General features: G+C 38.9%; 40 protein-coding genes (1 of these 40 only partly in view). 17 read left to right on the top strand and 23 right to left on the bottom strand.

Going from position 1 to position 42,838, the window contains the following annotated elements; all coding sequences use genetic code 11:
- Nucleotides 1–394 precede the first annotated feature (394 nt).
- A complete protein-coding gene (locus C9J35_RS09515) occupies nt 395–1,822 on the bottom strand; it encodes a serine hydrolase domain-containing protein (protein WP_107924320.1) in 1,428 nt (475 codons plus the stop codon).
- 515 nt (nt 1,823–2,337) lie between these two features.
- On the opposite strand from C9J35_RS09515, the gene helD reads away from it, so the two are divergent.
- Complete coding sequence (gene helD, locus C9J35_RS09510) at nt 2,338–4,674, top strand: RNA polymerase recycling motor HelD (protein WP_107924319.1); 2,337 nt, start codon at nt 2,338–2,340, stop codon at nt 4,672–4,674.
- Nucleotides 4,675–5,174: 500 nt separating this feature from the next.
- On the opposite strand, the gene C9J35_RS09500 is transcribed toward helD, so the two are convergent.
- From C9J35_RS09500 to C9J35_RS09485, 4 genes are all read right to left on the bottom strand, one after another.
- Entirely contained in the window at nt 5,175–6,272 is a 1,098-nt protein-coding gene (locus C9J35_RS09500; protein ID WP_107924318.1) for a DUF418 domain-containing protein, read from the bottom strand.
- Nucleotides 6,269–6,856 carry a TetR/AcrR family transcriptional regulator gene (locus tag C9J35_RS09495; protein ID WP_107924317.1) on the bottom strand — a complete coding sequence of 196 codons (588 nt, stop codon included), beginning with the start codon at nt 6,854–6,856 and terminating at the stop codon, nt 6,269–6,271. Before C9J35_RS09495 ends, C9J35_RS09500 begins: the two co-directional genes overlap by 4 nt.
- A 195-nt stretch (nt 6,857–7,051) precedes the next feature.
- Complete coding sequence (locus tag C9J35_RS09490; RefSeq protein WP_107924316.1) at nt 7,052–7,726, bottom strand: phosphopantothenoylcysteine decarboxylase domain-containing protein; 675 nt, start codon at nt 7,724–7,726, stop codon at nt 7,052–7,054.
- Nucleotides 7,727–8,011: 285 nt separating this feature from the next.
- Entirely contained in the window at nt 8,012–8,887 is an 876-nt protein-coding gene (locus tag C9J35_RS09485) for a LysR family transcriptional regulator (protein WP_107924315.1), read from the bottom strand.
- A gap of 134 nt (nt 8,888–9,021) precedes the next feature.
- Between C9J35_RS09485 and C9J35_RS09480 the strand changes: the two genes are divergently transcribed.
- The 4 genes from C9J35_RS09480 to C9J35_RS09465 all read left to right on the top strand — a co-directional run bounded on the left by C9J35_RS09480 (nt 9,022) and on the right by C9J35_RS09465 (nt 14,157).
- Complete coding sequence (locus tag C9J35_RS09480) at nt 9,022–9,918, top strand: DMT family transporter (protein WP_107924314.1); 897 nt, start codon at nt 9,022–9,024, stop codon at nt 9,916–9,918.
- 600 nt (nt 9,919–10,518) lie between these two features.
- Entirely contained in the window at nt 10,519–11,598 is a 1,080-nt protein-coding gene (locus C9J35_RS09475; RefSeq protein ID WP_054767584.1) for a GerAB/ArcD/ProY family transporter, read from the top strand.
- Nucleotides 11,582–13,021: a spore germination protein gene (locus C9J35_RS09470; protein ID WP_107924313.1), complete on the top strand. Its 1,440-nt coding sequence runs from the start codon at nt 11,582–11,584 to the stop codon at nt 13,019–13,021. The genes C9J35_RS09475 and C9J35_RS09470 overlap by 17 nt, the downstream gene beginning before the upstream one ends.
- Nucleotides 13,022–13,026: 5 nt before the next feature.
- The gene (locus tag C9J35_RS09465; RefSeq protein ID WP_107924312.1) at nt 13,027–14,157 is read left to right on the top strand and encodes a Ger(x)C family spore germination protein; all 1,131 of its coding nucleotides are present in this window, start codon (nt 13,027–13,029) and stop codon (nt 14,155–14,157) included.
- Nucleotides 14,158–14,276: 119 nt separating this feature from the next.
- Here C9J35_RS09465 and C9J35_RS09460 read toward each other — a convergent pair whose 3' ends face one another.
- Entirely contained in the window at nt 14,277–14,798 is a 522-nt protein-coding gene (locus C9J35_RS09460) for a general stress protein (RefSeq protein WP_107924311.1), read from the bottom strand.
- 133 nt (nt 14,799–14,931) lie between these two features.
- Nucleotides 14,932–15,372 (bottom strand): Dps family protein, encoded by a 441-nt coding sequence (locus C9J35_RS09455; RefSeq protein WP_054767574.1) that lies wholly within the window; start codon nt 15,370–15,372, stop codon nt 14,932–14,934.
- A 368-nt stretch (nt 15,373–15,740) separates the two neighbouring features.
- On the opposite strand from C9J35_RS09455, the gene pepF reads away from it, so the two are divergent.
- Both pepF and C9J35_RS09445 read left to right on the top strand, forming a co-directional pair.
- The gene (gene pepF, locus C9J35_RS09450) at nt 15,741–17,546 is read left to right on the top strand and encodes an oligoendopeptidase F (RefSeq protein ID WP_107924310.1); all 1,806 of its coding nucleotides are present in this window, start codon (nt 15,741–15,743) and stop codon (nt 17,544–17,546) included.
- 325 nt (nt 17,547–17,871) lie between these two features.
- Complete coding sequence (locus C9J35_RS09445; protein WP_107924309.1) at nt 17,872–18,855, top strand: SEC-C domain-containing protein; 984 nt, start codon at nt 17,872–17,874, stop codon at nt 18,853–18,855.
- A gap of 285 nt (nt 18,856–19,140) precedes the next feature.
- Here the strand turns inward: C9J35_RS09445 and C9J35_RS09440 are convergent, their stop codons facing one another.
- Nucleotides 19,141–19,332, bottom strand: a complete 192-nt coding sequence (locus C9J35_RS09440; RefSeq protein ID WP_054767583.1) for a zinc-finger domain-containing protein — start codon at nt 19,330–19,332, stop codon at nt 19,141–19,143.
- A 183-nt stretch (nt 19,333–19,515) separates the two neighbouring features.
- Between C9J35_RS09440 and C9J35_RS09435 the strand changes: the two genes are divergently transcribed.
- The 5 genes from C9J35_RS09435 (at nt 19,516) to C9J35_RS09415 (ending at nt 23,714) form a co-directional block, all read left to right on the top strand.
- On the top strand, nt 19,516–19,908 hold the full coding sequence (locus C9J35_RS09435; protein ID WP_107924308.1) for a ribonuclease HI family protein: 393 nt from the start codon (nt 19,516–19,518) through the stop codon (nt 19,906–19,908).
- A gap of 274 nt (nt 19,909–20,182) precedes the next feature.
- Nucleotides 20,183–20,989 carry an amino acid ABC transporter substrate-binding protein gene (locus C9J35_RS09430; RefSeq protein WP_107924307.1) on the top strand — a complete coding sequence of 269 codons (807 nt, stop codon included), beginning with the start codon at nt 20,183–20,185 and terminating at the stop codon, nt 20,987–20,989.
- A gap of 190 nt (nt 20,990–21,179) precedes the next feature.
- On the top strand, nt 21,180–21,836 hold the full coding sequence (locus C9J35_RS09425; RefSeq protein ID WP_107924306.1) for an amino acid ABC transporter permease: 657 nt from the start codon (nt 21,180–21,182) through the stop codon (nt 21,834–21,836).
- 11 nt (nt 21,837–21,847) lie between these two features.
- Nucleotides 21,848–22,594 (top strand): amino acid ABC transporter ATP-binding protein, encoded by a 747-nt coding sequence (locus C9J35_RS09420; RefSeq protein WP_107924305.1) that lies wholly within the window; start codon nt 21,848–21,850, stop codon nt 22,592–22,594.
- A 502-nt stretch (nt 22,595–23,096) separates the two neighbouring features.
- Nucleotides 23,097–23,714 (top strand): C40 family peptidase, encoded by a 618-nt coding sequence (locus C9J35_RS09415; protein ID WP_107924304.1) that lies wholly within the window; start codon nt 23,097–23,099, stop codon nt 23,712–23,714.
- Between the two features lie 212 nt (nt 23,715–23,926).
- Here C9J35_RS09415 and C9J35_RS09410 read toward each other — a convergent pair whose 3' ends face one another.
- The 3 genes from C9J35_RS09410 to C9J35_RS09400 all read right to left on the bottom strand — a co-directional run bounded on the left by C9J35_RS09410 (nt 23,927) and on the right by C9J35_RS09400 (nt 27,730).
- A complete protein-coding gene (locus tag C9J35_RS09410; RefSeq protein ID WP_107924303.1) occupies nt 23,927–25,582 on the bottom strand; it encodes a methyl-accepting chemotaxis protein in 1,656 nt (551 codons plus the stop codon).
- A gap of 553 nt (nt 25,583–26,135) precedes the next feature.
- Complete coding sequence (locus C9J35_RS09405; protein ID WP_107924302.1) at nt 26,136–27,326, bottom strand: MFS transporter; 1,191 nt, start codon at nt 27,324–27,326, stop codon at nt 26,136–26,138.
- Nucleotides 27,327–27,331: 5 nt separating this feature from the next.
- Entirely contained in the window at nt 27,332–27,730 is a 399-nt protein-coding gene (locus C9J35_RS09400) for a MarR family winged helix-turn-helix transcriptional regulator (protein WP_107924301.1), read from the bottom strand.
- Between the two features lie 329 nt (nt 27,731–28,059).
- Between C9J35_RS09400 and C9J35_RS09395 the strand changes: the two genes are divergently transcribed.
- Complete coding sequence (locus C9J35_RS09395; protein ID WP_107924300.1) at nt 28,060–28,614, top strand: DJ-1/PfpI family protein; 555 nt, start codon at nt 28,060–28,062, stop codon at nt 28,612–28,614.
- 41 nt (nt 28,615–28,655) lie between these two features.
- Here the strand turns inward: C9J35_RS09395 and C9J35_RS09390 are convergent, their stop codons facing one another.
- From C9J35_RS09390 to C9J35_RS09375, 5 genes are all read right to left on the bottom strand, one after another.
- Nucleotides 28,656–28,988, bottom strand: coding sequence for a YqzG/YhdC family protein (locus C9J35_RS09390; RefSeq protein WP_327323228.1), 333 nt, complete (start codon nt 28,986–28,988; stop codon nt 28,656–28,658).
- 181 nt (nt 28,989–29,169) lie between these two features.
- On the bottom strand, nt 29,170–29,313 hold the full coding sequence (locus tag C9J35_RS23550; RefSeq protein WP_167395940.1) for a hypothetical protein: 144 nt from the start codon (nt 29,311–29,313) through the stop codon (nt 29,170–29,172).
- 27 nt (nt 29,314–29,340) lie between these two features.
- Nucleotides 29,341–29,565 (bottom strand): hypothetical protein, encoded by a 225-nt coding sequence (locus C9J35_RS09385; RefSeq protein WP_107924299.1) that lies wholly within the window; start codon nt 29,563–29,565, stop codon nt 29,341–29,343.
- 488 nt (nt 29,566–30,053) lie between these two features.
- The gene (coaW, locus tag C9J35_RS09380) at nt 30,054–30,890 is read right to left on the bottom strand and encodes a type II pantothenate kinase (RefSeq protein ID WP_107924298.1); all 837 of its coding nucleotides are present in this window, start codon (nt 30,888–30,890) and stop codon (nt 30,054–30,056) included.
- Between the two features lie 514 nt (nt 30,891–31,404).
- Nucleotides 31,405–32,139: an SDR family NAD(P)-dependent oxidoreductase gene (locus tag C9J35_RS09375; protein ID WP_107924297.1), complete on the bottom strand. Its 735-nt coding sequence runs from the start codon at nt 32,137–32,139 to the stop codon at nt 31,405–31,407.
- A gap of 262 nt (nt 32,140–32,401) precedes the next feature.
- Here C9J35_RS09375 and C9J35_RS09370 point away from each other — a divergent pair, with 262 nt between their 5' ends.
- Nucleotides 32,402–33,250 (top strand): squalene/phytoene synthase family protein, encoded by an 849-nt coding sequence (locus C9J35_RS09370; RefSeq protein WP_107924296.1) that lies wholly within the window; start codon nt 32,402–32,404, stop codon nt 33,248–33,250.
- Nucleotides 33,251–33,288: 38 nt separating this feature from the next.
- On the opposite strand, the gene C9J35_RS09365 is transcribed toward C9J35_RS09370, so the two are convergent.
- Complete coding sequence (locus C9J35_RS09365) at nt 33,289–33,777, bottom strand: metal-dependent hydrolase (RefSeq protein ID WP_054767567.1); 489 nt, start codon at nt 33,775–33,777, stop codon at nt 33,289–33,291.
- Between the two features lie 235 nt (nt 33,778–34,012).
- On the opposite strand from C9J35_RS09365, the gene C9J35_RS09360 reads away from it, so the two are divergent.
- Nucleotides 34,013–34,927, top strand: a complete 915-nt coding sequence (locus tag C9J35_RS09360) for a DnaD domain-containing protein (RefSeq protein WP_167395939.1) — start codon at nt 34,013–34,015, stop codon at nt 34,925–34,927.
- A gap of 70 nt (nt 34,928–34,997) precedes the next feature.
- Complete coding sequence (locus C9J35_RS09355) at nt 34,998–36,242, top strand: ferredoxin reductase family protein (RefSeq protein ID WP_107924294.1); 1,245 nt, start codon at nt 34,998–35,000, stop codon at nt 36,240–36,242.
- 560 nt (nt 36,243–36,802) lie between these two features.
- On the opposite strand, the gene C9J35_RS24105 is transcribed toward C9J35_RS09355, so the two are convergent.
- The 6 genes from C9J35_RS24105 to C9J35_RS09330 all read right to left on the bottom strand — a co-directional run bounded on the left by C9J35_RS24105 (nt 36,803) and on the right by C9J35_RS09330 (nt 41,799).
- Nucleotides 36,803–37,900, bottom strand: coding sequence for a methyl-accepting chemotaxis protein (locus C9J35_RS24105; RefSeq protein WP_268807920.1), 1,098 nt, complete (start codon nt 37,898–37,900; stop codon nt 36,803–36,805).
- Nucleotides 37,901–38,002: 102 nt separating this feature from the next.
- Nucleotides 38,003–38,833, bottom strand: a complete 831-nt coding sequence (locus C9J35_RS24100; protein ID WP_235616247.1) for a cache domain-containing protein — start codon at nt 38,831–38,833, stop codon at nt 38,003–38,005.
- 232 nt (nt 38,834–39,065) lie between these two features.
- Nucleotides 39,066–39,884 (bottom strand): SPL family radical SAM protein, encoded by an 819-nt coding sequence (locus tag C9J35_RS09345; RefSeq protein WP_107924293.1) that lies wholly within the window; start codon nt 39,882–39,884, stop codon nt 39,066–39,068.
- A gap of 37 nt (nt 39,885–39,921) precedes the next feature.
- Complete coding sequence (locus C9J35_RS09340; RefSeq protein WP_107924292.1) at nt 39,922–40,440, bottom strand: methylated-DNA--[protein]-cysteine S-methyltransferase; 519 nt, start codon at nt 40,438–40,440, stop codon at nt 39,922–39,924.
- Entirely contained in the window at nt 40,427–41,029 is a 603-nt protein-coding gene (locus tag C9J35_RS09335) for a bifunctional transcriptional activator/DNA repair enzyme AdaA (protein ID WP_054767564.1), read from the bottom strand. The genes C9J35_RS09340 and C9J35_RS09335 overlap by 14 nt, the downstream gene beginning before the upstream one ends.
- A 56-nt stretch (nt 41,030–41,085) precedes the next feature.
- Nucleotides 41,086–41,799, bottom strand: a complete 714-nt coding sequence (locus C9J35_RS09330) for a 2OG-Fe(II) oxygenase (protein WP_107924291.1) — start codon at nt 41,797–41,799, stop codon at nt 41,086–41,088.
- A gap of 163 nt (nt 41,800–41,962) precedes the next feature.
- On the opposite strand from C9J35_RS09330, the gene C9J35_RS09325 reads away from it, so the two are divergent.
- Nucleotides 41,963–42,838, top strand: the 5' portion of a protein-coding gene (locus tag C9J35_RS09325; protein ID WP_107924290.1) for a DNA-3-methyladenine glycosylase family protein. Its footprint extends 36 nt past the window's final position; the window shows 876 of its 912 coding nt (coding positions 1–876); its start codon is at nt 41,963–41,965; its stop codon lies beyond the right edge, outside the window.

The following is a 42,838-nucleotide window of genomic DNA, read 5'->3' as shown; positions in this document are numbered from 1 at the left end:
GTAAGCGCAAATGACGCTAAGAGACATGGGAGGGTACGTCGTCATAAGTATCGCAGAGATCCATTGTGCATCACATAGTGGATAAAAAAGCTAATGATTTCCATTAGTTTTAGCGAAGCGTACACTCGGATTGTAAATTATAACTATAAATTGAAAATACTGTTCATAAATCAAGTGGAAAAATATTTTTTCTTCATCACGAAATGGTGGAAACCGTTGATACATCAATATTTATAGAGGGAGATTAGTGGAAGCAATAGTAATTAGGTTTGACTGGGAAAATTGTCGATGATATTAAAAAAGACACCGAAGTGTCTTATGTTTTTCAAATTAAGCATACCGATAAATTGAAATTTAATTACTTAACATTATGCTTATTTTGGGAGCGAGATTTTTATCGGTGAGTGTATACAAACCATGTAATGCTTGCTGTTAATAATGCTGTCGAAATCAAAGCTGTAAGAATACTATATGTTTGCCAAATAAGTATCGTTGACCAATCGAAAGCACAGCACAGTATACCCAGGGCAATCGTAGCGATCAGGAAAATAACTGTTACGATTATTCTCTTTTTTGTCATTGGCTGCCGCTCATTCGTTTTCCTTCTGCGTAACCCTAAGAGAAATAGCAAAACGGCCAATAGGCAAAGAATAATTGTGATAGACGACAAAATGATATCCAAAAGCTGTGTGCCACTTATTTCATATGACTGAGTTAGATTGCCGTCTAATATATCTTTAACTTTTAGTACCAGGTTTATATTGGTATTTGCACCGTTGCTCAGCAAGCAGACGGCTGTTCGTTCATTTAGCAGTATGGCTACTTCGGTTCTGAAATTTGGGTTGCCCCCTGTGTGTTCTATAATCGTTTGGTCGGCGTTTACCGACCAGCCTGCCGCATAATACATATCGTTGACAGCCGAAACAGACATATCACCCCTATGTGATTTTTCGATAACCGTGTGAAATATTTCGGGTATGTCCTGCACGATACCCATCTGTATGCCCATCCAACGCGCCATATCTTTTGTATTAGAAATGATGTAGCCTGCGGGTTTATTCCCAGCATAATCCGGAGCTTTAAATGGAGTTGTCATAAAAAAGGAAGAACGGTAGCCCTGTGCCAACTGTCCAGTGGCTTGAGCATCTTCTTTATAAACATACGTCTGGTGAAGACCTAACGGCTGAAATACCTGTTCCCTCATAAAGTCTTCATAACTTTGTCGCGACACAATCTCAATAACCAAACCCAATACGTCATAATTAACGGTTCCATAGTTATACTGTTCACCGGGAGGGAACGCCAATTCAGCATCCACGAGCATTTCCACAGTCTTTTGCAACATATCCGGTGTATTGCCCTGTGGAATATTTTGAGTATGCCTAATATTTGTTAGACCACTGGTATGGTGAAGAAAGTTATTTAGTGTAAGGCTTTGCATATCAACAGGTTTCCCTTGATACTTTAACGTAAACCAAGGTAAATGTTTTTGGACAGGGTCAGTCATTGAGAGCAGCCCTTGCTCTTCCAACAGCATAATACCCATACCGGTAAAAGCTTTACTGACCGAGGCTAACTCATAGAGTGTATTTTCACTTGCAGACAACCCCTTTTCACGGTCTGCATACCCTGAAGAAAAGTAGAACACTTCATCATCAGCAAGTATTGAGATTGACATTCCCGGCACACCTGATATACGACAGGCATCATCTAGCAATGCTTGTATTGCCGCAGATTTCGAATCTGACAACGCATAACTTTGTGTTGCGAATCCTGAGAATAATATAAATATCGTTAATACAAAAACAATAATCTTTTTCATAAACTCTCCTTTTTGAAAAATTATAAGAGAATAATATAAATAACCTACTTTAACAACTACTAAACTAAATTTTAATTTATCTTTCTATTCACCTATATAATATCTAGTAATTGTGAAGAGTTACACTTAAACGAACAGATGCGTTAGTTCAATAAGAAGTAAACAACTTTAAAGAGCCTTGCTACGTAGAATGTAGTAAGGCTCTTAGCTTTTTTTAATCAAAATTCAATAACTTTATTATCATTATACACTAGGACTAGAAAATTAAGGTCAAAAAAACACCCTCTTATCTAGCGGGTGTGTGTCTTTGCATTCAATTGGTGGATGTTAGCACAAAAAGCATTTAGAAACCACAAGCATAGAAAATATGTCTCAACCATTGATAAAAATGAGCACCTGTGGTAAATTTATATAGATATATGCCTAATAATAACTACAGGCATTATATACCTATTTTATATTATATAACATAGTTTTTCGTTTGTCAAACCCAATTTTTTTAAGGAGTGGTTGCTATGGAGTCAGAATTTCAGCAAGAGCAAAAACGAGTAGACAGTGTAATAGAGACGATATCAAAGCAAATCTGCAAATTAGAGGAAGAAACTTCTCGTCGTCGGAACGAACTGGTTAATATACGTAAACACTTTTGGGATGAAGTCAAGGTGAATGTTGATACCTTTGACGATTATCTTGAGACCATCATCGGATTGAGACAAGAAGCTCAAGCTCTTTCCGTAAGCCAAAGCACCCATAGACATGCAGCCAAAAGATTGTCCACGTTGAGCCGTATGCAAAAGGCTCCCTACTTCGGACGAATTGATTTCATAGAGGAAGGACATTCAACACAGGAACAATTCTATATTGGCATCTCCTCGCTGATGGATGACAGTGGGGAGGATTTCCTTATCTACGACTGGAGAGCACCCATCTCGAGTGTCTACTATGATTACCAACCGGGCCCCGCTCAATATGCAACCCCTGGAGGCGTATTCCAAGGCATATTGGAGAAAAAGTGGCAATATCTAATCCGCGGCGGTGTTCTTCAGTCTATGTTCGATACGAGTCTTACTATTGGAGACGAGATTTTACAGCAGGTGCTAGGCCAAGGTACTGACAAACATATGCACAGTATCGTAGCTACCATCCAACAGGAGCAAAACCGAATCATCCGACATGATCGTGGGCGACTGCTCATTGTGCACGGTGCAGCTGGTAGTGGCAAAACATCTGCCGCCCTACAGCGCATTGCTTATTTGCTCTACAAATATCGAGATCGTCTAAGTGCTGATCAAATTATTCTATTTTCACCTAACTCCATGTTTAACAGTTATGTGTCTAATGTACTGCCGGAACTGGGCGAAGAGAATATGCAGCAAGTCACATTTCAGGAATACTTGGATCATCGCTTAAGTAAAGCATTTCACGTTGAAAATCCTTATGAGCAATTGGAATATGTTTTAACAGCTACCAATACCCCGTCCTACAAGTCAAGGGTGGCAAGCATTCGATTCAAAGCATCACCCCTTTTTTTCGAAGCGATCGAATCATATCGAAAGTCATTAGAGGTATCTGGCATGTGTTTCAAAGACGTGCTCTTCAGAGGTACGCCGATTGTTACCGCTCAACAAATAGCAGAATGCTTTTATTATAACGACACTTCACTCCGCTTCCATAATAGACTTGAAAAGTTAAAGGATTGGCTAATGAACAAAATAAAAGAAACCCAAAAGGCTGAACTGACTATGCCGTGGGTACAGGAGAAAATCGAGCTACTTAGCAATGAGGAGTACCACAAGGCCCGTACCTACTTAGCGAAAAAACGTGGCCTCAATGGGGAATCGATTGCCGATTATGAAATCGAGCTGGAAGAACTTGCCCGCTTGGTTGTTCAACAGAAATTGAAACCGTTACGTAAACGTGTGCGAGCATATGATTTCATCGACATTAACGGGATATATAAGCAGCTTTTTACTGATCCTCTTCAGATCAACCAGTGGATAGAGGGGAAAACACCCGCGGAGTGGGCGGATATTTGTCAAGCAACGCTAGAAATGCTAGACGACAGCAAACTATTTTACGAAGACGCTACTCCATTTTTACTTTTGCAAGAGTTGATTCAAGGCTTTCAGACGAATCGCTCGATAAAGCACATCCTTGTTGACGAGGCACAAGACTATTCACCATTCCAATTCGAGTTTTTAAAACGTTTATTTCCTTCGGCAAGGATGACTGTGCTAGGCGACTTTAATCAGGCAATATTCGCCCATGCCAGTGAAATGGTGGATTTTGACATCCTGAGCAGCTTATACGGACAAGATGAAACGGAAGTCATCAACATGACGCGCAGCTACCGTTCCACAAAACCGATCATCGAATTTACACGCAGACTAGTACCTAACGGCGAACGGATTATCCCTTTCGAACGTGATGGTGAGTTGCCTGCCCTGACACAATTGCTCGATCACGCAGAGCTGCACCGCTGCATTACATCCAAAGTTACAGCTTTGCAAAGTCTTGGCTATAATAGCATTGCGATAATATGTAAATCCGCTGAGGAGAGTAAGCATGCTTATGAAGCCTTGTCCAACATTGATGATATTAAGCTCTTGAAGAGCGGCTCACTTGAGTATGAACAAGGAGTTGTTGTCATACCGTCTTATTTGTCTAAAGGCATCGAATTCGAAGCTGTCATCATTTATGACGCGTCAGAGCAAGTTTACGGCGATGACAGCCTGCGCAGACTATTCTACACTGCCTGCACCAGAGCTATGCATCATTTGCAACTTTACAGTGTAGGTAAACCGACCCCATTATTGCGAAACGTCTTGCAGGAAAGTTTCGTCTTAGCTTGACCTTCGTTGAAATGTCAACGATACACAAATGGAGACAATGACCTAAATCAGCCGAAAATATGTAAGCTTTATGCACGGCTTACATATTTTTCGGTTTTTTTGCATTTAAAAAGTACAATAAAACGTACAAACAGTTTTCCATCTCCACTTGCTAGCATATTTTCCACTGGTAATGAATTCACAATCGCCCCTCTAATTCATATGCAGTAATTTTGCCATTATTTCTGCACTTCCTGGTGAGAACATAAAAAATGATAATGACATACAGAAAAGCCTACTATTACGAAACTAATTTTGTGAACGACCAATGACGGCTTTTTCATAAATAACCCTTTCATCACTAAAAATAGCCCTAAAAATAATAGTAAGAAATACCAAAAACCCATTATCCCACCCCCTTTTATAACAAGACGTCTACGTTATTGGAAGGTTCTTACTGTCCTTTCTCTTACTAAACTTATTGATCAAACTCGGTTTATTCGTGAATGAATGTTTCTCCTCTACTTTGTGACTTTTCTCATGATGATCTCGATGGGGCCCCTATTATATTTTCGTCTCCATAGTACAGAGAATAGCATACTGCCGATGAAAAACAGACATGCATAAAGAAGGGAAAAAGCTATCGTTTGATGCTCCAATCGATGGAAGACAATTAATATACCAATCCCAAGGAAGACGTGGCTTACATAATGCGTCAATGTCAATTGACCTGTCTGGATAATGGCACGTATCAGTCCATTTTCAGCAAATTTTTCGGCAATATAAAGAGAAACAACAATGACAATCAGTGCCGTTGCAGTATTGGACACGATGTAAAGGACATTCGGCGGGATTGGTCCTGTTTCAAAGAGAAACCACGCGCTATCCGTATCCAATAGGGATTTGGTCGTTACATTTATCAATATTTTAGATAGGATTTCTGTTAAAACCGTTATCGAAAAGCCAGCAATGAGCAGTTTTTTTCTGACTGTAGCATCTGTTAAATCTAATCGTCCCAAAATTAGCCCGATAAAAAAGAAACAAAACCACGGGAGTACAGGATGATAACCGTTGAAAAACAAGTTTCTCAGAAACCCTTCTACTGTCCAAAAATCGAGATATTCTAGTAAGAATTGGTCAGGGTCCCAACCTGCCATATAATTAAAGATTATTTGAAATGTTTGTGCTGTCACTAATAGTGCACTTGTTAATAGCATGATTGTTGTGCTAGATGATACGATAAAAAATGAGGCGATGAGCATATATACGCCATAATAATGTAATATGTCTCCTGACCAGCCCACAGCATACAAAATCATACCTAGTACAAATAGAAAAAGAGCTCTTTTCCATAATGTTTTTCTATTTTGTTGTTTAAGGAAAGGGGATTCTGTAGCCCTTGCCTTAGCTGTCATCAGCGCGATGCCTAGCCCAGCCAATATGACAAATATGGCGGAAGCGCGTCCTTGGAAGAGATTTTGAACCCCTATCAACCATGTAGGGCCATTCCCATCTGCGCCTGTAATAACACCAAAGTTTACGACAAACATACCAAACATCGCTAAAGCCCGAGCAAAATCTAGCCCTTCCATCCGTTTGCTAACTTGCCCCTTCGTCATAGAGCTTGTTCTCTCAATACACTCTCTACAGCTTCTTGCCATATTCCTTTGTAATCTAACTTGCTACCCGTTAGCATGAAATTGCTTATATTATCGATGACCATGGCAAGCATATGGGCTTTCGCTTCTATATTTGTAGCGCTTATCGCTCCAATTTCTACCGCATAGCTAAATAAATCCTGATAGCTCTTTAAATAACCAGCTTGAACATCCAGCAGCCTCGTCATATATTTGTCATCCCGTGAAGCTAACAATATGTATTGATTAAAGATTTTATTAAAATGCTTATCGGATGCTTGCTCATCAATTGATTGGTAACCAATTTCCAATAACTTTTGTTTGAGATTTGTTTTAGAAATATCACTGTAGTCAAACGTGTTGCTTAGCGAAATGTCCCTACAGATTTCATCAAATAAATACTCAATTAATTCATCCTTGGATGTAAAGTAATAGTAGATAGCCGGTTTAGATATGCCGACATCCGCCGCAATCATAGACAAACTCGTTTTATCAAAGCCTTTTTCAGAAAACATGACATAGGCTGTTTCTAAAATTTTTTTAAATGTTTCTTCGCGATTACGCATAGTATACCTCCAGAAATATTTACTTACCTACCGGTAAGTAAATATTAAACTAAAGCAAATGTTAAATCAATTAAATGATAAATGGATTTTTCGTAAACACCTGCTGTCGACAGAAAAAAACTGTGCAGACTCACTTGCTGTCTGCACAGTTTAGCTATTATGACCGATAGCATTACTTTCTGCTATCCTACGGCTTTAAGTTGTTTGTAAACATTCCATTAATGCTTTAGCTGTTTGTTCTTTGCCCATTACTTTTATTGGTTGTCCTGTTGCTGGTACAATCCAGTGTGGTTCGTCGCCACCATATAAGGACTGTGAGCTATTCGCTACCATAAACTGTGCATGTGCTGAGTCCATACGTAGTCGTGCTCGTGCAAGTAAGAAATCTTCATCATTTGTTGCTTCTAGTTTAAAGCCCACAAGTGTGACATTGGGCTGCCAGTTCTTTATTTGCCCGAGTACTTTTGGCGCTTTTTTAAAGTGGATGATAGGGGGTTCGTCCGAAGGCATTTTACCCGCTTCCTCCATTAAGTTGCCTGATTGGTCATAAACCTTGTCAATGACCCAGTCGGAGCCGGCCGCCGCCATAATCACAATGTCTACCTTTTGCTCTTGAACAGCATGGTGTACCTTAGTCCCTAAATCTTCAATTCCTTCAAATTGTAGCGTACGCATTTTATCTTGATTTTTAGGAAGTTGCGCGAAATAGCCATGCATATACAATACATCGGCTCCGGCGGCAAGAGCTGCTTCAGCCAAATAGCATCCCATACTGCCTTTCGACAAATTCGTATGCCCGCGTACACGATCCCATTTTTCAAGTGTTCCCCCACTTGTAATGAGTACGGTTTTCCCTTGTAATGTCCCCATACACTCACCTTTTTCTTATCAATTACCTCTTTTGCGTCATGTACATCTGGATGTTGAATGGTGCTTAAGTCTCCAAAAAGGTCAACTCGATGTCCGTCCTATCACCAAAGCCTCATGTGATGACAGTCAGTCTGGATGCGACGTAGTTCGACAAACAGCCTTAAATGGACGCCATTTCAATTCCAAACAGCTACCAGAGGTGTTATCAGTCAGTAGTTGTTTAGGCAGCTACTAACTGAAAGCTACATATACATGTCCTATTTTAACGTAAAAAGACAAAATAACCTATTTCTTATTTTGTTCGCTTAACCAAGTGCTTAAAATTTCCGCAAATTTCTTGGTCACAGGTGAAGCATGGTGCTTCATAGCTAGTCCTATGGTACGATATCCACCTTGCTTTAATGGAATGGCTTTTAATGTAGAAGGTAAACGATTAATGACTAATCGCGGTAAAATACTAATGCCTAAATGATGCGAAATCATTGAAAAAATGCCCACCTCTTCCGACAATTCAAAGCGAATATTGGGCTTAACATGATAATGCTCTAAAATCACCTTTACATCATTCGTACCACGATAAGACGTCATGATAAATGGCATATCCTCAAGTTCCACAATATCTATTTCTGTTCTGTCATAGAGTGAACTTTTGTCAGAAACAATACATAACAGCGGGTCCTGCTGAAGCTCGATAAACTGATATTGCTCAGATTTTTGGCCATTTAAAAATCCAGCATCCACCTCGCCACTTTGTAGCCATTGTTCAATTTCATAATAATCTCCTTCGCGCAATTCCACTTGAATGCCAGGAAATTGATTGTCCATAATGCGAACGATTTCGGGCATCCAATTGGAAGAAATACTCGAAATAACTCCGATTCGCACTTTCCCCCGTGTTACCCCATGAATATGCGCTGCTTCCTGCTGCAATAATTCTTCAGCATCCAGTACATGGCGCATGGCACGCAACATCGTATGCCCTTCAGTCGTTAAGGTCACACCAGCTCGGCTCCGGTGAATCAGCGCAAAGCCAAATTCCTTTTCTAAACTAGAGACAGCATGACTGACGGCCGATTGGGTTAAACCTAATGCATCGGCTGCCTTGGTAAAGCTTTCAAGCTCTGCCACCTTATTTAAAATTTCATATTTCACCAAACTCATTTGCTTTGTCCTCGTTATACATGAATTTTTTTAATATTAATCATTATAAACATTCGTTTTACTAATCACAACACAAGATATATAGTAAATTTTAGTATAAAACTGTTTTAGTACACAGACTGTAGGTGAGCATAATGAGTATTCAAGGAAAAGCAAATTTATTGATGATAATTGTGACAATGTTTTGGGGGTTGTCCTATACGTTTATGGTAATGGGGCTTGAAACATTGGCTGTTTATAATGTGGTGGCATTACGCTGTATTATCGCATTTTTAGCGGCAGGTATAATCTTTTATAAACGCATGATAAAGGTCGATTTCAAAACATTAAAATACGCAGCTATCCAAGGCTTTCTCTTATTCCTTGTGTTCGCACTAAGTTTATTTGGATTACAAACGACTTCCGTTTCAAACGCTGGATTTATTTTAAGCTTAACAGTTGTGCTAGTGCCTATTATCAGTAGCTTTATCGACAAAAAGTTACCGTCAAGAGCGGTTAGTTTTGCGATTATTTGTACGATGATTGGCATCACAGTTTTAACAGCGCAAGGCTCTTTTACATTCCAAAAAGGTGATATTTTAGTAGCGATTGCAGCGCTAGGTTATGCTATCTATTTATTATTAAACAGCAAGTTTACTCGAAGCGTAGAGTCGATTTCCTACGGGGTTTATCAGCTTGGTTTTGCGGGCCTCTATGCACTTGTTTGTACACTGTTCTTCGAAGCACCTACACTGCCAAATACAGCCGCTTCATGGCTTGCTATTATCGGGCTCGGCATCATTTGTAGTGCCTTCTGTTTCGTCGGTCAAACTGTTGCACAACAGTATGCATCTGCTACACATACAGGTCTCATTTTTTCCTTAGAACCCATCTTTGCTGCCATGTTTGCGATGATGTTCTTAGGCGAAGGATTGACTGTCAAACTACTGATTGGTGGTAGCTTTATTTTAATCGGTAATTTGGTGGCACAATTTGAGCATATGCACTTGTCACGCTTCTTTAAAAAACAAGCGCAAGAAAAAGTTATATGATACCGTATCGGACTAGCGACAAAATCGGCGTTACAGCGATACAGTAAAAACATACACATAGCGAATAGTAAGAGGCTGGGACAAAACTTTAAATTTTAAGAAAGAGCAGCAAAGGTATTATTAAATTGTTGCTATCTAAAATGAAGAAAAATTTAGACTTCTTCCTTTTGGCATCAATAAAAGTTAGAAGAGAGCACTAGTTGATGGTAACGAAGGCGGTGACTCCTGGGGGATTAGCGTGACGCCTGAGACTACAGGCTCAGGCCACGCCTCCGGAACGTCCGCCGTAGTGGACATCAACGTTCACAGCAAAAAAGTGTTAGATTGACATCAGTCAATCTAACACTTTTTCTCTTTTGTCCCAGCCCCTTTTCATTTCTCTCATACTTACATCATTGGTTATTTGTGCAAACCACCTTTGCCCGTTGATTGAAATTTTCACACAAGGCTATACTATAAAGTGAAATTTCAATCAGCAGGATGTTCTTCGTGTTTTATAGTCAGCTGTTCGCCCCCGTGTATTTGTTGTCATCTATCCACTTGACAGGGGCGTGTAATGACTCGCTAATGCGGGGATAAAGAAAGGAGGATTTATCGGTGATGAACAAAAGTATTCAACCTATACATATCTATTGCTTATTATTTTTATCCGTTAGTTTCTTGGCACAATTCATGCTCACCCCCACAATAATTTCTGAAGTTGAACGTGCATCTTGGCTAAGTGCTATCGTAAGCTTACTGCCTTTTCTTGTTTTTGCCATCGTTATTTCAAGAATCGCTTCTACCTTAAAAACGAGTTCTTTACCTCAGTTTATTTCTAGGTATTACAATAAACCGCTTTATGGAATTGTCATTGCTTTATATGTCGTGTATATTCTCTTTTCAACTTTTATGACCTTAAAGTTTACGATGATTTGGATTGATGAAAATTTTGCGTTTGAATACCCCTATTTCATCAATGTCTTACTGTTTATTCTCTTATGTTTTTATGGTTCTCAAAAGGGCATTAAGACGATTGCCATCCAATCATTCATCATCGGGAGCATCTACATTCTATTATTTGCCCTTCTTAATATCGGAAATTCAGTTAATCATGAATATCAGCTGCTGTTACCTATTAACCATACGAGTATTTCTTCAACGCTAATAGGTGTAATGTACATGTGTATTGGCATTTTAGAAGTCGGTTTTCTCTTATTTGTAGTATTAGGTCATGCACAAGAAAAAGTGAAATTTAAAGGGATTATAGCTTTATCAACATTGTTGCTGTTATTAACCTTTATAACGATTACATCTACTATTGCTGAGTTTGGGCTTTTTATAGCCCAAAGGATGACTTTTCCAGTGAATGAACAGTGGAAAGTGTTGTCATTCGGCAAATATTTGACGAGACTGGATTCACTATCCGTATTTCACATATTGTCAATCACATTTATTCGCATCAGTTTATTTATGTATATATTATCTTCATTTTTCAAAAAAAATCGAAATCGTCATCTCTTACTTCTGTATCTAGGCTTAACATTGGGATTATTAATTCCATGGTCTGTTTCTAGTTTTATTTTATTTATCAATAGGGTCTATCTTCCCGCAATATTTATGTTTTTATTCGTTTTTATGATTGTTACCTATATATTATTGCGCTTTAAAAGGGGGCAAAAATTTGAACAAACATCGTAATAGGGAACTTTTATATCAAGCATTAAGGAAGCAAACGGATATAAGAATCAGCCAAAAACATTATTACTTTCATGATGAAAACCAAGAGCTAGTGTTCTTTTACTGCCCAGGGTTAATTGATAATGAGCTTTATTTTAATACATTATTACCAAGTGTTAGACACCTTGCTGAACAAGGACATATGAATGATATCAAAATAATCAATCGCTATTTAGAGGTGGAAGAGTTACATGATTATTTGCAAAAACTGGAGGACATAAACAGCGGCATTTTTTCTGGCTTCATCTATATTTATCACAGTCAATCCGATAAGCTATATGTCATCCAATTAGCGAAACTTCCAGAACGTGCCATTGATGAATCCAATATGGAAGTGTCATTAAGGGGGCCGCGTGATGGTTTTGTAGAAAATATCGATACAAACCTTTCGTTGCTACGGATGCGATTAAAAAGTAATCATTTATGCAGTAAGAGCTATTTAATTGGGACTACTAGTAAGACAAGGGTTTTACTTCTTTATCTAGATAATCTTATAAAACCGGATATTTTAGAAAACGTACAAAACAAGTTAGATGTGATCGATGTAGATGTGATTACCAGTAGCTATCATATAGAGGAATTACTTTATGATAAAACATCCGCACTATTCCCACTAATCGATTATACAGGAAGACCCGATTTTGTCGTCAATTCACTCAATCAAGGCCGTTTCGCCGTACTTGTTGATGGTAGCCCAAGTTGTCTTATTGGGCCGGTTAATTTATTACTTCTTTTAAAGGCGCCTGAAGATGATCAAACCAGTTTCATTTACGGAAGCTTCTCCCGCATTTTAAGAGTGCTTTCTTTATTTACCAGTATCTTTTTACCAGGTTTTTGGATTGCCTTGACTGTTCATCAGCTTAACCAACTACCCTTCCCATTATTAGCATCGATCTCTACATCTAAAATTGGTTTACCTGTGTCCTCTTCTATCGAAATTTTTATCATGCTCATCTTTTTCGACCTTTTTAGGGAGGCAGGGGTACGCTTACCTAAAACGGTTGGTCAAACTGTCGCTGTTTTAGGAGGGCTAATCGTTGGAGATGCAGCCATAAGAGCTGGTTTTACTTCACCGTCAACATTAGTAGTAGGCGCACTTACTGTTATTTCTAGTTATACATTAATAAATCAAAATATATTGGGCAATGTCTTTTTATTGAGAATTGTCACGTTAATAATATCTTCTTTTTTTGGGATGTATGGCTTTTTTGTCTGTGTATTATTTTTACTAACATATATTTCTTCATTGGAAAGCTTTGGACGCCCTTATCTGTCCACACTTTACAAAGTGAATGCTCTAGATATGATGAAAGGTTTCTTGAAAATGCCGTTCAAATTTAAGTCGAAAGACCATATGTATGATGCTCGCCGTAAAAAGGAGTGAATTTCATGGCACCTTATAAAGTGATCCTGCAAGTAATCATTTTTTGTCATTTATCTTGGCTATTAGCTGGCTGTTCAGGAATTAAAGAAATTCAAAGTGAAATTTACGTGACGGCTTTAGGTATGGATTATACGGACAATAAATATCATTTATATCTCCAAGCTGTTGGCTTTAATAATATTACTGGCTCTGAACCAGACATCGCCAAAGAGCCCGCGCCCATTGTAATTGGACATGGAGAAGGCGAAACCATTCAAGAGGCAATGGATGATATTGAAAAACATTCAGTAAATCCCCTCTATTATGGGCATGTACAAGCTATTTTTATTTCCAAAAATATTTTGGAGGGACAACTGGATGGGTTTCTAGATTACTTTAGTAGAAACTATTATTTGCGTTATAATACGTTAATTTATGCGTATGACCATGATATTAAGGAAATCATGAACGTTCGCGGGTTATTTTATAAACCGCCAAACTTAACTTTTACTTATGATCCAAAAGAACAACTATTTTTTAATACATTTTTCCCAACCATCACCGTACAAAACATCATAAAAAGATTTTATGAGCCCATTGGTTCATTAATGATTCCCACAATAGATGTAACCGATAATTATTGGGATGAAGATAGCGACTCCAAAAAAATATTAACGATTAGTGGCGCGTACTTTCTTGTCAATCAACAATTAAAAGGATGGTTACAGGAGGAAGAACTTTCAGGTCTGGATTGGTTTAATAAAGAATTTCATAACATGAAGCTGTCCATTAAAGATAAAGCTGTTTCAATGTCTATCGATGATATAAAGCATACAATTAAAATAGTAGATGGCAAAGCGCCAAAATATGATGTCGAATTAGACGTTAAAGCATCCATTACAGAAAATCCAAAAAATCTTAATAGAAAACAAATTGCGCAACAAACGGAGTCCATCATAGCATCTCAAATCCAACAAACATTTAATAAAGGACTAGAAATTAATGCCGATGTTTTCAATCTTTCAGAAAAAGCTTATCGTTTCAAATCCAAAACTTGGACGAACGAGGAAATAAAAAACCTAACGAATGATTCCATCCATCAAATCACTGTCAACGTTTTTGTAAAAGATGGTGGAGCGGTAAAAATTATCAAGTAGTTTCCTGTAAGCCCTATCGTTTCTAGTGATTGTCTTGTTTTTATTGAAGCTCTCTTTGAGATTTATACTGGGTTAATAACAAAAATCGGTGGGAGATAAATCCCCCACCGAAAAGTCTTTTATAAATATCTTCTAATTTGTTCTGCATCGTTCATGCGTTCTTCCGCTTTTAAGCGTTCCTCACGTTGCTCGGGTGTCTCCACATTTCCAACCGTATCAAATGGTTCTGGCGCTGTTACGCGTGGATCAAGTGGGTTATGGCGATAGCCATTGCCTTCATCATAGGTTGCAGTTGTCAGTGGGTCATTTGTATCATCGCGTTCAGCAAATAATACGATAGCTCCCTGCTCTACAAGTTGCGCATAATACGCGGTTTGTCCTTCTGTTAAGTCAAATCGCTTTAACCCTTCTGTCACAGCAGACTCGCCCGTAAACCATGATTTAAATTGGTCTACCCAATTCCCTGCTTCATGCGTTCTAACATCCACATCCCATTTGATATCCTCAAATTGGCTTTGATCCTTTGCAATAATATGAATATCTTCTGTACGATATCCAGCTAATCGCATACTTTCTAAAATGTGCAGCATTTCGTCTTTTGTATGTGCCACCTCAATTTGTGGGTTTTGTTCATTCATCATGTTCAATTCCTCCTATTTGTATGGCTTACTATGTTTTTACCCTGCTCGTGGGATAAGAAACGCCTTTCTGTTGTTTTTTATGATTCTGTAATATTTGTCATATTCTATTTCACTTTGTCACAATGGTCATCGTTTAGTTGCCGAGAAAGGCTTTTAACATCCATGCATGCTTTTCTAGTGATTGGTACATCGCATTGAGTAAATCCTCTGTGCGGTCGTCCCCTTCCTCCGCTGCTAGCTCCATTGTCGAATTTAACGCTTTCATTAGCTTTTGGAAATCCGAGATGGTTGTCTCTACCATTTCATCCGTTGTTTCCTTCCCTGTTGCTTCCTCAACATAAGAGAGCTCAAGGTGTTCTTTTAATGTCGCTACAGGCTTACCGTCTTTGGACAGAATGCGCTCGGCAATTTCATCTAAATTTAATGTGGATTCATTATATAACTCTTCAAATTTTGCATGGAGTGTGAAGAAGGCATTCCCCGTTACATACCAATGATAGTTATGCAATTTTGTATACAGTACCGAGTATGTTGCGACCAGCTTATTCAATTGCTTATTTAAGTTTTGTGTCATGTTGTCTCCTCCAATTTCTTTGTTCTAGCCTTTAGTATGCGTTGCATTGTGTATTGGCTATACACTCATTTTTTCCCTACTACCACAATTTAAAACATAACTGAAAATTCTGTGAGTATAGCAAGCAATATTAAATATCAACGATTTGCCTATATATTATAGAAGTCAATCTAGTATTTAGCGTAACTTTGATTTAATAAGCGCAGTCAATTTAGCTATAGCAAAGACAAGGAGTTGATGACCAGCACTATGTTCACCAGTTCACAATAAAAATTAAGCACAATATTAAAACTATTCTCTATAATTATTTCACTTTCCGAAATAGTTTCGTTATAATGAAATCACTTACAACAAAGGGGTGTTTATACATGGAAGTTTTACCATTACGCAAGGATGTGCCACTAGAAGAAACTTGGAATTTACAAGATTTGCTGGAGAATGACGCAGATTTTGAACCTATTTTAGCGCAATTGGTGGAGGAAGCTGTGAATTTTGAGCGTACGTATCAGGGCACCATTACAGATGCATCCAAAGTAATTGACGTTCTCACAGCTTTTGAAGCACTGCAAGTGCAATTTGTGCCAATAGGTACGTATGCTAGTTTAAACTTACAGGCTGATCGCACAGACGATGTCGCACAAATGCGTGCGGCAAAATTCGGTACAGCAGTCGGTAAAATTAGTAGTGCGCTCTCTTTTGTGCGTAGCGAACTATTAGCATTAGATGAAAAAGTGTTAGAGGAAGCTGCTACGTTGAGCCCTCTTTATGAGCACTATTTACAGGAATTATTAAAACAGAAGCCGCATCAATTACAGCCTGAAGTCGAAAAAGCGTTGGCGGCACTAAGTTCCACGTTTGAAGCACCCTATGAAATCTATAACACAACCAAGCTGGTCGATATGAATTTCGGTGAGTTTGAGGCAAACGGCAAAAAACACCCGCTCAGCTTTGTATTATTCGAAAATGACTGGGAACTTGAAGTAGATACAAATGTGCGTCGTGCAGCATTTGATGCATTTTCTAGTAAGTTACGTGATTATCAGCACACAACTGCGCAGGTATACAACACGCATATTCAACAAGAAAAAACGATTGCTGATTTACGAGGTTTTGACTCTGTCATTGACTATTTATTATTCGATCAAGACGTAGATCAATCGCTCTATCATCGTCAAATTGACCTTATTACACAAGAACTTGCACCGCATATGCGCCGTTACGCGAAGCTTGTTCAGCAAGCGAATGATTTAGAGACAATGACATTTGCGGATTTAAAAATTGCGCTCGATGCTAGCTACGATCCAAAGTTAACAATGGCTGAGGCGAAGGATTATGTGGAAAAATCCCTAGCGGTCATGGGTGAGGATTATCAAAACATGCTAGAACGCGCATTTAATGACCGTTGGATTGATTTTGCGCCAAACAAAGGGAAATCGACCGGCGCATTTTGCTCAAGTCCATATGGCAGTCATCCATACATCCTCATGTCATGGAACGAACGCATGAATGAGGTATTTACACTCACACATGAGCTTGGCCATGCAGGACATTTTGTGAATGCTCAAGGCCATCAATCGTATTTCAATAGCCGTCCTTCTCTTTACTTTATCGAGGCACCATCGACAATGAATGAAATGCTATTGGCAAATTATTTATTAACACATAATGACGACCTTCGATTCAAACGTTGGGTCATTTCAAATATCGTAGCGAAAACGTATTATCATAACTTCGTGACACATTTACTAGAAGCTGCTTATCAACGCAAAGTATATGAACTAGTGGACGCTGGCGACTCGGTCAATGCGACTGTCTTAAATCAATTAAAACGCACGGTCCTTGAAGATTTCTGGGGCGATACTGTAGAGATTACGGAAGGTGCAGAGTTAACTTGGATGCGTCAGCCACACTACTACATGGGCTTATACCCTTACACATACAGTGCTGGTTTAACGATTTCAACTCAAGTTTCGCAACGCATTTTAAAAGAAGGTAGCTCGGCTGTCGATGAATGGTTAGCAGTTCTCCAAGCGGGTGGCACAAAATCCCCTGTAGAGCTTGCCCAAATGGCAGGTGTGGATGTGACAACAGATCAGCCACTTCGGGATACGATTGCTTATATCGGTCATTTAATCGATGAGCTCGAACGGCTAACTAAGGAAATTGAAGGATAAACGTAGCTATCCCTCGCGACAAGCAGCCTACTGATGTAGGCTGCTTTTTTAGCTTGGTTCGCCACTTTGCGCTGTGAACCACTTGGACAGTGGATTTTCCCTTGTGCCCTGGACGTTTTCCATTCACAGGCGTGATGGTTTTCTTTTTTTAGTTCTAAGCGAGAATATACGTACATATACTAGAATCAGGGCGTCCCTCTACATTTTTTTGATATTTCAAAATAGATAATCATTTTCCTTCGTACAAAAGTACCGTTATTATTAAGTGTACGCAATTTATTTAGCAAAAATCGACTAACAATTTTCAAAGGAAGTGTTTCTAATTATGGTAAAACGTAATGATCCATGCCCATGCGGTAGCGGCAAAAAATATAAAAAGTGCTGTGAAGGTAAGCAGCAAGTAACAGTAGAAACTGTGGCAATTGAAGAATTAGAGCGTGTACTACAAACATTCTATTTAGAGTACCCAGAACGCAAAGATGTCCGTGCCTATATTGAGCACGTGGGCACATGGCAGCCTAAATTAGAGAGCGTGTTACAGCGTGAGCTTATCGAAGCAATCGCATTGGACGACTTCTTCTTCCACCAAGAGCCATCTATTTGGAAAGGTTATTTAAAGAAAACAAAGAAAAAGACGGTTCGACCTTCCACTTTAAAAGTGTTAGAAGGTTGGTCACAACCTACATTATTTATTGGTACCGTGTCTGTTGTAGAGGAAAAATATTTCAAAGCTACACATGTGCTGTCAAACCAAGAAATCTATATTCGTCGTGAAAACGACAAGCCAATTCCTGAAGGGATGCAAGTATTTGCATTTATCCTACCTGATGGCACGAAAAAAGAAGCACAGTACTTAGCTGTTTCAACACTTATTTTCTTCCCACAAGACCATGAAAAAGTATTTACACAATTGAAGAAAAACTTTGAGGCTTCTGGGAAAAAAGTGGAGGCTTTCTTAAAAGAGGATCATTTATCTTTCTGGGAGCTCCTTGTATCTAATGGCTACAAAGGTGAAGAATTTACAAGCTTTGAAAACGGTGTGCTTGCCCAAGTAAAAGAGTTCCTTGAGCAAAATGAACGTGAAACAGAACCGATGTTAGAGCTTTTAGAAGATTATTTAATCGAAGGACAACCTTCTGCACGTAAAGAAGCGGCTATCGCTGCGGGTGCGATTCGCTATGGGCAAGAAAAAGAGCTGTTCGAATCATTATCAATGACAGTAAAAGAAATTGCGGCGACATTTGATATTTCAGCAACTTCACTGACAAAATATTATCAAGACTTAAGTAATTACGTAGCGACGAAATAAAAACATAGATATTAGTGCCGCACGTTCAGGTCCAACCTAGAGCGTGCGGCTTTATTATGTATTTCAAGAAAACGGAGAATAGCGTGATTTAGCGCACGACACAACGATGTACAATAAAAAAAGCTACTACTGCTATCTGCATGCAGATAACAAAGTAACTTTTTCTATGGTAACCAACCAATATTATTATTTCCGAACATATTAATATTTATGCGTGGAATACGACAAATATGATTATTTTTAGCAATAAATCTTATTTTATTGTAGTTACTACAGCGGAAGACACTATTTACTATATACTTTCAGTAGCTCTTCCCCTAAAAATTGCAGCCGCTCCCCTACTGTGCAACCTTCAATACAGAAGCGATGCGCTCCCGTTTTACCACGTTCTTTTCGCAGTTGCTTCATGACTAAGCAATCAGCGCAATACATATCATGTAGTTCATCAAGATCTTTCATAACTGTCACTTTATCCATCAAGAACGTTAACCCCTTTCACGTCCAAATTTCGCTTCTTACTATTATGAAGTGAACATTTTGTACAAGCAACTATTTTGTTCATCCTTATTTAACAGAAATTGTTATGATGGTATTGTAGATTGAGAAACAACATTTTTGCTGTACAATTATCATTGAATCTAATTGAAAAGTAGGGATTTTATGTTGGAAGTTTATATAGATGCCGCAAGCGCAGGTAATCCTGGTCCAAGTGGCATTGGCATTTTCATTAAAGGTGAGGGACACCATCTGCAATTCAGTGAATACATTGGTCACACCAATAATCATATTGCCGAATTCAGTGCTTTAGTGCGTGGTCTAGAAGAAGCACAGAAGCTTGGTACAAGCCTTGTCTCAGTGCGCTCAGATTCTAAAATTGTTGTGGCCTCTATGGAGAAAGAATATGTCAAAAATGAAGAGTTTAAACCTTATCTTGAGCAAGCATTAACGCTCGCTAGTAGCTTCGAGTTGTTTTTCATTAAATGGGTACCAGATTCACAAAATAAAGCTGCTGATGCGCTTGCACGTGCGGCCATTCAACACGAAAAAAGCTAAAGCGCTGACAACATAAACCAGCGCTTTTTTTTATTCCTTGTTTAGAAAAGTGACAACAAGTAAATTTATGGTACTTTTTCCTCGAAAACTGAAATGCTTTCCCTCAATAGCCGTAAATCGCTTAAAAAATATATTTATATATTGAATTATTCCCTAGGGATATTGACAACTTTATGCCATGGTGATACCTTTGACACATTAGTAATTTAGTAAGAGAAAGCGTAAAACTATTATTTGCTAGTAATACATTTATTATGTGAGGGGAATTTTGACAATGAAGCGTATTTTCACATTACTTATTATGCTTACTGCCGTGCTAGCTTTAGCCGCATGTGGCACTTCTGATGAAAAATCAAATGCAACAGATAGTTCAACTGACTCAAACAAAGCAACAGAAAAAGTCATCATTGGTATTGATGATAAGTTCGCTCCAATGGGCTTCCGTGATGATAAAAATGAAATTGTTGGTTTTGATATCGACTTAGCTCGTGCAGCGGCTGAACATATGGGGATGGAAGCACAATTCCAACCAATCGACTGGAAAACAAAAGAATCCGAATTAATGAGTGGTCGTATCGACTTAATTTGGAATGGTTATACCATTACAGATGAGCGTAAAGAAAAAGTTTTATTTACAAAGCCCTATTTAGAAAACTCGCAAGTGGTGTTAACAAAAAAAGATTCAACAATCAAAGCACTTAGCGATTTAGCAGGAACAGAAGTTGGTATTCAAGCCCTGTCTTCTGCCGCAGATGCTTTAAACAGTAATCCAATTCACAAAGACGTTAAAAAAATCACAGAGTTTGGAGATAACGTTTTAGCTTTAACAGATTTAAAAACAGGTCGTGTCGATGCAGTCATTATCGATGCCGTTGTCGCAGAATATTACATGACGCAAGAACCTGATACATTCAAGTTATTAGAAGAATCTCTAGCACCAGAACAATATGGTATTGGTGTAAAACCAGGAAATGAAGCCTTATTAGAAAAGCTACAAGCCGCTTTAGATAAAATGAATGAAGATGGCACAGCCGCTGAAATCTCTACAAAATGGTTTGGTGAAGATAAGGTTTTAAAATAAAGGGCAACGTGTATTGGATGGGGTTCGTATTTGGTCCTCCTCAATTCGTTGAACCAATCGGGTACTTATGAGTGCTTGACCTTCATTTTCAAATGGGCGTCTTAACAACCGTTATTACGGGATAATTGAATGATATCTATGGCTAAGAGTTTCCTCGTGAAACTCTTATCTTTTTGGAGGGAAAATATTTATGGTGGACTACTGGCAAACAATGATTTTGCCGATGCTTGAAGGAGCAAAAATGACGGTACTACTGTTCATAATTGCAATTCTCGTATCGATTCCATTTGGCTTCTTACTAACATTAGCTGTAAAAAGTCGGATAAAACCACTATCGTGGCTTGCACATACGTATATTTACGTGATGCGTGGGACGCCACTCTTGCTACAGCTTTTATTAATATGTTTTGGTTTACCGATGATACCCGTAATTGGCGAGTATTTAGTGCTAGATCGCTTTGTTGCCGCTTGTTTGGGCTTTATTTTAAATTACGCCGCGTACTTTGCGGAAATTTTCAGAGGTGGCTTACTGGCGATTGATAAAGGGCAATACGAAGCCGCACAAGTACTAGGCTTGACGAAATGGCAAACAACAACACGTATTATTTTGCCACAAATGTTTCGTGTAGCTTTACCGGCCTTATCAAATGAATCAGTAACATTAATCAAGGACACAGCACTGCTATATGCTGTAGCAGTACCAGAGCTACTTCACTTTGCACAAACAGCAGTAAATCGTGACTTTACGATTGTACCGTACTTCATTGCTGGCGCTATTTACTTAGTCATGACGTTAATGTTAACGGTAGTATTTAAATGGCTTGAAAAACGTTTTAAATTTGAATAGAGGTGACACGTATGGCACTGATTGAAATATCGAGTTTGAAGAAATCATTTGGTGAATTGCAAGTACTAAAACAAATTACATTTGACATTGAGAAAAAAGATGTCGTCGCTGTCATCGGACCATCAGGTTCTGGTAAGAGCACAATGCTACGAAGCCTCGTTCATCTAGAAGAGATTAATGGTGGTAGTATTCGTGTCGATGGGGATTACTTAGTGCAAGAAGGAAATTATGCGAAGCCGCAAGACATAAAAAAAATTACGGCCAAAATGGGCATGGTGTTTCAACACTTTAACTTATTTCCCCATTTAACAGTGCAGCAAAACCTTGAGATTGCACCGGGTTTACTGAAAACGGAAGCGCCGGATGCCATCGCACGTCGCAGTGAGGATTTACTACAAAAAATTGGACTAGCCGATAAAGCGAAAGCATACCCTGCTAATCTTTCTGGTGGACAAAAGCAACGGGTAGCCATTGCACGCGCACTAATGATGAATCCTCAGATTTTATTATTCGATGAACCAACTTCAGCACTAGATCCCGAGCTGACAGGTGAAGTGTTAAAAGTCATGAAGGATTTAGCCGAGGAGCATATGACGATGATTGTCGTAACACATGAAATGGGCTTTGCACGCGAAGTCGCAAACAAGGTGGTATTTATGGATGGTGGCGACATTATTGAAGCAAATCATCCTGAAGAATTTTTTACGAATCCACAAAACGAACGTACAAAGGCATTTTTGCAGAAGAACTTAAAATAATAAGATGGGCTGTTTAACAAAGCTTTGAATCCATTACACCCTCTTATTATATGGTAAACATCCGCGGTGCCTTTTATGCGAGTAAGGCAGGGGCAACAATGGCACGAGGATGGTGGTCACGAAGGCGTTTTCTGGTTGATACTTCGCTGTCACCACATACAACATTTGCTATGTCGCCTTTGCTCCCCCTCCTATGACTGACAGAAATCTTCGTGGATTTTTACCTTTCTAGCTATAAACACTTATAACATTTATCTAATTTAAAGTCACTCATCTGATGAAAAAATCATGAGTGGCTTTTTTATTTGCTTTCGTCAATGCTTTTCATCGGGCACAGTGTATAGCCACTCTAAAGATATAAAAATAATGGCATTATTATTATTTCACTAAAATAGAAATGTATCCTTAATGTTATTTTGTTGACATGTAACTGTAATATTCCAATGTTAATATCATTAATATACCAAGTTTTAAGCTTCAAAGCTTTAGGAGGATACATATTTTGACAAAGAATAAAAAGATGAAATGGGGCATGAAGTTAGCTGCCTTGGCATTAAGCTCGTCTGTGCTTTTTTCTACGTTTGACACAGCCTCAGCCGCAACATATACAGTAAAGTCTGGTGATTCTTTATGGAAGATTGCCAGTCAACACGGCGTATCTTATCAAACATTGATGAACTGGAATCATTTATCATCTACAAACATTTTTGTGGGACAAAAACTTAACCTGAATACTACGCTAACTGCTGTACCTAAACCAACGACTAACCTCGTACAAATCGCTAAGCAACAACTAGGTGTAAAATACTCGTTTGGTGGTGCAAAACCGAGCACAGGCTTTGATTGCTCAGGCTATATCACTTTTGTTTATAATAATGCTGGTATTTCAACACCTCGTAAAACGGCTGCAGGTTTTTATAATTCAGCCAAAAAAGTGACTACACCGCAAGTTGGGGACTTAGTATTTTTCGCTAATACATATAAGCCAGGTATTTCACATGCAGGCATTTATATTGGCAATAATCAAATGATAAATGCTAGCAATAGTGGTGTAACCATCGCTAACATCAATAGCTCCTATTGGAAGCAGTATTTTGTAGGGTATGGTCGTTTATCGTAAACTATCAGACTGAAGACAAACTCGAAAGAAATCGAGTGTCTTCAGTCTTTTTTTACAATAAATCTACCATCGGTAATTTCTACGACTGTATGTTTGAACGCTGTAATTCTCATTCTTTGCAACTTGCTACAAGGCGTTACATGGTGATAATGTGTGCGACAAAGTCGTGCATGCGCTTTATATTTTGAAATGATTAATCTGCGTATCAAGTGCTATTGCTTTTGCGATAATGCATCCGAAGCCGAGGAAATTTCTTGCACAAAAGCTAACTGTTCTTCAATAGCACTCGTAACATTTTCCACAGATGTAGCCGATGTTTCAGCAAACTCATTAATGAGATGAACTGAATGAGCTAACTGCTCAGATCCTGAAGCCAGTTGTTGAACGGCCGAAGTGACCCCGCGAATCTTATCCGTCACGCTGTTAACAGACTGTTGGATTTGCTCGAAGGACATACCGGCAATGCTAACGGATTCAATCCCATTCAATACTTCATCAGTGACCGATTTCATAGAAAGTACAGCGTTATTCGTTTCTGTTTGAATAGAAGAAATAATTTGAGCTATTTTGCTAGCAGATAGAGAGGACTCTTCGGCCAACTTGCGCACTTCTGCTGCAACTACCGCGAAGCCTCTGCCGCTTTCTCCTCCTCTTGCTGCTTCAATGGCTGCATTCAAGGCGAGGAGATTAGTTTGTCCAGCAACTTTGGTGATAGTGCCAACAATTTCACCGATTTCTTCTGAGCGTTGTCCTAAATTGTCTATTACTTGTCCTAACTGATTGATGGAAACATGAATCGAGTTCATTTGCTGCTCTGCTTTCATAATGATTTCGTTTCCTTGTAGCGGTTTTTCGGAAGCGTCAATCGCTATGTTGGATACATCCTGTGCACTGGAAGCAATGGCATGGATATTATCACCCATATATTGCAGTGTATGTGTAACTTGTTCCACAGCTTGTGCCTGATTGTCTATTTCATGAATTGTTTGGGCGATGATTTCACTTGCCATAGTGGTTTGCCCGGCGCTTGCCGCTAGCTCTTTCGAGTAAGCCGCCCCATCCTGCGATGTTTGCATAATCTCGTTGAGAAGTTGCCTTTGTCCTTCCATCATGTTATTAAAGGCATTTGTTAACTGTCCGATTGCATCTTTTGACACGTAATTGACTTTACCAGTGAAATCGTCCTTCTCGGCTTCTTTCATCTTGTCATTTAAAGTTTTGAGTGGTTTTACAATAATGCGTGTAATGTACCAACCTACCACTATACATAGCACGATCATAATACTTGAGAAGATAAGAGAGAGCAGAGTAACTCGCTTCGCCTCAGCGCCACTTTCCTGACTTCGCTGAGCAGCTTCTTCCTGTATGGCTTTCTCTAATGGATCCGTAATTGCTAAAAGGGCATTAATCGCTTCTATCCCCTTTGTCTTATACTGCTGGTATGCCTCAACATTTTTATTTGCATTTCCAAGAGCTAACAAATTGTTGTGGACATTTAAGTAACTTAGGTAAACCTGAGACAGCTCGGCTAGTGCTTCCTTCTTATCTGAAGACAGATTAGCCTTCTGCAGTTCTTCCAGAATTTGAAGGTTAGCGGCGACTAATTCTTTTTTTTGAGCCAGTAGTTGCTCCCCTTCTTCTTTCGTTGTTTGCTGCATTATTTGAAACAAAATCTTCTCCATTGTGCGGTTGTTTGCCCTGAATTTACCAAAACTTACGGAAGGCAATAAACTATCCTCGTACATTTCCTTCGTATTTCCTGCCAACCGCGACATCTCAATGTACCCGTTACCTACTAAGAAAACCATCGTTACAACAAAAGTAGCAATTAAGACAAATAGTTTTTTAAACATCGTTGCATTACGCATATGTCCATCCCCTTCAAACGGTAAATTTTTAGATTTCGCAACAAATTCACAGATAAAATCACAGGAAACAGCCGTGAAACGATGTTCCAAAGAGGCGATTAGTATAGGGAATGGCTACATAGAATGCTGTACTGCATATGTATATAGAAGCATTCTTTTACTAAAACCTAAATTTTTACCATAATATTCATAATTTTTTATATCATTGATAGCATCAGCGTAACATAATACATTTTCAAATATACATCAATTAAAATGCCTATTATATTAATAGACAGCCAAAAAACTCGCATTCAATAGATATTTTTACCTATTATTATAAACAAATGTTTATTTTCAGGAAAATATTGCGAAATAATTTGCTTATTGTCTTGTTCTTTTACTTGCGAAAGGGAACTGCTGTAGAATTGTGAAATCAATGTGTTAGGTTTCGAGTTTATACACTTATGAACGCATAAAAAAACTCAACGGAAAAAGTCCCGTTGAGAACGAAAAGCTATTGTACTAAGCGATTTATAGGCATTGGTCATCGGGATACAAGAGCCCCGTTGTCCTATATATGAGCTACATTTTTTGCTTTTATTTTGGCTAACCGCAGTAAATAAATGATAAAGACAACGACTAGTAAACCTGCAGCTGTCAAATAAACGGAAGCATATCCTGCTTGCACGGCCACCATCCCTAGAATATAAGAACCTAGTGCAATGCCGAGGTCAAACATCGTAAAGTAGGTTGCAGTTGCATAACCACTACGCGTATGTGCTGTTGATTGTACTGCTAAAGCCTGTAAGCTCGTGGTCACAGCCCCATAACCGAAACCAACAAAAATAGCTGCACACAAAAATAATGCTGGTCCTGAAACAAATGCCAGCATAATCAGACCGATTGCAAACGATATTATGCCCGGTATAATCACAAACTGCGGCCCTTTTGTATCATAGAGCTTTCCTGTATACGGACGTGTAATCAGCATCGCTGCCGCAAACACTGCATAAAATAGACTGGCCACGGCCATTAAATCCTTTTGCTGCGCGTAGACCGATAAAAACGATAATACACTGGCATATGAAAAAGCCACTAAGCTTGCAATGGCAGCTACTGGCAATGCTTTACGTTCAAATAAATCATTCATCTTAAATGTCAACTTGCCTTGATGTGCAGGCTGCGGTAAATCATCCGTATTCACCGTTACGGCTAATAGGCCACCTGCTAAAACACAAATACTCATGACAATAAATAACACATTAAAACTACTATATTGAATGAGTAGTAGGCCAATGAATGGTCCAATAACGACCGCTAAGTTCGTAGACATTGTAAAATACCCTAGCCCTGTACCCTTGCGACTCACTGGTACAATATCCGCCGCTAAAGAACCTGCTGCGGTTGTGATAATGCTAAAAAATATCCCCTGCACAAATCGTAAACCGAGTAACAGTCCAAATGGATGAATAAATAAATATAAAACCGTACATAGAAAATAGCCGATAATCGAAATAACTAATAGTTTTTTCTTGCCAAAGACATCCAATAATTTTCCCGAAAAAGGACGGACAATAATAGCGGATAACAAGAAACCTGATAATAAAAGTCCCGCTTCCTTATCGGTTTGATGAAGCTCGCCGATTGTATAAAGTGGTAATGTCGTGACTAAACCATAAAAAACAAAAAATACAGTTATATTCGTTATAAATAAACTAATAAACCGCTTTGTCCATATTTGTGTACTTCCTTCTTGCTGCATGTCTATCAACCTTTCATTTTTTGCAATAGGGTCAGAAATTGCTGCTGTTCTTCCGCAGTCAGTGAACCGACCATTTCTGCCTCAAACGCCAAAATGGTTGCCGTAATTGCTGGTAAGCGTTGCTCAGCCATCGCTGATAATGTCACGATTTTTTCACGCTTATCGTCGCCATCGACGCGTTGCACCCAGCCTAAATCTTCAAGCCGAGAAATGGCTCTAGTGACGCTCGGTGCTTCGATATTCAAATACTTCCAAATTTGCGTTAACGACATAGCACCGTGCTTCTGCAAGCAATATAAAATAGTCCATTGCGAACTATACAGATTATGCTGTTTCAATACTTCATTTAAACTATTCGTTAAAAAGCGACTTTTTTGGAATAAAGCATGGAAGATTGGATTCATATTCTCACCGCCTAAATTATTTACCTAGCTAAATAAATACTATACGCTTGATTTTTTTCATTGTAAAGAAAGTTGCTTACCTATGGACCTATGACACTATCTAGTGGCGATTTCCTGTGTGTTAGCAGCGGTTTTCACGATTTTCCTGTGTGTTAGCAGCGATTTTCTCTATGTTACTGGCGATTTTCCACGCGCTATCAGTAATTTCGATTTTTCGAACACTAACTGATCGTCGTATTATCTTTTGGGGAAATCATCCTGTTCGGCAGGGAATCTTCCTATAGTGTCGAATAAAGTTACTAGATTGACAAAGAAAAGGAGTTGGAAAGATGGGGAAAAACGTTTTAATTATTGCAGGTGACGCGGTTGAGGCGTTGGAAATTTTTTATCCATATTATCGTTGCTTAGAGGCTGGCTATAACGTGACGATTGCTGCACCTTCTGTGAAGAAATTACAAACGGTACTACATGATTTTGTGGAAGGCGTCGATACATACATCGAACGTCCTGCGTATGGCTTAGAGGCCCATTCTGCCTTTGCAGATATTGATCCATCGACATTTGATGGCTTAATCATTCCGGGTGGCCGCGCACCAGAATACATTCGTTTAAACGAGCATGTCCCAGCGATTGTCAGCCATTTCTTTGAAGCCAATAAACCCATTGCCGCAGTTTGTCACGCAGCGCAAATTTTCGCGACTATGCCTGAGGTCCTCAAAGGGCGAGAGCTAACAGCCTATATTGCCTGCAAGCCCGAAGTTCAAGTAGCCGGTGCCACTTATATTGAGGCCAATTTGCATACAGATGGCAATCTCGTAAGCGGTCATGCATGGCCTGATTTACCTGGTGTCATGCGGGAATTCATTGAAAAATTACAAGCTTAATGCAGAAGAGGATGCCTAATACCCTATAGGCACCCTCTTTTTTATCTAGCCATTTCTTGAAACTCAATATTGACCACTTTTTCCGTTACGGTCGTATACTTGATTTTTACATAAACGCCGAATTCCTTGTTACCTTCTTTTAGCCACAACTTAAATTTTTCAATCGTTGCATCTGCAGAAGTTTCCTTTCCTTCATGCAGATAGTCAATAATTTTCGCTTGGGGATATTTGGCTTGTGTCTCTTTCATGGCGAGCCTTCCCCATTTTGCATAACTTGGGGCTTGTTGTTGTGCATGAACAATCGTTGACATATGAAGAGGAGCAGCATTAACCATCAAAAAAATACCAAGTGCCATAAATAATTTTCGCATCATCGAACGCCTCCTTTTACTATCGATTGCGCTAATTACTGAATAGCATGTATTCGTTGGAACGTGAAAAAATGGCATCGGCACTGCATAGCCTCAAAAAGTCATGCCAACAAACCTTTATCAATTTGGTATAAATGTGCGGAATCAGTAAAAAATAAATACGCCAAAACTATTCGTAATCGTTTTATTTATTACTTTGTTTTGGTTGTTGCACGTTATTATGAATCACTGCATTAAACTCAGCTGAATATTCTTCACGATCATTGTTGTTCTTCTTTTTATGTTCTTGCTTTTTCTTTTTAAAACTTGTTTTACCTTTCTTCGCCATTACCGTTCCACCTCCAGCTAAGATTAGTTATTTTCTTTTATTGGATTGTTGATTTTTATCATGGTTCGTTTTATTATTTTTGTTTTTTGCCTTGGCATCAAATTCGGCAGAGAATTCTTCGTTTAGGTTGTCATTTGGGTTATTGTTATTACTATTACTGTCATCAAGGTCTTTGCTTTTATAGGTATCAAAAGGATTGTGCGTTCTGGCATTCATGGTCTTTTTGTTGTTTTTATTATTTCTATTGCCCATAGCTCCTCACCTCCTACTTGTAATGTGCTCAGGAAAGCAAGATTTATGCTTTGGGGAAAACTTCAATGACAGAAGACACCTGTACATTTTGTAGAAGTTTTCTACTCCTAACTTCGGCATAAAATTTTTTCGCATGACCCAAACAGTATTTAAACGGGACTGTTTGCATGCAATCAATGTCACCCCTTTGTTCGCTCCATTTGTTAGTGACATGACTACGCAAAAAAAAAACGCCCCAAGCCCTTTAAATAAAAGCATCGAAGCGTTTTTTTCTATAGCTTTTAGAGCTTCTCTTTAAACTGCTACACTTTGCTTGCGTCATTTTGAAGTAGCCTAAATGCTCTTTCAGTGTCGTATTCCCTGAGATGGCATTTGATATTTTACATGCTGTTCATATCTCTTTCATCATAGTGAAGGTATTATGTATATTCACAGAAAAAATGTACATCACCAATCATTATTTATTAGTAATGTACATTTTTTGTCCTTTAGACAATCGTATATTCAGTTATGTTTAGTAATGCACCGACGGCACCTGAGAAGCCGTGGTCATTAATAAAGATCGGTGTATGTTTTTTTGTACGTGTGTAATTGGCGATAACATTCGCAAGATGTTCGTTATTGCTAAGGGTTGAACCGATATAGACAATATGTTGGGCATTTTTTTCCTCAGCATATTGAATACTAAGTGTTGTAATTACTTCTCCAACAAGGCCTTGAACAGTAGCAATAATATCTTCTGCTGGGTGTTTGACGTACTCTGTAATCCCCACTTTCCCAAAATTACTGGCAGTCAGATGCCCATCGATTGGTGTATCCATGCCTTGATAAATATCTTTTACGAGTAAGTCTATACCCTCTCGATTTCCTTTATCAGCCTTTTCTCTGATTTCATTATAATCGGTGATTCCTGTTGTAAGCGCTGACAAACCAATCAATGTACCACCGCCGACGCCCGTCCCACCTACACGAATATGCGTGTTTCCTTCCATATAATGAATCGAAGTTCCCGTACCAATATTGGTAATCATACTACGTTCAAAGAAATATCCTCCTTTATTTAACAAAAAGCGGACACCTTTCAAGGTAGCTTCAAACTCTACTATATAATGAATCGATTTCATTGTTTTAATGACATCAAGTAATTGTTCCGTACGTCCCCCTGTAACACCAATATCCTCAATATCTGGTTGATTAATAATCCAATCCTTTACAGCCTGCAAATCATTAGACGGAAAAGTTAATAGAATAAGTTCATTTTGCTCGTCTAAATAAGCAACTTTCGTCAATGTGCCGCCTGCATCAATACCTATAGCCTTTGGCATACCATTCTCCTTTAACTTTATTCAGTAGAAATCTCCTATCTCTATAGATGATGAGATGAATACTAGTTTAGCTTTTATTCAATGGATACTTAAGCGTCCTGAATATAGTTCATGCCTTCAGCAAATGTCACGGATTTTGAAACGAGTAATTGTGTTTGCACAAATCAAAACCTCAACGCCATGTTTATCTGCTCGTTAGGTAACAGCAAAGCATGAGCGACAATTATGCCGAGACGTAATTGAATATTCGCCCCTCCTAAACTTTACCCCTGTTGAAATGATTGTGCAATAACTTAGCAAACTTTCATGAAAAAAACACGAAAAATATCAAAATTCTTTTATAATTCATACGATTTAGGTGATGCATTTTAGTAGCTTTCGCCTAATTTACGGTTGCTAACACTTCAAGCAAATAAAGTTATACTTTATCATTATTCTAGCAAACAATGCAAAAAAGTGAAAATGCACTGACTTCAATGCATTTCCACTTTTTAAATGATCTATGTTGTGCTACTTAACGTGCTGAGTATCCACCATCAATCACTAGCTCTCCACCTGTAATGTATGAAGCTTCATCAGATGCTAAGAATAGAATGGCTTTTGCAACTTCATCGGGTTGTCCAAGACGACCCATTGGTGTTGCCCGAATCAACATATCCATCGCTTCTTTGAATTGACCAATGTTTGCAGTCATTGGTGTTTCGATAACACCAGGGAAAACTGTGTTTACACGGATATTGAATTGACCGTATTCTGCGGCAGCCGCACGTGCAATTGCACGTAAAGAACCTTTTGACGCTGAATATTCGTTGAAGCCAGAACCGATAATTGCTGTATACGATGACGTATTTACAATGGATCCTTTATCAGCTTCTTTCATATATTTAGATACGTGTTTAATCCCTAAGAATGGACCAAATGAGTTGATTTTATGCATCAATGCCCAATCTTGATCTGTAATGTCTTCTGGCATTTTTTTGCCGGCAATACCCGCATTGTTAATTAAAATATCAATACGACCATATTTATCAACGACCGCTTTTGTCACTTGTGCCCAGTTTTCATCGGAAGAAACGTCTAGTTTCATGCCTTCTACGTTTTCTAATTCAGAAATTTTTGCTAGGTTTTCTGCGTTAATATCAGCGGCAATCACTGTTGCGCCCTCTTTTGAAAACAACTCTGCCATTGCGGCACCCATACCTGATGCGCCCCCTGTAATAATAGCTATTTTATTGTCTAATCGTCCCATTTTCATAACTTCCTCTCATTGATATTCGCATGGCATCGCTATGGTGACTTGACACTCGATAACAACCGCCAATTGCTTTAAGCTTCACATTTTTGTTTATCAATATAATGTATACACTTAAATAGTTTACAATTAAACTTTATCACTTTTTTTGAGTGTTTACAAAGAATATGATCGTAAATTGAACAATCTGTTTTATCTTTCCACACTTTTGCGATACGATATACTATAGAAGTGGTACCAATTGAACGGAGGAATACAAGTGAAAGATCAAAAAACACTCTATAAAGAAGCGATGCACGTGTTAAAAGAAACGAGTCGCACATTTTATATACCGATTACATTTTTAAAAAATGATTTAAAAATGTCCGTTGCGGCGGCTTATTTGGCGATGCGTGCGATTGATGAAATCGAAGACCATGAAATGCTGTCCAACGATATAAAATTCGATTTACTTACAGCTACGAGTGAATTATTAAATACAGACTTCGATGCGGAAGCATATGCTGCATTATTAGCTCCTTATGCTGAGCAATTGCCTGAAGTATCACTACGTTTAGCTGATTGGCTGATTTTTTGCCCAGAAGGCGCACGTAACATTGTCCAAGCGTCCACAAGTGAAATGGCCTTTGGGATGGCAAAATGGGCAAAAGCAAACTGGCAAGTGCATACACGTGAGGATTTGGATGATTATACATACTACGTGGCAGGGCTGGTTGGTACAATGCTATCAGAGCTTTGGGCGTGGGGTGCAGACATTCAAACAGATCGTGAGTTGGCAATTGGCTATGGGCGTGGGCTACAAGCCGTCAATATATTACGCAATCAACACGAGGATATGAACGAACGCGGCGTGAGTTTCGTGCCAGATGGATGGACCCGCGATGATTTATTTGCCTATGCGGAGGAAAACTTGGCGAAGGCTGACTTGTATATGAAGGATATTAATAAACGTACGGTCTTATTGTTCTGCCGCCTTCCCCTTGCATTAGCACATAAAACGTTGAAAGCAATGCAAGATGGCCGTGAAAAGATGACACGCGCCGAGGTGGAGCAAACAGTGGAAGAGATTCAGGTGCCTGGCACTCAAACAATTCACGACAATTCATAAACATGCAAAAACCCCTGGGCGCAGGGGTTTTTTACTTTTCACATGACAGTTATGAATTTACTAATGATTTCATAGCCAAAATAGAGTGAAAGTCCTGATAATAGTGCTAACACGACTTGCTCTACTTTGCCACCCGTTTTCGTTGTGAGTGGAAAACGCACCGGAATTTTGATGGGGAAAAATAATTTCACCCCTTGTTTTGTGCCCATATCGAGCAGGATATGACTGACCATTCCGACTAAGATTCCTGCGGTAATGGCGTCATAGGGAATAAAGGAATGCAGCATGGTCATGACTAGAAATAAGAAAAGCAAACTATGTGTGAAGGAACGATGACCAAATAGCTTATTGACGATTTTTGAAATAATGGGAAACGTGCGCCCGATTTTACTACCGCCATGGCATATATCCGGAAGTAATGCACCGACAATGCCCGCTCCTACTAAGACGAATGGATTATCATTGGAAATTTGTGCAAAGGCAAGGCTTGCAGTGATGCCCCCAACGATATGTGTATTCCCTTGCATAATTATTAACTTCCTCTCCTTATGTATGGATAAAATTCTACTTTCCTAATTTAACACACTTCACCTAAAAAGAGAACACACATTCCGAACATACACTCGTATTATTTTCTACATCAATATTTTTTCAAATCATGTCCCTCTTTTAGTGCACAAACGATATATATTAAGTGAAATGAAAAATGCCTCATCTGGCATTTCTCAGCTCACAAATAGACTAAAAGGAGATGTGACGAGTATGAACTTACTTATAAAAGAATCCCCTCTACAACTGTTGCCCTCACTCGCGGTAAAAATCGGACTAAATCAAGCCCTTGTTTTACAGCAAATGCATTATTGGTTGCGCTTATCTAAAAATTATAGAGACGGTCATAAATGGATGTATAAAACATTAGAGGACTGGCATAAGGAATTTCCATTTTGGTCAAAAAGTACACTTGAGCGGACAATTCGAAAACTGGAGGAACAACAGCTAATCGTTGTCGGCCATTATAATCGCATGAAAACAGATCGTACCAAATGGTATCGTGTCAATCAACAGGCGATTGATGACCTTTGTGCTGATTTCCCTACGCAAGATGAGGACATGCAAACCTGCGAAATGACGGCATCCACACATGAAACTTCAAAGCTTGCATCTCGGCAAAATGAGATCATGGTTGATTGCAATGTGACATCACCAATACCAATAGATTACACAGAAAATACAACAGAGAATTCCTCATTAGATGTACAGCGTAACGATGCATCTGCGCCAACAGCCGAACACTTTTATAGTCACAACGGCTTTGGTCGTTTACATCCTTATGTCACTGACAAAATAGCTTATTGGAAAAAAGAATTAACCGAGGAATTAGTGCTATTTGCCATGACAACAGCTATCGACAACAATGTCCCGAAATGGAGCTATGTTGAATCTGTGTTAAAGGATTGGCGGCAACAACAACTTACAACGGTGGCGGAAGCATTATTTTATAAGCAATCCTTTCACACCAAAAAACAAGCGTTACAGTACAAACAACACAGCGAAATCATGCCACATTGGTTTCATAAGCGTCACAACGGACATTTCCCTGTGAATCGTGTACTTCCTAGTGATTTTGAGGCAGAGCGTCAAAAAATACTAAACAAATTGACCAGTCAAAAGTCATAATCCACAACAATTCAGGAATTTATTGTATATCTAGTAGGAGAAAAGATAAAAATAAGTACTGGAGGTTATTATGAAATCTTTTAAAGGCATTTTATTTATCATCATTATCATGTGTAGCAGTGCTTTCCTTTGGTATTTTGCGAAGCCCATAGCACCCATTCATGTACTTAACAAACTCAGTCATATGATTGCAGGCTTGGCGATTACCGGATTCTTTCTTGTATTTTTATTATCTACAAGAATTAAAATCATTGAACGCTGGTTCCACGGCCTAGAGCATGTCTATGTTTACCATAAATATCTGGCTATTTTATCTTTGGTGTTCGCGATCTTACATGGACAATTACAAAAGATGGTACCAAACTGGGATAAAGTGCAAAAAACGCCACTCACTGAATTGGCTAAAAACTTTGGAGAAATCGCTCAATATGGCTTTATCGCCCTTATTTTAATCGCACTTTTTGCTAAATTCCTAAAATATGAGCATTGGCGCATCATCCATCGACTATTACTGATCCCTTACGCATTCGGCCTGTATCATGTCTATTTTTCAAGTCGCTATGATTTACTACAGCCAACGCCTTTAGGCATTTTTACTGCGAGCACTGCCACCATCGGATTTATGTCAGCCCTGTACATGCTGACAATGTATCAAGACATGCGCTTTAAGCACACCGGTAAAATTACAGGCATTCGAAAAATTGCTCCAAGCGCTGTTGAATTACAATTGACACTCGATAACAAACTACCTTACCGCCATGGTCAATTTATCTTTTTGAAAATTTTTCAAGAGGGGTTAGAAGAAGCACCACACCCCTTCTCCATAACGGCTGGAGATGGGCAAAAAATAGTCGTCACCATTAAGGCTCTCGGCGATTTCACAAAAAAAGTGAATACTATGATTCAATTAAATACACCCATAGCGATTGAAGGTCCCTATGGATATTTAAACTTTGAAGCTGGCCAACAACAACAACTATGGATTGCTGGTGGCGTAGGCATTACGCCCTTTTTATCGTATCTAACATCGGCACCCTCGACTCAAAATATTGAATTATTTTACAGTTATCGCGGTCAGGACGACGCCATCCACACAGAGTTTTTACAAGACTATGCAAAAAACAATGAACACTTCAAAGTGAATTTGATTGATACGACGCAAATGGACAGGCCCTGTTTTGCTGATTACAGTGTGCCCGCCCATACTAGCATCTTCATGTGTGGCCCTGAAAAAATGGTAAAACGCTACGCAAAGCAATTCAAATCCCACAATCGTGATGTCGACCTCAACTATGAAGCCTTTAAATTTAGATAATGGAAAGTGTGACCTTTTTGCATGCATTAATCATGACCATCATTTTTTATGGCGTTGTTCAACTTGTAAAAAAGACCTCACAAAAGTATAATAAATATAAGAATTGAATAAATTAAAAAGACTGATTGATGGTGGTACATCAATCAGCCAAATATAATAGCAGGTTCCCTCAAAGGGACTGGCTACTTATAGGTTAGCTAACCCATCTGAGCCGTTAACTCAAGGATGGGTTATTTTTTATGGTTAAATGAAAGAATTGACACAATCAATGCAGCGAACGTAAGCGCAAACATCAATGCTTCAAATACTGTCAATGGCACCACCCCCTTTCAACATGGGAGTGAGCCAACCACCCTTGAGTCACCTAACTATTATCTTTCAATTATAACACACATACGTTCTATTTTAACTACAAAACGAAACTCCAATCAGTGAAAGTTTTCTTCATCTCTCACTGATTAGTAAATAAACCAAGACAGTTGATTGCCCGCCTCGTTGACTGGCTGCCATGTTATACTAAAGCCTCAATTTTTTCATAAAAGAAATGGAAGACCTACTTTTTACACCTTAAATTTCCCTGATTCTTCTTGAAGGTTTGTGGCAAGTTTGGCTAACTGCTCAGAAGCTGACGCCATTTCATTCATTGTAGAGGCTTGTTCCTCTGTAATTGCCGACACGTTTAAGGTGTGCTCATTTGTTGCCATCGCTTGTTTACTTATGGCCTGAACGTTTGAAGTCACTTCGGTAAGCTTTCCGTAAGCTTCTGTTGTATTAGAGCTTGTCTCTACCATCGTTTGTTTCAAATCTTCAATAGCATTTGCAATTGTATCAAATGTTACTCCTGCTTGTTGCACAGAATCAATACCGTTATGAGCAATTGTACGACTTTGCTCCATTACCGTAACAACTTCATTCATTTGATTTTGAATATTGTGAACAAGTGTGGCAATGTCCTGCGAGGCATGACCTGTTTGCTCTGCAAGGACCTTCACTTCTCCTGCTACTACGGCAAAACCTTTGCCTGCTTCCCCAGCACGTGCTGCTTCAATCGCTGCATTTAATGATAACAAATTTGTTTGATCTGTTATGGAAGAAATAAGTTGGCTCATCTTTTCAATTTGTGCAGACTGATTTTTCAAGCTACTTACTAATTTTGCACTGTTCTCTACCTGCGTATGTAGATGGACAATTTCGTCCACGAATGAACGAATTTGCTTCGAGCCGTCAGCTGCAATATGTGAAGTTGTTACAGATTGTTGGACTGCCCTTTCTAAGGTATGAATGACACCATGCATGTCATCCGTTAGTTGTGTAGTTTCAGATTCTAATTGGTCACTGACTTGTTGTTGTTTCATAGTATTTTCTGCAACTTCTTGCATAGAGGTTGCTACATCCGTCACGGATAGATTGACTTCTTGCACACTTGCTGTCAGCTCCTCCGCAGTCGAAGCGACAGTTTCTGATTCTGACAAAATATGTTTCATCATCCCCCCCAATGCTTCTAAGGAATGATTATAATGTTGGGCCATCTCACCAAATTCGTCTTTTGTATCGATTGACATCGTTTGCGTTAAATCACCTGTTGCAAGACTACCTAAATGCTCAATCATAATTTGTACTTCACCACGGATATAGCGTGCCAGTAAATAGATAATCAATGCAATAAGTAATATTAAAACAACACTAATGATAGTTTGCTGGTAGAGCGTTGCTTGTACTTCACTAGTTAACTCACTCGTTGGGACAAGTAAAACTAGCTTCTAAGGCATATCGTTTATTTGCTTGTATTTTACGGTATAATCTTCGCCATTAATGGCTGCGTGAATTAACTTTTCTTTGTCTGATAACTGTTCGAGCGGAATGTTTAACAGATTTTGAATCGTCTCATTATTGACTTTTTCAACGTCAGGATGTGTTAAAAATTTACCACTGTCATCTATTAAAAAAGCATAACCACTGTCTCTAATTTTGACATCGGAAACAACGAATTGTATAGAATCTAGCACGTAATCACCTGTAATAACCCCAATCGGCGTTGTGCCATCAACTACTTGGATTCCAAATGAAATAAACATTTCTCCTAAACTTTCATCGAAATAAGGTTCTGTATGTATCACTTCAGTGGATTGTAAACTATTTGTATACCACTCCTGTGTATGGAAATTATAGGACGGGTCTTGATACACATCCGTATAGATAATTTTTTCACCGTCCTTATAGATGTACGGACCAAAAAATTCTCCATTTGCTTCGCCCTTTTCAAGCCACAGTCCCATCCCATATGTTTCTTTATTTAATGGAAGTAATTGCTCGATATAGCGTTTGAATTGTTCCCTTGACATTATGGTATCAGCTGTTTCTATCGTCGATTTCACGCTACGAATAAGCTGATTGTGCGAACGTATTTTATTTTCCACAGAATTAGTGACATCTTCTGCCAATAAAGACATTTCATTTTCTATTGATTTTTCCAGTTCATTTGATGAGCTGAAATAGCTAATCATGGACATGCTCCCTAAAAATACTGCAATAATTGGAATAAGAATACCGATTTTCGCCATAAGCTTGAGATTTCCTAATAGCTTCCTCATTTCCCTTCCCCCCGTAAAAGTAATTTTCCCTTCTATTTTCATCTATTGTATACATGGCAGAAAGGTATTTTATTTTAATTTTTTGTAACTTTTTGTACAAATCTTGAGAAAGGAGCTAAACACTTCGGAGCAGTCAAATCTGGGAGAATTCCTGTAACCGTCAAAGGTATTTTGACAATAAAACCTCTTTATCGTCATTGTTATTTACTTGCAAAAGCAAAAGCCAGATTCTCTATGGCTCGAATCCGGCTTGGTTAATATAAATTTGATTTTCCGGAAAAATACGTAAAAATCGCTGCTGTACTTCTTTATAGGCGTGCGCTCCATACCAATCTTCTAACCCTAGCTCTGCATATAATTTATCAATGCCTAATTTTTTTGTGCGTTTGCCCCCACTGCCATCTCCCATAAAATAATCATCAATGCATATTCGATTGACGAGTGGCTTTAATTTATCAGGAAAATATTCGCTACTTGGTAAAACAGGCGCTATTGCCACTTGGGTAGCTATGCCTGCATCCGCCAATTTTTGCAGGGTTTTTAAACGTGCTTGAATAGGTGGTGCCTCGGGTGTAAAATGCCTGCGCATGGTTTCCGAATCGGTTTCAATGGTCATGCTTACTCGAACTTTATCTTTAAAGCGCTGTAATACATCAATATCGCGACTGACAAGTGGGCTTCTCGTTTGTACTAATAAGAAATCGGGCGGATTTTGTGCCATCACCTCTAATAAAGAGCGTGTCACTTTTTCCTGATATTCTATCGGTTGATAGGGGTCGGTACTTGATGACATAAAAATAGTAACTTTCCCCTTTTCTTTCGCTCTACGAAGCTCTTTAGCAAGTAGAGTAGCTGCTCCCTGTTTGACATCCACCCAATGCCCCCATTGGCCTTCTCGAAAGAGAGCTACAGGCATTTGCCGTACATAGCAATAAGAACAACCAAAGGAACAGCCCGTATATGGATTGAGAGAATGCGTGTATCCCGCAAGAAAGCCTGTCCCTTTATTAAGTATTGTTTTCGGATTTTTATAGAACAATTCACTTTTCAAATCGCTCCCTCCTCCATGTAGAAAAATTCATTTACTGCTAGGATTCCCGGCTTTCCATATCTAAAAGTTGCGTCTTCATGTCCAATCCACCTCGATAGCCGGTTAATGAGCCATTCTTGCCTACCACACGGTGACATGGAACAGTCATTAAAACTGGATTAGCGCCAATCGCCGCTCCGACAGCACGAACAGCTTTCGGTTTATTGATGGCATTGGCAATATCCGAATAGGACTTCGTCTGTCCATAGGGAATCCCACAAAGTGTATGCCAAACGGCAAGTTGGAATGCTGTACCATGGTAATCACATGGAACTGTAAAGATTTGTCGTGTTCCTTCTAGATACTCCATGATTTCATGTGCATAAGGGCTAAGCTGTTGTTCATCTTCCACAAGCGGGCTTGCTGGATAATGTTTCAGCACCCATTCAGCTAATTCGTCAAAGGGTTTGTTGGGGGAACCAACAAACGCCAGGCCTTTAGAAGTGCAAGCAAGATAGAGACGCCACTCTTTTACCTGTAATTGAGACCAATAAATGGTTGGCTTATCCTTTCTCATCAATTATCTCTCCCCCTTTAATCATTTGGCGATATTGTGCGGGTGTATGACCGATTTTCTTTTTAAATAAAGTTATAAAATAGGGCGTATTCGTTATTCCCACACATGTAGCGATTTCTTCAATTGATTTATTCGTCTGCCTCAAATACTCTTTAGCTGCACTTAATCGAAGATGCTGGATATATTCTACAGGCGTAATGCCGTTCAACTTTTTGAACGTTCGCTGTAAATGATAGGGACTGCCATGCGCGATGTCTCCCAATGTTTCAAGTGTTAATTTTTCTGTGAAATTTTTATCGATGTATTGTGTGACTTGCGTTACCCATTCACTGTCAGGCAATCGCTCGTTCGTTGGCTTGCACCGTTTACATGGACGGAATTTTGCGGCTAAGGCTTGCTGCGCATTATGAAAAATACAGACATTTTCTTTATTCGGCACACGCGATTTGCAAGATGGTTTACAGAAAATTTTCGTGGTCTTGACCGCATAGAAAAATATATTATTGTACGAAGCATCATTGCTAATAATGGCTTGCCATTTTTCATCGGTCATTACGCCATAATCGTCGTTGTCTTGAATGCTTTCCATTTACTCACCTCTCCTTTCATAAAAATTCCTTCAACCCTGCTACTTGAAATGTTACTTTATTTTGCATCATGAAAAATAATGCCTAGACCATACCTCTCACCAGAAGTAACTGTACTTACGCCATGACGTACCGTATTTTTATAGTACCCTCTTTTACCAAGGACAGGGCGATAATGAGTAGGAAAAATAAGCGCACTGCCCTGTTCTAACGTAATTACATGCCCCCTGCTTTGAGCACGCGGAATTTGTTCTACTAAGAGGGATTCACCACCGGTATAATCTTTCTCTCGTTGATTTAATACAAATACTACTTGAAAAGGAAAAAATACATCGCCATATAAATCTTGATGCAAGCAATTATACCCACCTTGTTGATATTTTAATAGTAAGGGGGTCGGTCTTAGTTGTTCATATTGTGCGCATATTTTCAAAAAATCTTGAAGAGTCTCTGGAAAAGGTTGCGATTTTTTTAAATAATGCAACCATCGATTTGCTGTCTTGGCTAATGGCGGATAAAAAGATTCTCTTAAATTTTGGATTAGTTCAGGTAATGGGTAGGAAAAATATTTGTACTGTCCATTGCCAAAACGATATCTTGTCATGTTGATTGTCGTTCTGTATGACGCTTCTCCACTATACAGCTCCATAAAGAATTCACACTCTTGTGGCGTTAAAATTACTGGCAGCTTTGCAAATCCGCTTGCATCTAAGTCATTTTGAATGGATGCCCAATCGAGACTTTGTATACGCAATGCTATATCCTTGACCATGTTTCATCCTCCTATTATCATCTGGATAACTAACACTATAACCCCATGAAATCAAAAAAATAAGGCTTTTAGAATGTAATAGCAAGATAACAAAACAAATAAAAGATTATGATTGGGTACAGTCAATATGCATTTTGATAAATCAACAAGAGGTGAATGACCATTGATAACACATAACATACAGGAAGAACTTGTCATTACATTACCGAAAGAGTTTGACATGAAAGCAAACTTTGACTATTTAACAAGGGAGAAGAATGAATGCATGTACGAAGTCGACAATGATTTACTTACAAGAGTCATTGTCATTGGAGACACTGGGTTTTTAGTACAGCTACGGGTAATTGCTAATCAAGAAATGGTCGTTGGATTTTTAGGTGATGCGAGACCTACGAAGGATTGGCAACGACAAGAGATTGTCCAATATATTCGTGCATGGTTTGATCTTGATAACGATATTGCGCCATTTTATGAATTGGCACAGACAGATTCATTACTGAAAACACCAGTTAAAAATTTCTATGGCTTGCGTCTTCTTGGTATCCCCGACTTATTCGAGGCTTTATGTTGGGGTGTTTTAGGACAGCAAATAAACTTAGCCTTTGCGTACACATTAAAGAAACAGTTTGTGGAGGCATTTGGCGATTGCATTGAATGGGGTGGTAAAAAATACTGGATTTTCCCAACCTATGAACGCATCGCACAGTTAACACCTTCCGACCTATCCAGTATAAAAATGACCGTCAAAAAAAGCGAATATATCATTGGCATCGCAAAGTTGATGGTAAGTGGTGAAGTGTCAAAGGAGAAATTAATGAACATGCGCTTTGACGAGGCTGAAAAAAACTTAATTCAGATACGTGGCATCGGTCCCTGGACAGCCAATTACGTGCTCATGCGCTGCCTCCGATTCCCAACAGCTTTTCCAATCGATGATGTCGGACTCATTAATGCTATAAAGGATAGCTGTCACATGGACCGCAAGCCTACAAAAGATGAAATCTTGAAACTGTCCTCTCCCTGGAACAATTGGCAATCC

Origin of the sequence: Lysinibacillus parviboronicapiens (assembly GCF_003049575.1) — a bacterium.
Classification (GTDB): domain Bacteria; phylum Bacillota; class Bacilli; order Bacillales_A; family Planococcaceae; genus Lysinibacillus; species Lysinibacillus parviboronicapiens.
This window is presented reverse-complemented; position numbering and strand designations above follow the sequence as displayed.

What these genes read in the sequence shown, in the direction of transcription:
- C9J35_RS09515 (WP_107924320.1), bottom strand. Translation starts at nt 1,822, where the DNA reads ATGAAAAAGATTATTGTTTTTGTATTAACGATATTTATATTATTCTCA.
- C9J35_RS09495 (WP_107924317.1), bottom strand. Translation starts at nt 6,856, where the DNA reads ATGCGTAATCGCGAAGAAACATTTAAAAAAATTTTAGAAACAGCCTAT.
- C9J35_RS09480 (WP_107924314.1), top strand. Translation starts at nt 9,022, where the DNA reads ATGAGTATTCAAGGAAAAGCAAATTTATTGATGATAATTGTGACAATG.
- C9J35_RS09475 (WP_054767584.1), top strand. Translation starts at nt 10,519, where the DNA reads ATGAACAAAAGTATTCAACCTATACATATCTATTGCTTATTATTTTTA.
- C9J35_RS09460 (WP_107924311.1), bottom strand. Translation starts at nt 14,798, where the DNA reads ATGATGAATGAACAAAACCCACAAATTGAGGTGGCACATACAAAAGAC.
- C9J35_RS09365 (WP_054767567.1), bottom strand. Translation starts at nt 33,777, where the DNA reads ATGCAAGGGAATACACATATCGTTGGGGGCATCACTGCAAGCCTTGCC.
- C9J35_RS09440 (WP_054767583.1), bottom strand. Translation starts at nt 19,332, where the DNA reads ATGGATAAAGTGACAGTTATGAAAGATCTTGATGAACTACATGATATG.
- C9J35_RS09330 (WP_107924291.1), bottom strand. Translation starts at nt 41,799, where the DNA reads ATGGTCAAGGATATAGCATTGCGTATACAAAGTCTCGATTGGGCATCC.
- C9J35_RS09410 (WP_107924303.1), bottom strand. Translation starts at nt 25,582, where the DNA reads ATGCGTAATGCAACGATGTTTAAAAAACTATTTGTCTTAATTGCTACT.
- C9J35_RS09385 (WP_107924299.1), bottom strand. Translation starts at nt 29,565, where the DNA reads ATGGGCAATAGAAATAATAAAAACAACAAAAAGACCATGAATGCCAGA.
- C9J35_RS09335 (WP_054767564.1), bottom strand. Translation starts at nt 41,029, where the DNA reads ATGGAAAGCATTCAAGACAACGACGATTATGGCGTAATGACCGATGAA.
- C9J35_RS09425 (WP_107924306.1), top strand. Translation starts at nt 21,180, where the DNA reads ATGGTGGACTACTGGCAAACAATGATTTTGCCGATGCTTGAAGGAGCA.
- C9J35_RS09485 (WP_107924315.1), bottom strand. Translation starts at nt 8,887, where the DNA reads ATGAGTTTGGTGAAATATGAAATTTTAAATAAGGTGGCAGAGCTTGAA.
- C9J35_RS09455 (WP_054767574.1), bottom strand. Translation starts at nt 15,372, where the DNA reads ATGACACAAAACTTAAATAAGCAATTGAATAAGCTGGTCGCAACATAC.
- C9J35_RS09445 (WP_107924309.1), top strand. Translation starts at nt 17,872, where the DNA reads ATGGTAAAACGTAATGATCCATGCCCATGCGGTAGCGGCAAAAAATAT.
- C9J35_RS09490 (WP_107924316.1), bottom strand. Translation starts at nt 7,726, where the DNA reads ATGGGGACATTACAAGGGAAAACCGTACTCATTACAAGTGGGGGAACA.
- pepF (WP_107924310.1), top strand. Translation starts at nt 15,741, where the DNA reads ATGGAAGTTTTACCATTACGCAAGGATGTGCCACTAGAAGAAACTTGG.
- helD (WP_107924319.1), top strand. Translation starts at nt 2,338, where the DNA reads ATGGAGTCAGAATTTCAGCAAGAGCAAAAACGAGTAGACAGTGTAATA.
- C9J35_RS09375 (WP_107924297.1), bottom strand. Translation starts at nt 32,139, where the DNA reads ATGGGACGATTAGACAATAAAATAGCTATTATTACAGGGGGCGCATCA.
- C9J35_RS09435 (WP_107924308.1), top strand. Translation starts at nt 19,516, where the DNA reads ATGTTGGAAGTTTATATAGATGCCGCAAGCGCAGGTAATCCTGGTCCA.
- C9J35_RS09390 (WP_327323228.1), bottom strand. Translation starts at nt 28,988, where the DNA reads ATGATGCGAAAATTATTTATGGCACTTGGTATTTTTTTGATGGTTAAT.
- C9J35_RS09500 (WP_107924318.1), bottom strand. Translation starts at nt 6,272, where the DNA reads ATGACGAAGGGGCAAGTTAGCAAACGGATGGAAGGGCTAGATTTTGCT.
- C9J35_RS23550 (WP_167395940.1), bottom strand. Translation starts at nt 29,313, where the DNA reads ATGGCGAAGAAAGGTAAAACAAGTTTTAAAAAGAAAAAGCAAGAACAT.
- coaW (WP_107924298.1), bottom strand. Translation starts at nt 30,890, where the DNA reads ATGCCAAAGGCTATAGGTATTGATGCAGGCGGCACATTGACGAAAGTT.
- C9J35_RS09400 (WP_107924301.1), bottom strand. Translation starts at nt 27,730, where the DNA reads ATGAATCCAATCTTCCATGCTTTATTCCAAAAAAGTCGCTTTTTAACG.
- C9J35_RS09405 (WP_107924302.1), bottom strand. Translation starts at nt 27,326, where the DNA reads ATGCAGCAAGAAGGAAGTACACAAATATGGACAAAGCGGTTTATTAGT.
- C9J35_RS09420 (WP_107924305.1), top strand. Translation starts at nt 21,848, where the DNA reads ATGGCACTGATTGAAATATCGAGTTTGAAGAAATCATTTGGTGAATTG.
- C9J35_RS09430 (WP_107924307.1), top strand. Translation starts at nt 20,183, where the DNA reads ATGAAGCGTATTTTCACATTACTTATTATGCTTACTGCCGTGCTAGCT.
- C9J35_RS09360 (WP_167395939.1), top strand. Translation starts at nt 34,013, where the DNA reads ATGAACTTACTTATAAAAGAATCCCCTCTACAACTGTTGCCCTCACTC.
- C9J35_RS09355 (WP_107924294.1), top strand. Translation starts at nt 34,998, where the DNA reads ATGAAATCTTTTAAAGGCATTTTATTTATCATCATTATCATGTGTAGC.
- C9J35_RS09465 (WP_107924312.1), top strand. Translation starts at nt 13,027, where the DNA reads ATGGCACCTTATAAAGTGATCCTGCAAGTAATCATTTTTTGTCATTTA.
- C9J35_RS09340 (WP_107924292.1), bottom strand. Translation starts at nt 40,440, where the DNA reads ATGAGAAAGGATAAGCCAACCATTTATTGGTCTCAATTACAGGTAAAA.
- C9J35_RS24100 (WP_235616247.1), bottom strand. Translation starts at nt 38,833, where the DNA reads ATGAGGAAGCTATTAGGAAATCTCAAGCTTATGGCGAAAATCGGTATT.
- C9J35_RS09395 (WP_107924300.1), top strand. Translation starts at nt 28,060, where the DNA reads ATGGGGAAAAACGTTTTAATTATTGCAGGTGACGCGGTTGAGGCGTTG.